Source organism: Pantoea sp. R13S299, from assembly GCF_048515925.1.
In the GTDB taxonomy this organism is placed as follows: domain Bacteria; phylum Pseudomonadota; class Gammaproteobacteria; order Enterobacterales; family Enterobacteriaceae; genus Pantoea.
The window spans coordinates 1,948,398-2,004,524 of record NZ_JBLYEF010000001.1; the positions used below are offsets into that span (position 1 = coordinate 1,948,398).

The following is a 56,127-nucleotide window of genomic DNA, read 5'->3' on the forward strand; positions in this document are numbered from 1 at the left end:
GTCTATGCGGGTGAGCGTATAGTCCATCTTATTGCCTCTCTTTTACTGCTTATGAGGATTGGTGTGGCTGACCGTAGTAGTTTTCACCACTACGCGACGGCGAGCTGGAGCCCAGTCCAGTGCGCCAATGCGTACCAGATAGACCAGACCCGCCAGGAGCACCAAAATGAAAATTGCGGCTTCCACAAAGCCGACCCAACCGCTTTCGCGGATTGAAGTCGCCCATGCGTATAAAAAGAGGGCTTCGACGTCGAAGATGACGAAAAACATCGCAACCAGATAAAATTTCGCCGACAGGCGGATATGGGTATCACCAACGGATTCAATGCCCGATTCGAATGGCGTGTCTTTATAGCGGGCGCGCGCTCTGCCGCCAAGCAGCCATCCTCCGGTCAGCATGAAAGCACACAGGCCAAAGGCAATAACGATAAATACGATAAACGCCCAGTGCTGAGCGATGATTTCGGTGGTAGTTGACATACTCATTGCTTACTCATCAAAAGTGGCGCTGGCATCCTGCACGCGTTTCCCGCAGCAAACTGACCACATCGATTCAAGGGAAGGGGTAAAAACCTTTTAAATGACGCTGTTATCAGGTAATAAACAGCTATTTAATGGGGTTTTTTACTCCTTTCTATAACCTTTTGTCAACTTTGACAAAAGTATCCAAACATTATTTCACACCTGCATCATATTATTAACAAATGATGCCCCGCTTTCCAGCTAAATCGCTTCAGTCTGTAGGGTTAATTTTAGTGTAGCGGGTATTCACACGCATGGATCGTGCATTTAACAAACATATTTTGACAGGTATGACTCTGTTTTCCTTCCCCTTACCAGGGGTATTTTCTTGATCCAGAGCACACTTTTGTCCTTTTTGCGTTAAATTCCTCCACCTCAAACCACAATCCGGAACAGATGGTTCATTCATCTGGATGGAAAATTTCAGTGCGTGGACGAGTGAAATGCAGTGAGGGTTTTACATCAGGAAGAGGGGGCAGGCGGGAAACGACTGTAAAGTGTCAGAGATAAAAAAAGCCTCTCGTTCTGTTCAGGGAATGAGAGGCTTATTTATAAGCGTTTGTTAAGGCAACAGCGCAGGTGTTGAGTACAACACGTTAGCGAAATTACTCTTCGTCATCCAGCAGCAATGTACCGTCTGGATTGTTGCTCAGGTTATACGGATCATTGGTGGACTGCATGGCATTGAAGATAGCCAGTGCCAGCTCATTATCGCTGTCAGGATTACGGCACAACAGATACTGAGTATCTGGCAGAACCGGCAAGCCTTCAGCGGCACCCATAACACGCAGTTCCGGACTCATCATCTCTACCGGACGGGCAGTTACGCCCAGACCCGCTTTCACTGCGGCTCGCACTGCAGCCAGTGTGGAAGCGACGTAAGAGATACGCCACGGAATGCCGGCTTCGTTAAGATGATCAATGGCCATATCACGATAAGGACTTGGCTCATCCAGCAGCACCAATGGAATGGCTTCGCCGCGCTGGAAGATGTAGTCCGCTGCGCAGTACCACAATGTTGGTGAGGTACGCAGGACCTGATAGGTGAAATTACCCGGGCTGGACGTGGTCACAACCAGGTCCACTTCACCCTGATTGAGCATTTCCATCATAAATGGATTACGTTTAACCCGCACATCGATTGCCAGTTTCGGATAAACCGAGGTCACACGGTTTAACAGGAACGGCAGAATAGTGTCAGAGGTGTCATCAGAGGCACCAATGGTCAGCACGCCCTGAATGTTGCTGTACATCAGAGATGTGCAGGCTTCGTCGTTAAAACGAAGAATTTTTCTGGCATAGCCTAAAAGCTGGATCCCGTGCTCTGTTAACAGCTTATTACGTCCATGTCTGGCAAACAGCTCTTTACCTACCAATTGCTCCAGACGCTGCATCTGCTGACTGACTGCTGACTGGGTTCTGCAGACCGCTGCAGCGGCAGCTGCAAAGGTATTCAAATCCGCAACGGCAACGAAGGTTCTCAGCAGATCGAGGTCGAGATTCAGTATCGGACGATTTGCATTAGTCATGTTTTTTTCTTCACTTATAAGATTTTTACGAACTACTACCCTGGTGTTATTACAAGCTTATCAAAGTGATAAGCAGTAATGGTGCTTAATGACAGTCCTGTGTGAAGACTGACACAAAAAAAATTTTATATGGAACCTGCACTGTTGACTCACCGGAAGGGGTCACAACGCTAGTCAAGACAGATACAACTTCTGAACCGATGGCGCTGGGTGCGCAAATGCAGGAAGCTGCGTAGTTGTCTTATTCCCACCAGAAAGAATCGGGCGGGATAAAAATCGCACTTTGCGGGCTGTCAAGACGAAGCGGCTTAGTGCATTAAATAATAAATTATACTTAATCATTTTTGACTTCAAAATGGAAATGATTTTGTGAAAAGCGCTGTAAATTTTGCGTTAAAGGCATTTCCAGACCCTTATGCCACATTATTGATCACTTTTTAATCCTTCAACGTTCTGAAATTTAGTGAAGAAGTGTTAAGTAGTGCTCACTATCCTGCGATTTGCGTGCCACATAAAGGGCTTCTTTTGGTACTTTTCCGGCGATCACAAGGCCTTAAACACGGCACTCTTAAGCAGCGTTAAGGCGTAATCATTACACAGGTTATAAAATCGTCCAATAAATGAACATTTATAAAATATCATTTAACTATTTCTCTAAGGGTATATTTCAGCTGCAAAGAAAAGTCCCATTGCGATAACTTCCAGATAGCTTTCATAATGCCAGAGCCAGATGTTGTATCAGCAGCGCTTTGGACAAGTTAAAATCCTGCCTTAATACTTATTTATGGAGTTATTGACCACTCCGGGCTGTAACCATTATTTTTTACGCTGCGCACTGTGCAAAAAGTTGTTGAACCCGCCAAAACGGGGCGGCACCCTTCTTTTGTGACCGTGAGGAGAGTACATTGTGCTGGTTCGATTTCTGTGGCAGCCAAAAGGATTCTGCCCATAAGGCGGTAACAATGACTTTTCAAATTGATAAATCCGGAAAACTCGATAACGTCTGCTATGACATCCGTGGCCCGGTATTAAAAGAGGCTAAACGCCTCGAAGAAGAAGGTAATAAAGTTCTGAAGCTGAACATCGGCAATCCGGCGCCGTTTGGTTTCGAAGCACCGGATGAGATCCTGGTCGATGTCATTCGTAATCTTCCCAGCTCTCAGGGCTATTGTGACTCTAAAGGTCTCTATTCCGCCCGTAAGGCGATCATGCAGCACTACCAGGCTCGCGATATGCGCGATGTCACGGTAGAAGATATCTACATTGGCAATGGTGTTTCAGAACTCATCGTTCAGGCGATGCAGGCGTTACTGAACAGCGGCGATGAAATGCTGGTGCCAGCACCCGACTATCCGTTATGGACGGCTGCAGTTTCCCTCTCCAGCGGTAAAGCGGTGCACTATCTGTGTGACGAGTCAGCAGGCTGGTTCCCGGACCTGGATGATATCCGCAGCAAGATCACGCCTCGTACCCGCGGTATCGTGATTATCAACCCAAATAACCCTACCGGTGCGGTTTACAGCAAAGAGTTGCTGTTAGAGGTGGTTGAAATTGCGCGTCAGCATAATCTGATTATTTTCGCCGATGAGATCTACGACAAGATCCTCTACGACGACGCACAGCACCACTGTATCGCAGCACTGGCACCCGACCTGCTGACCGTGACATTCAATGGCCTCTCCAAAACCTACCGCGTGGCCGGTTTTCGTCAGGGCTGGATGGTACTGAACGGACCGAAGAAACATGCAAAAGGCTATATCGAAGGGCTGGAAATGCTTGCTTCGATGCGCCTGTGTGCCAACGTACCGGCGCAGCATGCAATTCAGACGGCACTGGGCGGCTATCAGAGCATCAGCGAATTTATCATGCCAGGCGGTCGTCTCTACGAACAGCGCCAGCGCTCATGGGAGTTGATTAACGATATTCCTGGCGTCAGCTGTGTGAAGCCGCAGGGCGCGCTCTACATGTTCCCGAAAATTGATGCCAAAAAATTCAACATTTTCGACGATCAGAAGATGGTGCTGGATTTCCTGTTACAGGAGAAAGTGTTGCTGGTTCAGGGCAGTGCTTTTAACTGGCCGTGGCCCGATCACCTGCGCATCGTTACGCTGCCTCGCGTCGATGATCTGGAGATGGCGATTAATAAATTTGGTCGTTTCCTGCAAGGCTATCGTCAGTAATCCTGCCCGCGTATACTGACGCTATTTGGGGAGAGCCTGTCTCTCCCCTGCCTGCCAACAGGAACGCTCATGACACAAAGCCACTTCTTTGCTCACCTCTCCCGTCTTAAGCTGATCAATCGCTGGCCGCTGATGCGCAATGTGCGCACCGAAAATGTCTCTGAACACAGCCTGCAGGTCGCCATGGTGGCGCACGCACTGGCGGTGATCAAAAACCTTAAATTCAACGGGTCGCTTAACGCCGATCACATTGCCATGCTGGCCCTTTATCACGATGCCAGCGAAGTGCTCACCGGCGATTTACCCACGCCCGTAAAGTATTACAACGCGCAGATCGCCCACGAATATAAAAAAATCGAGAAGATTGCCCAGCAAAAGCTGATTGAGATGCTGCCGGAGGAGTTTCAGGCTATCTATAGCCCATTGATCGACGAGCATCTGCATAGCGAAGAGGAGCAGGCCGTCGTCAAACAGGCGGATGCGCTCTGTGCCTATGTTAAGTGTCTTGAAGAGTTGTCAGCCGGGAATAACGAATTTTTACTGGCCAAAGCGCGGCTGGAAAAGACTCTGGCGCAGCGGCGTTCGCCAGAGATGGATTACTTCGTTGAGGTGTTCATTCCGAGCTTCAGCCTGTCGCTGGATGAAATATCACAGGATACGCCACTGTAAGCCCGACGGTCTGGCCGCCGGGCCATTCCTTAAGTCTGCTGACTGAAGGTAAAGCTGCCGTCAGATTCGCGGGTGACCACCAGCGACGCCAGTGAGTCGAGCTTAAGCGCCACGTCATCCAGCCGCGGCGTCTCCGCCGGGGGATTGATAGCAATCACCGTACAGCCCGCGTTCAGGCCAGATAAAATCCCGGCGGGGGCATCTTCTGCTACCACGCAAGACGTCGCCGGTAATCCCAGCTTCTCCGCGCCAAGCAGATAGGGATCGGGCTCAGGTTTGCCTTTCGCCACCTGCTCAGCGGTAATGAACACGGCAGGCTTCGGTAATCCTGCGGCTTTATGACGAGCATGCGCGACCGGCACCGAGCCTGAGGTGACAATTGCCCAGGGAATCTCCAGTTCGTTCAGCCGGTTCAGCAGAGCACTGGCACCTGGCAGCGCCTGCACACCGTCGGTGTCCGCCGCTTCAGCCTGCTCCAGCGCCACAAACTCTGCCTGAATCGCCTCTTCCGACTGGCCTGCCATGAAATGACGCAGAGAGGTAATCGCCTGTTTGCCATGGATGAAATCCAGGATCTCATCTGCGGCGATGCCATGACGGGCACCCCACTGGCTCCAGGCTCGTTCAACCGCTGGCAGTGAATCCACCAGCGTGCCGTCTAAATCAAATAGAAAACCTCTGTAGGTCACGCACTCCTCCTCATCAGGCATTAATGACTTGTGCAATTTCGTTTGCACTTAAATGGTACTGGCGCGGACAAGTCTGCCACAAAGCTAACATGCGTTGATACTTTTCCCACATCGGGGTCTGTGCGTTGAAACCATGGGTGCCGGAATCGAATTGGGTATAACGCCCTTCGGTATTGACCATAAAACGGACGTAGCCCAGCAAACGAGCTTCCGTTGCCGCATCAAAGCCCAGAAAGGCGAGACGGCGCTCTTCCAGCTGACCTTTATCTTTCAGGTTCGACCAGGAGACGTGGAGCGCATGATGCATCTCCATAATATCGATCACCGTCCGGCATATCGCCTCGCTGAGTTCGCCAAACTCTTTGTCCAGCTCACGCATTTGCAGCGCATAGCCGCGTTCGATAATGGTCTGATAACGGCGAAAGAGTTCAGCATTTTCAGGCTCAAGCATGGCCATCATTTTGTACTGGTTGGTGAGAATCAAACGCTGTGCATGGGTCATTTCCATCATTTACTCCCGGTCAGAGACCGCTCAGTTAATCGACAATGGAGAAATGATTGCACAGCGTTAGCGACACGGAAATCGCCGTATCACCTTTCTTTGATTTGGCCGCAGATTAGCGGTAATTATTTTAGCGCCAGCCTGGGATGGGTCAGAGATCGTCGAGGAAAGTGCGGTCGAGCTGTTTAAACGCCCGCTTAAGCACATCGGCCAGGGCCTGATAAGTCGGCTTGCCTTCAACCGGGGCTATCGCCTGCCCTGCTTCTTCCAGTCGGGTACGCACTTCATGAAACCAGTTAAGCAGCGTTGGCGGCAGTGGCGTAACTGAACGCTTGCCCAGCCACCACAGTCCCTGCATCGGCAGGCTGCAGGCAAACAGTGCGGTCGCCACAGCCGGGCCTAACTGACCGCCCATCGCGATCTGCCAGGTCAGCGTAAAAATCGCCAGAGGAGGCATAAAACGAATGGCAAAACGTGTTGCCGATGAAACCCGGTTTTCCGGGAATACGGGGGCCAGGCGCTTATCAGCAGGCCAGGTCTTCATATAGTGTTGGCCGCGCTGAAACATCCGAAACCAATTGGTACTGCCAGATTCATTCGCCATGGCTCACCTCAACTAATACTGCAAAGATTAAAAAATAGTTATAAAGACACAACTTTACGTAACAACCTTCAATTATTTTTGTCTTTAAAGATGACTCCAGCTATTCTGACGCCGTTTTAACACCTCTCCGGAAGCGGAATGCGCCTTTGGGAAGAGGCCTGAGCCATATTTCGACAAGGCAATCTTAAAATTTTCGCGTAAGATTGCTGAAATTTTTTGCGGAATTGGACATTTCTGTCTACCGCATGATGTTTGTCATTAATCTACCAGCTTTCATGGGCTACGCTGATAGTCTGATTGCGTTATATTTAGCCACTCTCAAAAAATAGGTACTTCCATGTCGAGTAAGTTAGTTCTGGTTCTGAACTGTGGCAGCTCTTCCCTTAAGTTTGCCATCCTTAACCCTGCCAGCGGTGAAGAGTTCCTGTCAGGCCTGGCGGAATGTTTCCATCTTCCTGAAGCCCGCATCAAATGGAAGCTGGAAGGCGAAAAACAGGAAGCGCCTTTGGGTGCTGGCGCAGCGCACAGCGAAGCGCTGAACTTTATCGTTAAATCCATTCTGGCACAAAAACCTGAGCTTTCGGCACAAATTGCTGCAATCGGCCATCGTATCGTTCATGGCGGCGAGAAGCTGACTCAGTCAGTCATTATCACTGAAGAAGTGGTACAGGGCATCAAAGACGCCTCCTCTTTCGCACCGCTGCACAATCCGGCTCATCTGATCGGTATTGATGAAGCGATGAAAAACTTCCCTCACCTGTCGGATAAGAATGTCGCGGTATTTGACACCGCTTTCCATCAGACAATGCCGGAAGAGTCCTATCTCTATGCGCTGCCGTACAAATTGTATAAAGAGCATGGCGTTCGTCGCTATGGCGCGCATGGCACCAGCCACTTCTATGTCACGCACGAAGCGGCCAAAATGCTTAACAAGCCACTGGAGTCACTGAACATCATCACCTGCCACCTCGGCAATGGCGGTTCGGTCTCTGCTATTCGTAACGGCGAGTGCGTGGACACCTCTATGGGTCTGACTCCGCTGGAAGGCCTGGTGATGGGTACCCGCAGCGGCGACATCGACCCGGCGATTATCTTCTTCCTGCACGATACGCTGGGCATGAGCGTTGACGCCATCAACAAACTGCTGACCAAAGAGTCTGGCCTGTTAGGTCTGACCGAAGTCACCAGCGACTGCCGCTACGTAGAAGATAACTACACCACCAAAGAAGATGCGAAGCGCGCAATGGATGTCTTCTGTCATCGCCTGGCGAAATATATCGGCAGCTACACTGCGCTGATGGATGGTCGTCTTGACGCAGTCATCTTCACTGGCGGCATCGGTGAAAACGCTGCAATGGTGCGCGAGCTCTCACTGAAAAAACTGGCGCTGCTGGGCTTTGAAGTCGACCACGATCGCAACCTGGCAGCCCGTTTCGGCAAGTCTGGCTACATCAATAAAGAAGGCACCCGCCCGGCGCTGGTGATTCCGACCAACGAAGAGCTGGTCATCGCCCAGGACGCCGCGCGTCTGACTGCGTAAAACACTTCTCTCCGTCAGCTCAGGCTGACGGAGTTGTTTCTGACACCCTGCAATTACTGAGAGGTTCAAACGTGTCACGTACAATTATGCTCATTCCGACCGGCACCAGCGTCGGCCTGACCAGCGTCAGCCTCGGCGTTATCCGCGCCATGGAGCGCAAAGGCGTTCGTCTCAGCGTCTTCAAGCCGATTGCTCAGCCGCGTAGCGGCGGCGATACCCCGGATCAAACCACCACCATCATCCGTAAGAACTCCTCGATTCCTGCCGCTGAACCGCTGCAGATGTCACGTGTTGAGTCACTGCTGGGCTCAAACCAGCAGGATGTGCTGATGGAAGAGATCATCTCACGTTACCACGCCAACACCCAGGATGCTGAAGTGGTACTGGTTGAAGGTCTGGTTCCGACCCGTAAGCATCAGTTCGCCAACGCGCTGAACTATGAAATCGCCAAAACCCTGAACGCGGAAATCGTCTTCGTGATGGCGCTGGGCAATGACTCTCCGGCACAGCTGAAAGAGCGCATTGAACTGACTCAGAGCAGCTTCGGTGGTCAGAAGAACAAAAATATCACTGGCGTAATTATCAACAAACTCAACGCGCCGGTCGATGACCAGGGACGTACCCGCCCTGACCTGTCAGAAATCTTCGATGACTCGTCAAAAGCCAGCATCGCCAATATCGATCCTAAGCAGCTGTTCTCAGACAGCCCGCTGCCGGTGCTGGGCTGCGTGCCGTGGAGCTTTGATCTGATCGCCACCCGCGCAATCGATATGTGCCGCCACCTGGATGCGCGCATCATCAACGAAGGTGAGATTCAGACCCGCCGGGTTAAATCCGTCACCTTCTGCGCCCGCAGTATCCCGCACATGCTGGAGCATTTCCGTCCAGGTTCCCTGCTGGTGACCTCCGCAGACCGTCCTGATGTGCTGGTCGCCGCCTGTCTGGCTGCGATGAATGGCATTGAGATTGGCGCCATCCTGCTGACCGGTAACTATGAGATCGACGATCGCATCGCCCGTCTCTGCGACCGCGCCTTCCAGACCGGCCTGCCGGTGTTTATGGTGAAAACCAATACCTGGCAGACCTCCCTGAGCCTGCAGAGCTTTAATCTGGAAGTGCCTGCTGACGATACGCAGCGCATCGAGAAAGTGCAGGAATATGTCGCCAGCTACATTAATGCGGAGTGGATCGAGTCACTGACCGCCACTTCAGAGCGCAGCCGTCGCCTGTCACCACCCGCCTTCCGCTATCAGCTGACTGAGCTGGCGCGTAAAGCGGGCAAACGCGTCGTACTTCCAGAGGGTGATGAGCCGCGTACGGTTAAAGCGGCCTCGATCTGTGCTGAACGCGGTATCGCCACCTGCGTACTGTTAGGCAATCCGGATGAGATCCAGCGTGTCGCTGCGGCTCAGGGTGTCGTACTGGGCAAAGGCGTCGAGATTGTTGACCCGGAACAGGTGCGTGAAAACTACGTGCCGCGTCTGGTTGAGCTGCGTAAGAGCAAAGGCATGACCGAAGTGGTCGCCCAGGAACAGCTGGAAGACAACGTGGTGCTCGGCACCATGATGCTGGAAAGCGGCGAAGTGGATGGCCTGGTTTCAGGTGCGGTTCACACCACCGCCAACACCATTCGTCCGCCACTGCAGCTGATCAAAACCGCGCCTAACAGCTCACTGGTTTCATCGGTGTTCTTTATGCTGCTGCCGGAACAGGTGCTGGTCTACGGTGACTGCGCCATCAACCCGGATCCAACCGCTGAGCAGCTGGCTGAGATCGCTATCCAGTCAGCCGATTCTGCCAGCGCCTTTGGTATCGATCCGCGTGTTGCGATGATCTCCTACTCTACCGGCACGTCAGGTGCAGGTAGCGACGTTGAGAAAGTGCGTGAAGCAACGCGTATTGCGCAGGAGAAACGTCCTGATCTGGTGATTGATGGTCCGCTGCAATATGACGCCGCGATCATGGAAGATGTCGCGAAATCGAAAGCGCCAAACTCACAGGTTGCGGGTCGCGCTACCGTGTTTATCTTCCCGGATCTGAACACCGGTAACACCACCTACAAAGCGGTTCAGCGTTCAGCCGATCTGATCTCAATCGGACCGATGCTGCAGGGTATGCGCAAGCCGGTCAACGATCTGTCACGTGGTGCGCTGGTTGATGATATCGTCTACACCATCGCCCTGACCGCCATTCAGTCTCAGCAGGCTGAAGGCTAAGCGTCTGGCAGGAACGAAAAAGGCATGCCCCAGAGCATGCCTTTTTTTCGCCGGTAACAATGCGGTTCGCTTTAACGCGGGTCAGTCAAACGCATTAAAGCGGCCGGAATCAGGCCCGGTTATCGCCGTTGCGGCTCATCCACAGGGAGAGCGCTTTTAATGAATCGTCCGTAAATTCATCACAGCGTGCGGTGATCTCATCGGGCGTCATCCAGATAATCTCATCGACTTCTGATTCCTGCATGGCGAATGGGCCGTGTGACACGCAACTGAACAGACCGCCCCAGACACGACAATGCTGATCTTCAAAGTAGAATTTGCCATGCTCAGCAAACGGCACGGCAGCAATCCCTAACTCCTCTTCCGCTTCACGTCGCGCAGATTCCAGCATATCTTCACCGCTCTGCACCACGCCGCCCGCAGTGGCGTCCAGTTTGCCCGGCATAAAATCTTTTATCTCGGTGCGACGCTGTACCAGAATCTTGCCCATACCGTCATGAACCACGATATAGGTGGCGCGGTGACGCAGGCACTGAGCACGCATCTGCGCACGTGTCGCCTGAGCAACGACTTCATTCTCTTCGTTTACGATATCGACCCACTCGATGCCGTCACCCGCAGTTTGATCCACCATCCGTAACCCTTTCCTGTTTGGCGTACATTGCGTACGCAGTTTGCCACGTCTTTATTTTTATGTGGCGTAAGGTAATCACTTCCGCCAGCCTGAGCAAGCCCTGGCTGTTACCGATTTTTACCACTTTCTGCTAACCACAGCTGTACCGAGGCTCGCTGCCACTGAAACTCAGCATAATGCTGTAAGCGTGCAGGCAGAGGATCGCCATGCAATACCAGCCGGTTCAGCATCACCGCCAGATCGGTATCTGCAATGGACCACTCGCCAAACAGGTTCTGTTGCCCGTCCGGCAGCAGGCGATCGACAGCCGCAATGAGTTTATCCACCGCCTGCTGCGCTGACGCGGTCAGCGGTGCAAAGCGTTCACCGGCAAACAGCACTTCTGTCGGACGCTCCTGACGGATCCACAGGAAGTCGCTGCGCAGCCAGGCCTGAATCTCTCTGGCGCGGGCGCGCTTCTCGCGGTCACGTGGATAGAGGCGTTCAAACTCGGGTGCAGGAAAACGCTCTTCGAGATATTCGGTAATCGCCGAGGATTCGCTTAACAGGAACTCATCAATCTGCAGGGTCGGAACCCGGCAGGTCAGCGACAGCTCACGGTACGCCGCAGCGTATTGCTGATTCTGCGACAAATCGACGCGTTTCAGGTGAAAGGGGATCCCTTTTTCGGTAAGCGCAACATAAGCCGACATGGCGTAAGGACTGAAAAATGATGAATCTGACCACAGGGTGATGGACGGATAATTCATCGGTTACCTCAATTGGCTGTCAGGGTTGCATCATGTTTACCGATTTTTTTTTGGGAAGGCAACGCTGAGCTGATCCGATCTCTGCCTCCGAAAGAAGAAAGCGCGACGCGACTCACTATAGAGTGGCTCCACTCTTCTATGCTGAAAGGTGCAAATAACAAAAACATCAAGGGAGCCGCAACATGCATATTCTTATTACCGGTGGCACGGGACTGATTGGCCGTCACCTGATTCCGCGCCTGCAACAGCTGGGGCATCAGATTAGTGTGGTGACGCGCGACGTGGTCAGCGCGCGTGAGAAACTGGGCGAGAACGTCGCGCTCTGGTCAGGACTGGCGCAACAGCCGAACCTGGATAACATCGATGCGGTGATTAATCTGGCGGGAGAACCTATTGCCGACAAACGCTGGACAGAGCCGCACAAACAGCAGCTGTGCGAAAGCCGCTGGCAAATCACCGAGCAGATCGCCTCCCTGATCAACGCCAGCGCCACGCCACCATCAGTATTGATCTCAGGTTCGGCGACCGGCTTTTATGGCAATACCGGCGACCTGGTGCTGACCGAAGAGGATCAGGGTCAGGATGAATTCACACATCAGCTCTGCGCCCGCTGGGAGCAACTGGCGCTGGCGGCTGAAAGTGAACGCACCCGCGTCTGTCTGCTGCGTACCGGCGTAGTGCTGACCTCCGAGGGTGGCGCACTCAGCAAAATGAAGCTGCCGTTTAAGCTCGGCATCGGCGGGCCGATCGGCAGTGGCAAACAGTACATGCCATGGATCCACATTGATGACATGCTTAACGCCATTATCTGGTTACTGGATCATGAGGATCTGCGGGGTCCGTTCAATATGGTCGCGCCTTACGCGGTGCGTAATGAGCAGTTTGCCGCTACGCTGGGTCGGGTGATGCATCGTCCGGCCTTTATGCGCACGCCTGCCAGTGCCATTAAGCTGATGATGGGCGAATCGTCGGTGCTGGTGCTGGGAGGTCAGCATGTGCTGCCAAAGCGGCTGGAAGCCTCAGGTTTCGGCTTCCGCTGGTACGATCTGCAGGAGGCGTTGCAGGATGTGGTGAAGCATTAGCCTGAAGCCCGCGTCTGACAGACGCGGGCGCAGGATTACTTCAGCGATCCCTTGAGGAACTGCTGTAAACGCGGGCTTTTCGGGCTGCCGAACACGTCCGCAGGCGGCCCCTGCTCTTCGATTTTGCCCTGATGCAGGAAAATCACGTGATTTGAGACGTGACGGGCAAACTCCATCTCGTGGGTGACCACCACCATGGTTTTGCCCTCTTCCGCCAGCTTCTGCATGATGCGCAGTACTTCACCTACCAGCTCCGGATCCAGCGCTGAGGTCGGTTCGTCAAACAGCAGCACCTCCGGCTCCATCGCCAGCGCGCGTGCAATCGACACACGCTGCTGCTGACCGCCAGAAAGATGCACCGGATACTTCGCCTGCGCCCGCGCATCAATGCCGACTTTATCGAGATAGCGAATGGCGCGCTCACGCGCTTCCGTTTTGCTCAGCCCCAGCACCTGAATCGGCGCTTCCATCACGTTTTCCAGCACCGTCATGTGGCTCCAGAGATTGAAGTGCTGGAACACCATGGTGAGGCTGGTACGCAAGGCGCGAAGCTGTTCTTTGTCAGCCACTTTGAGCTGTCCATCTTTGTCGCGAACCAGTGTAATCTGCTGGTTGTTGACCACGATGCTGCCTTCGCTCGGTTTTTCGAGGAAGTTAATGCAGCGTAAAAAGGTACTTTTCCCTGAACCGGACGATCCAATGATACTGATCACATCGCCCGCTTTCGCAGTTAACGAGACCCCTTTCAGCACTTCATGTTCACCGTAACGTTTATGCAATTCGGTGACGCTTAATTTATTGTCAGCCATAGTTCTACTCAATGCGATGAAGAGGGTTTCACGTGGGCCAGCCAGCGGCGTTCCGCCAGGCGGAACAGGCTGATCAACACGTAAGAGATAATCAGGTATAACACAGCCGCCAGGCCAAAGGCGGTAAACGGCTGATAGGTCGCCGAGTTAATATCCCGCGCGATTTTCAGCAGATCCGGCACGGTGGCGGTGAAAGCCAGCGCCGTGGAGTGCAGCATCAGAATCACTTCGTTGCTGTAAGCCGGCAGTGCCGTCCGCAGCGCCGAGGGCAGGATAATGCAGCGATAGAGTTTAAAGGTGGAGAAGCCATAAGCCCGCGCCGCCTCAATCTCACCGTGTGGCACCGAGCGAATCGCACCCGCAAAGATTTCCGTGGTGTAGGCACAGGTATTGAGAGTGAAAGCGAGCAGCGTACAGTTCAGGCCACTGCGGAAAAACGCGTTCAGCAGTTCGGTGCCTTTCACAATTTCCAGCGTGTACATGCCGGAGTAGAACACCAGCAGTTGCACATAGAGCGGCGTACCGCGAAACACGTAGGTAAAGAGCCAGACCGGAAAACTGATAAACCGGTTAGGTGAAACCCGCGCAATCGCCAGCAGGATGGCCAGACAGCCGCCAACGCTCACCGAAAGGATCAGCAGCCACAGGGTGATAGCCACACCGGTAAAACGATAACCGTCAGTCCAGAGCAGCGATTTCCAGTATTCCTGAATAATCTCAATCATAACTCGCCCTCTTCACACCGACCGTATAGCGACGGTTCAGCCACCACAGCACGCCGTTCGACAGCGTGGTAAACACCAGATAAATGACACCCGCCACGATGGCGAAGTAGAACGGCTGCCAGGTACTTTTCCCGGCCAGCTGCGTCGCCTTCACCACATCTTCCAGCCCCAGCAGCGAGACCAGCGCGGTGGCTTTCAGAATCACCTGCCAGTTGTTGCCGATACCCGGCAGCGCATAGCGCATCATGGCCGGAAACAGAATGCGGCGAAACACCTGCGCGCCAGTAAAACCGAACGCGGTGGCCGCTTCAATCTGCCCCTGCGGTACGGCCATAAAGGCCCCGCGGAAGGTTTCGGTGAAGTAGGCACCATAGATAAAGCCGAGCGTAATGATACCGGCCACCATCGGATCGATATCAAACTGCGCCATGCCGAGCGCATCGGTTATCTGGTTGAGGACAATCTGCAGACCGTAGAAGATCAGCAGCATCAGTACGAGGTCAGGCACGCCACGGATTAGCGTGGTGTAGCCTTCAAAAATCATCGCCAGTGGCCGGCTGCGCGACAGTTTCGCGCCTGCGCCAATCAGGCCCAGCAGCACTGCCAGCACGACGGAGGTGAGAGCCAGCTCCAGCGTCACCAGCGTGCCCCGGAGAATTACATCAGAATAGCCATACAGCATCGAGAGGGTCCTGTCGTGGGGTGAAAACGAAACGCTGCCCGCAAGCGAGACGGGCAGTTTAGCTTTACCACTCCGTTGCAGATGCTATCCGCCATCAGCGGGACGGCGCCGGTTTCTGCACCAGGCAGAACCGGCTCAGTCCCGATAAAACGGATACAGAGGGTAAAGCGACAGGATGGTTAGTCGCCGTACACATTGAAATCGAAGTATTTCTTCGCAATCTTGTCGTAGGTGCCATCTTTACGCATGTCAGTAAAGGCTTTGTCGATGGCCGCTTTCAGTTCGCTGTCATCTTTACGCAGTCCCATACCGGTGCCGACGCCAAAGATCTTGTCATCTTTCACGGCCGGACCCGCGAAGGCGTAGTTTTTACCGACTGGCTGTTTCAGGAAACCTTCGCTGGCCTGCACTTCATCCTGGAAGGCTGCATCAATACGACCGGCATTCAGATCCTGATAAACCAGATCCTGGTTAGCATAAGGGGTGACGTTAACCCCTTTTGGCCGCCAGTTCTGATTGGCATAGGTTTCCTGCGTGGTGCCCTGCAGCAGACCGATATTCTTGCCTTTCAGAGACTCGATGGTCGGCTGAATTTTCGATCCCTTCGGTGCGACTAAACGCGCATTAGCGGCGTAGAGTTTTTCCGAGAAGGCGATCTCTTCCTGACGTTTTGCTGTGATGGAAAGAGAGGAGATGATGGCATCAATTTTCTTCGCTTTCAGCGAGGGGATCAGCGCATCGAAGTCGCTTTCAACATAGGTACACTGGGTATGAATACGTTTACAGATTTCGTTAGCGAGGTCGATATCGAAGCCCACTAACTTGCCTTGCGCGTCTTTCGACTCAAACGGTGGGTAAGTTGGGTCTGTGCCGATGCGGATTGAACCCGGCACTGCCGCGAAGACGCTGGCAGCACTGGATAAGCCCAGCATCAGGGAAAGAGCCAGAACACGCTTTTTCATAGATTACCCTCAAGTGAAGTGCTTTTTGTTATGTGGTTCGTGATGTGTTTGCGCAAAGTAATTTGCATGTTTCATGCCAGATCTGCAAGTTATCCACGCTGTTAGCGTGATGTCAGACAGGCGAAAACGCTGTGTTTGTGAGGGGAATATAGCAGTGTGGTGAAAGAGAAAAAGCGACGTTGTTAACTTTTGGTGCATCAAATGCACGAAGAGTGATCCGAGGCGCGCTTATGCACTAAATAAGTGCGCCAGCGGAACTTTATGCACCCTGCCAGCGCGCGAAAAGATCTTCCGGTAATTCGATATCAAACTGGTCGATAACCCGGTTAACGGTCTGGTCGATCAACTGATCGATTGTTTCAGGCCGGTGATAAAATGCCGGCACCGGCGGCATGATAATCGCACCCAATTCGGCAGCGGTAGTCATCATTCGCAGGTGGCCAACGTGTAGCGGGGTTTCACGTACGCACAACACCAGCTTGCGCTGCTCTTTTAACACGACGTCAGCCGCGCGGGTCAGCAGCGAGTCACTGTAACTGTGGACGATGCCTGAAAGCGTTTTCATTGAGCAGGGTAAAATCGCCATGCCCAGCGTTTTAAACGAACCCGACGAGATATTTGCTGCAATATCGCGCACGTCATGCACCACATCGGCAAGCGCCTGCACGTCACGCAGCGAATAATCACTCTCCAGACTCAGCGTCTGACGCGCCGCCTGGCTCATGACCAGATGCGTTTCTACTTCTTCCACCTGCTGCAACACCTGCAGCATGCGCACCCCATAGATCACCCCGCTTGCGCCAGAGATGCCAATGATGAGTCGTTTCATATTCCAACCTTATGTCAGCCAATGCGCCATCATACGCGGCCAGCGGGTTTCTGAAAACAAACAGGGCGGGATTGCTCCCGCCCTGCTTTATGCTGCCCGCCTGTCAGACGTATCAGCCCTCGTTGTGCAGCTCAAGGTTTTCGACTTCGTTCTGGCGCTGAAGCGCTTTGGCATCATCGTTTCGCAGCGACTCCAGATACTCCAGATACTGCTGATCGACATCCTTCGTCACGTAAATCCCGTTGAACACCGAACATTCGAACTGAGCAATGTCCGGATTCTCTTCACGCACCGCTTCAATCAGATCGTCCAGGTCCTGGAAAATCAGCGCATCGGCTTTAATCAGCTGGCGAATCTCTTCCACTTCCCGGCCGTGTGCAATCAGTTCCGTGGCGCTCGGCATATCAATGCCGTAGACGTTCGGGAAACGAATTTCCGGTGCAGCAGAGGCCAGATAAACCCGTTTTGCGCCCGCTTCACGCGCCATCTCAATGATCTGCTCTGAGGTGGTGCCACGCACGATGGAGTCATCCACCAGCAGGACGTTTTTATCACGGAATTCAGCGCGGTTAGCGTTGAGCTTGCGGCGTACCGCGCTGCGACGTAACTGCTGTCCCGGCATGATAAAAGTACGGCCAACGTAACGGTTTTTCACGAAGCCCTGACGATAAGGCTTGTCAAGGATACGGGCAATTTCCAGCGCGATATCGGTAGAGGTTTCCGGAATCGGAATCACGACGTCGATATCCAGATCTTCCCACTCGCGGGCAATTTTCGCGCCCAGCTTGGTACCCATACGGACACGGGCGCTGTAGACGGAGATTTTGTCCAGGAATGAGTCGGGACGCGCAAAATAGACATACTCGAACAGGCACGGATTGCTTTTCGGGTTTTCAGCACACTGACGGGTAGAGAGCTGGCCCGCTTCAGTGACATACACCGCTTCACCCGGTGCGACGTCACGGATGAATTCAAAGCCCAGTGTATCCAGCGCCACGCTCTCGGAGGCGACCATATACTCGGTGCGACCATCAGCGATAACGCGCTTGCCCAGTACCAGCGGACGGATGCCGTTGGGATCACGGAAGGCAACCATGCCGTGACCGATAATCATCGCCACGACGGCGTAGGCACCGCGTACCTGCTGATGTACGGCAGCCACCGCAGCGAAAATGTTGTCGGCTTGCAACGGATCGTTTTGAAAACGATCCAGCTCCTGCGCAAAGATGTTCAGCAGGATTTCAGAATCTGAGGTGGTGTTAACGTGACGGCGGCCCTTTTCAAACAGGTGCTTACGCAGCACGTGGGCGTTGGTCAGGTTACCGTTGTGCGCCAGGGTGATACCGTACGGGGAGTTTACATAAAATGGCTGCGCTTCAGAGGCACTGGAGCTTCCCGCGGTGGGATAACGCGCGTGACCGATCCCCATATTGCCCTGCAGACGCTGCATGTGGCGTGCTTCGAAAACGTCGCTGACCAGGCCGTTTGCCTTTCGCAGGCGAAAACATTTCAGCGCATCGATTGTACAAATGCCTGCGGCATCCTGCCCGCGGTGCTGGAGCACCGTTAACGCGTCATAGATCGACTGGTTGACCGGCATGAAACCGGTGATACCGACAATACCGCACATGTTGTCATTTCCTCATTAAGCCGCACTCCCGGTCACATCACCGGGGTAAAAAACTCGACGTGCTTTTCAGGTAATCAAAAAACCACCTGATGATATAACTGAACTCGGGAATGAGTTGAGACTGTTGCCAGTCCGGACTTTTGGAAAAGCCAGTGAATGTATCAAGGAAGAACAGCAAGGCGGCTACAATCAGCACCCCACGCAACGCCCCGAAACAGACTCCCAACACCCGGTCGGTTCCCGACAGGCCGGTTTTCTCCACCAGCGTGCCGATAACGTAGTTCACAATAGCCCCTACAATCAGGGTAGCCACAAACAGCACACCAATGGCGATACCGTTACGAACCAGTTCGTCGTCAAAACCTGTAAACCAGACTGCAAGGTAGGCGTAGTAATGACTGGCGACAAAAAACGCACATCCCCAGGTAACGAGAGATAAGGCTTCCCGGACGAACCCACGGACGAGGCTGACCAGAGCCGAAAAACCAACTACCGCAATAATGACGTAATCAATCCAGATCATGAACTCTTCCAGCGCCAGTGCAATTGCACCCCTGCATCCAGTTCGGGGCGCATTCTAACAGAAAAAGAAAACGTTTGCGTAGCGGTTTTCTTTTTCTGCATCCATAAATACGGCGATGAAAAAAACCTCAATCGCCCGGGTGATTCTCAGCCGGACAGGCCATTGAAAATCGTCAATATTTTACGCGACATCGTGCTCTGAAATCGCTGAACGCCGGGCAAAAGACGCTGCCTGTTACTGCTATCGGCAGCGCCAATCGCCGGTTTTAACGGGCGCTGTACGGTTTCACAACACCGCCCAGTCCTGAGATGCTTTTCAGCTCGCCAACTGCGCTCTGCATTTTGGCTTTCGAGGCATCCGGCCCGACGTAAATGCGGGTAATCTGACCCTGTACCGGCGTTGAAGGCACGGTAAAGGCGCGATAGCCCGACAGCCGCAACTGCGCGACAATCTCATTCACTTTGCTGGCGTTTTTGAGCGCACCTAACTGCACCACATAAGCCTGCCCTGCCGGTGCCGTCGTCTCTGCGGCTTTCGGCGCCTCTTCCTGCTTCGGCTGTTCGACCGCTTTAGGCTGTTCAACCGGCTTCGGTTTAGGCTGTTCCACAACTTTTGGCTTCTGCTGTTCGACCGGCTTCTGCTTAGGCTGTTCAGTGACTTTAGGTTTCTGCTGCTCTGTCACTTTCGGCTTCGTCACCGTCTGTGCAGGCACAGACTGATGAACCGGCGGCGGCGAGACCACGACCGGATCGCTATCTTCCTCCGGCTGAGTCCGCCCCTGCTCTGCCGTGGCATTGGTTTTGCCATTGCCATTGCTGCTGCTGACCGCATTGCCCGCGCCTTCCGGCGGCTGAGACGGCAGCGACTGGGTTACCGGCGGTACCATTTCGCTGTCCTGCTGATCGTCAGGTTTCGGCACCAGCGGAATGGCGGCGAACTCCTCTTTGTAATGCTTTTTCTGACCATCCAGCAGCCCTGGCAGCACAATCACGCCAACGGCGACCAGAATGACGGTGCCGACTAAACGGTTCTGAAACTTACTTGCCACGTCCTTTCTCCGTTTCAATCGATTCCATGACCTGCGCCACGGTGTGGAATGAACCACAGACCAGCACAGTGTCCTGCGGCGCGGCCCGCTGGCGTGCGTGCTGCCAGGCGAGCTCAACCGAGCTGAAGGCTTCGCCCTGCGACAGACAGTCCAGCAGTTGCTCAGCACTGGCGCCGCGCGGACCGTCAAGCGGTGCGCAGTACCAGGCATCCACCATGGGTGCCAGCGCCGCCAGCGTACCGGGGATATCTTTATCATGCAGCATGCCAACAACGGCATGCACCTTGCCGTGTTTCGGCAGAGCCGCCAGCCGTGACGCCAGATAAGTCGCCGCATGCGGATTATGGGCGACATCCAGAATCACGCGCGGTGATTCGCTAATAGTCTGAAAACGCCCTGGCAGCATCGCCAGCGGCAGGCTGGCACGAATCTGCGCCTCACTGACCTCAAGCCCGGAGACACGCAGCGCCACCAGCGCGGTCGCCGCGTTAGGCAGCGGCACCTGGGGCAGCGGCAGATCGTTCAGCTCGCCCTGCGCATCACGCAGCGACCAGCTTTCGGCCTGCGTGTGCCAGGACCAGTCGCGGTTGCGCTGTAACAGCTGAGCGCCTTTTTCCTGCGCGACCACAGCGATGCTGTGTGGCATATCGGGTTCACCGACTACCGCCGGTTTCCCCGCCCGGAAGACACCCGCTTTCTCGCGTCCGATGCTTTCGCGATCCGGGCCCAGCCAGTCGGTGTGGTCCAGTGCAATGCTGGTGACTACGGCGACATCGGCATCCACTATGTTGGTGGCATCCAGTCGTCCGCCGAGGCCGACTTCCAGGATCACCACATCCAGCTGCGCCTGGCGGAACAGATTCAGCGCAGAGAGCGTACCAAATTCGAAATAGGTCAGCGAAATGTCGGCACGACCGGCTTCTATCTCCGCAAAGCTGGCGCAGTGCTGCGCTTCACTCAATTCCCCGCCCTGAACCCGAACACGCTCGGTGTAGCGCACCAGATGCGGCGAGCTGTAAACGCCAACGCGGTAGCCCGCAGCGATCAGCAGCGTTTCCAGAGTGCGACAGGTGGTGCCTTTGCCATTCGTACCGGCCACGGTAAAGACAAAAGGAGCGGGTTTCAGCAGGTCGAGACGAAGCGCTACCTGACGAATACGGTCCAGACCCAGTTCGATGGCCTGAGTATGCAGGTGCTCAAGATAATAAAGCCACGTGGCCAAAGGCGACGTGGCTTGAGGAAGGTGAAGATTGTCCATATGTCCCGTTTTGCTTATTTATACCTGGCAGACTGGTGCTGCGGTATACGGTGCATTGGTAAGAGGCGCGGCGGGCGCGCCTCTCTATCTCCTGTCAGGCCTCGTTGCTTTCCGATTCAGTCGTCGCAGGAGCGGACTGTTCACCGTCATGCAGCGGTGCCGGCAGGTTCATCATTTTTGCCAGCAGGCTTGCCAGTTTGTAGCGCATTTCCGGACGGCGAATGATCATATCAATCGCGCCCTTTTCAATCAGGAACTCACTGCGCTGGAAGCCCGGCGGCAGTTTTTCACGCACGGTCTGCTCAATCACACGTGGACCAGCAAAGCCGATCAGTGCTTTAGGTTCCGCGATATTGAGGTCGCCCAGCATGGCAAAACTGGCCGAAACGCCACCCATGGTCGGGTCAGTCAGCACGGAAATGTAAGGCAGACCGCGCTCACGCATTTTTGCCAGTGCCGCACTGGTTTTCGCCATCTGCATCAGCGACTGCAGCGCTTCCTGCATACGCGCCCCGCCGCTGGCGGAGAAACAGATCAGCGGGCAGTTATCTTCTAACGCCTGCTCAACCGCACGTACAAAACGCGCACCGACCACAGAACCCATTGAACCGCCCATAAAGGCAAATTCAAAGGCTGCCGCAACAACCGGCATGCCGTGCAGCTGACCTTTCATGACCACCAGCGCATCTTTCTCACCGGTGTCTTTCTGGGCCGCGATCAGACGATCTTTGTACTTTTTGGAGTCACGGAACTTGAGCAGGTCTTTAGGTTCAAGTTCACTACCCAGCTCAACCATCGTGCCCTGATCGAGGACACTGCCGAGGCGCTCACGGGCGTGCATCCGCATGTGATGGTCACACTTCGGGCAGACCTCAAGATTACGCTCCAGCTCGGCGCGGTAGAGAACCTGACCACAGCTGTCACACTTGGTCCAGACCCCTTCCGGGATACTGGCTTTGCGCACAGGCGTTCCGGTGCTTTTATTAAGAATGCGTTCAATCCAGCTCATTGATGACCTTTCTGTTTAAAACTGACCTGGTCCAGTCGTCTTGATACTGCTGAAAACCGCTTCAGCAGACGGTAAATGTCGCTCATTAAACCACAACCTGTTCAGACTGTGGATAAAAATCTGGTCTTACCCCTGAGCGCAGCCTTACGGCAGCTTCTGCTGCTTAGCCTGACGGCGATGACGCCAGACTTCAATCACACCTGGCAGAATCGAGACCAGGATAATGCCAACAATCAGCAGCTTCAGGTTTTCCTGCACCACCGGCAGATCGCCAAACAGGTAGCCGGCATAGGAGAACAGCAGCACCCATAACAGCGCACCCGTCACGTTGAACAGCGCGAAGTGACGATAGGACATATGGCCCATACCGGCAACAAACGGCGCGAACGTACGGACGATCGGCACAAAGCGCGCCAGGATAATGGTTTTTCCACCGTGACGGGCATAAAACGCATGGGTTTTATCCAGATGGCTGCGACGGAAAATCTTCGAGTTCGGGTTACTGAACAACCGTTCGCCAAACAGGCGACCAATGGTGTAGTTCACCGCATCGCCCAGAACCGCCGCGACCACTAACAGTGCCGCCATAATGTGCACATTGAGATCGTTACCCGGCAGCGCGGCCAGTGCGCCCGCCACAAACAGCAGCGAATCCCCCGGCAGGAACGGCGTGACCACCAGTCCGGTTTCGCAGAACAAAATCAGGAACAAAATAGCGTAAATCCAGATACCGTACTGTGCAACCAGTTCGGCCAGATGCACATCGATGTGCAGAATGAAATCGACCAGAAAATGGAGAAACTCCATAGCGCGCCCTTTTAAGTCCTGAAAGTGAATTAATCCGCGAGGAACAACGGTCCCATCGACGGCTGTGGTAACGCAAAGTGGGATGGGTAATCCACCGCCACCAGATACAACCCCTCTGCCCGGGCTGTGGCTGCGGCTAATGTCCGATCCTTCGCCGCCAGCAGCGTTGCCATCCATGACTCCGGCTTATTGCCGCAGCCTATCTCCATCAGGCTGCCCACGATATTGCGCACCATGTGATGCACAAAGGCGTTGGCTTTGATATCCACAATCACGTAGGAACCCTGACGCGTCACGTTGAGGTGAATCACGTTGCGCCACGGGGTACGCGACTGGCACTGCACCGCGCGGAATGAGGTGAAATCATTCTCGCCTAACAAACATTGCCCGGCGCGCTGCATCTTCTCTGCATCCAGAGGATGGTAGAAGTGCGTGACGCCCTGCGCCAGCACCGCCGGACGCAGACGCTGATTGTAGATCAGGTAGCGATAACGGCGGGCCGTGGCGCTGAAGCGGGCATGAAATTCATCCGGCACCGCTTTCACCCAGCGCACCGCAATATCCGGCGGCAGATTGGCATTCACGCCCAGCGTCCAGGCACCATCAGGCCGCTGCGATGTGGTCTCGAAATGGACCACCTGCCCCGTCCCGTGAACGCCCGCATCGGTACGACCGGCACAAAAAATGCTGACCGGATGATCGGCAACTTTCGACAGCGCGCGCTCTACCTTCTCCTGCACGCTGCGAACTTCATTCTGACGCTGCCAGCCGTAGTAACGGCTGCCGTCATACTCGATGCCGAGCGCCAGTTTTTGCGTCTGACCATCGGACATGGTTACAGATACTCCTGAACCAGTTTCTCAGCGGTTTTCACCGCCATCAGCGCGCCGCCAAAACGAATGTTGTCAGCCACTGACCAGAACTGCAGCAGCTCCGGAATACCGTAATCGTTGCGCACCGCGCCGATGCTCAGTTCGCCGTTGCCCGAGGCATCCGTCACCGGCGTTGGCACTTCATCCTCTTCGCTCAGACGAATATCTGACGCCAGCGCCAGCTCAGCACGCGCCTCTTCCGCAGAGAGCGGGCGCAGGTTCTCGATATGCACAATCTGCGCATTACCGTAGAACACCGGCGCCTGTACGCTGCTGACCGCAATCGGTAAGCCTTCGTCCTGCAATACCTTGCGCACCTGATCAATCAAACGGCGTTCGCTTTCCACGCTACCTTCTGCATCGGCCTGTTGGGGCATCAGGTTAAACGCCAGCTGACGGCCAAAGTGATGTTCATCGGCCGGGATACCATTCAGCAGATGGGCACTTTCCCCGGCCAGCGCATCCACCGCCACTTTGCCGTAGCTGGAGACCGAGATCAGGTTAGTCACTTGTAAGCGGCTCAATCCGGCTGCATCTACCAGCGGTTTAATCGCGGTCAGCAGCTGGCTCACCAGATTATCTGCCACGCTGATGATGTTGCGATTACGGTAATCTGCCAGCACCTGCGGATTCACATCCGGCACTACCAGTGGCACATCAGGTTCCAGCGCAAACAGCTCGCTGCTGTCGATTACCAGACAACCGGCGTTGGCCGCTTCATCGGCAAAGCGCGCCGAAGCATCACGTCCCGCCACGAAAAAGGCCAGTTGCGCCTGTGACCAGTCGAACGTCTCTGCATTTTCGACCCGCACCGAGCGGCCTTCGTAACGCTTGATTTCGCCCGCGCTGTTTTCGCTGGCCAGCAAATATAATTCACCAACCGGGAACTGGCGTTCCGCCAGCAGTTCCAGTACAGCGTTCCCTACTGCGCCTGTCGCGCCAAGTAGCGCAATATTCCAGCCGTCAGACATGTTGGTTTACTCCAGACAATGACATAAAAACAGAAGGCGGTGATATTCACCGCCCAGGGATTCAGATTTATCCCCGTCGTCTTTCACGTTGCATCTTTGTTGGCTGCGTTCACTCACCCGAATCACTTACTGAGTAAGCTCATCGGGATTCGTTCTCTTGCCGCCTCAATGCAACCCGAAATCCATTGGGTATCTCCCCCCGGAACCCGCCGTCATGCAGACATGCCAGCAGAGCGCGCCTTCCGTTCACTGACTGATTCAGTGCGGAAACCGAGCCGGGGCGCCTGACCTGCAGCGCCCGTTATTTCGGGGAAGTTGTTGCGTTAAAGCCCAGCTGGTTCAGCATCTCAGCCGTTGTGGCGTCATCACAGTTCACCTGCAGCGACGACCATTCACGGCGCTCCAGATACTGCTTGCGCAGGCGATCAAATTCGCCGGGTTTCGCCGCCACTTTACGCAGGGGGGCATCATCGCGGCGCACATCATACACCAGATGCGCCAGGCGTTTCAGCGTTGGCTGATCCAGCGGGCCATTCAGGGTGATTTCACTGAATTCCGGCACCGGCAGCAAGGTGCTGAGTGGCACCTGCTGCGGCTGACCAATAAAATCGCACCAGGCTTCAAAGACCTGCGTGGTGCCACGTGCTTTGCCTTCCAGGGTGTAGCCCGCGATGTGCGGCGTGGCGATGTCGACCTTATCCAGCAACGCCAGCGAGAGATCCGGCTCCGGCTCCCAGACATCCAGCACCACGGTGAGATCGTGGCGCATTTTCAGCACTTCCAGCAGCGCGCCGTTGTCCACCACCGGGCCGCGACAGGCGTTGATCAGAATGGTGTTGGGCTTCAGCGCCATCAGCAGCGCCGCATCCGCCAGATGCCAGCTTTTATACGGACCGTCTTTAAACAGCGGCGTATGGAACGTAAGAATGTCAGCCTGCTCTGTCACGGCTTCCAGCGACAGGAAATCCCCCTCTTCACCCCGATCGGCGCGCGGCGGATCGCACAGGAGGGTTTTGATGCCCCAGGCTTCCAGCCGCTTTTGCAGTCGCCCGCCGACGTTACCGACGCCGACAATACCAACCGTGCGGTCACGCAGCTCAAAACCATCGCGTTCCGCCAGCAGCAGCAGCGCAGAGAAGACATATTCCACCACCGCAATGGCGTTACAGCCTGGTGCAGCAGAGAACGCAATGCCCGCCTGCTGCAGCCAGTTCTCGTCGATATGATCGGTGCCCGCCGTGGCGGTTCCGACAAACTTCACCGGTTTTCCAGCCAGCAGAGCTTCATTCACCTGGGTGACTGAGCGCACCATCAGGCCATCGGCATCGGCCAGTTCAGCCACCGGCAGCGGACGTCCCGGCACCGCGACTACGTCACCGGTGCGGCTGAATAACTCACGGGCATAAGGCATATTTTCATCGACCAGAATTTTCACTGCGGCTTTCCTGTCTGTTGCATTGAGGGGAATGATTCTGGCACAAAGCGACGCGTTAGCCTAACCGCGCGCGGTAGCGATCGGGCGTGGTTCCCGCCTGTTGCTGGAACATCACAATCAGTGCCGAGGCGGAGCTGTATCCCAGCTCATGGGCGATAGTCTGCACACTTTCTCCCTGCTCCAGCAGCACGATGGCACGAAGAAACCGCAGCCGCTGCCGCCACTCACCAAACGTCATATGAAGCTGCTTCTGGCAGCGCCGCGCCAGCGTCCGTTCGGTGGTAAAGACCCGCGCCGCCCAGCCCGCCAGCGTGGTGTTATCGCCCGGATTCGCCTCCAGCGCATGTAACACCGGCGCGAGAAATTTATCTTCTGAGGTGGGCAGATAGCTCTCCTGCACCTGCGCCAGCCGCAGGCGATCGCGCAGCACCTCACACAGCCGCCACTGCGCATCCGTTTCGGGTTGCTCAATCTGCTGCTCAGCAAACTCATCCATGATAGCGTGAGCAATTGGATCGACCAGCATCAGGCAGGCACGCCGCGGTAAGTCGGTGCATAGCGGGGCCGCCAGATTAAAGGTGCGAAACTGCGCCTGGCGATGGTTATAGCTGCTGTGAAGCTGACCCGGCGGGATCCAGACCGGAATATCTGCCGGGGTCAGCAATCGCTCGCCCCCGACCTGCATCTCCAGTACGTGGCTTTTGACCATAATCAGCTGGCCCCAGTCATGGCTATGCGGCAGGTATTCGGTGCGGGCATTGGCCTGCTCGTAACGCATAAAGTAGCGTAACTGCGGCGCATCCAGCGGCGGCTGGTAGGTCACTTTCAGGGTCATTCTGTCCGCTCAACAGCTCATTTTGTCTGATATTAACTATCTGAATAAATCCGGACAAGCGTACACTGCGGCTCATTAATGGCGTGTTATGGCGTGTGGAGAGTCAGCATGTTTTTCCTGTATCCGCTTTTTGCGGTGATGATCTGGTCGATCAATTCAATTGTCAGCAAACTGTCGGCCAGTGCGATCGATCCGGCGGCGATCTCATTCTATCGCTGGCTGCTGGCGCTACTGGTGCTGACGCCCTTTGTGCTACCCGGCGTCTGGCGCGCGCGTCAGGCCATCAAACCGCATCTCGGGCGGCTGGCGATCCTCGGTCTGCTTGGCATGGTGCTCTATCAGAGCCTTGCCTATTACGCGGCACACAGCGTCAGCGCCCTGTTCATGGGGATTATCGGCGCCCTGATTCCGCTGCTTACTGTGCTGCTGAGCGTGGTGATTCTGCGGATTGCCCCGACGCTCGGCATCCTGCTCGGCAGTATCATCTCCTTTAGCGGTCTGGTGTGGCTGGTCAGTGAGGGCAACGTGATGCAACTGCTGAATCATGGAATGGGTAAAGGTGAGCTGATGATGCTGGGAGCCTCCACCGCCTATGCGCTGTATGGCGTTCTGACCAAACGCTGGGCGCTGCCACTGCCGATCTGGCAGAGCCTCTATGTGCAGATCTTATTCGGCGTGCTGCTGTTACTGCCCGGCTTTTTACTGGCACCGGACATCGCGCTTAACCGGCACAACCTGCTACTGGTGGCGTTTGCCGGGCTGTTCGCCTCCATCATCGCGCCCTTTCTATGGATCCACGGCGTGCAGCGCCTGGGAGCCAGCACCACCAGCATCTTTATGAATCTGACACCGCTGTTCACCGCGTTAATCGCCGTGCTGTTTCTGCACGAGCAGCTGCACAGTTACCACTGGATTGGCGGCGGTCTGACGCTGGGCGGCGTAATACTGGCGCAGCGGCTGCGGACTCCGTTGACCCGGCGTAAACCGGTCAGTCAGCCACCGTCCTGAAGAGCGCCGTCTGCAGATTGCCTGGCGCGTCCGGGATTCACGACTAAAGCGTAAATCTCGCACCGAAACGCATGTCCCCCGTGGGATTTCCCGGGGGCTTTTGCTATCATGTCGCATTCAATTTTCCGGCGCACCTCACGCTGTTCTGTTTTCCCAAGGAATCCGCCATGCAACCTCTCAGCGGCCCCGGTGCGCCGGTCGATCGTTCATCTGTCAATCCGCAAACCGGCGTCACGCGTCAGGGTTCAGTGGCCGGTGAACAGCCTCTTTCTCCTGCGCAGCGCACGACGTTAGAACGCCTGATCGTGCGCATCTCATCGCTCAGCAATCTTAAAGCGCCCGAATTGTGGGCGGGCGTCCGGCATGAAGTGGGCGTGAAGAGTGAAGCGGAGTTGCAGTCGCGTCATTTTCCGGCTGCGGAACAATATCTGAATAATCGCCTCACGCAGACGCAGAACGGGCATGCCACGCGCCAGCTGATGACTCAGCTCACCGATCTGCTGCCAAAAGGTAATAACCGTCAGGCCGTCAGTGATTTTATCCGTCAGCAGTTTGGTCAGACCGTACTGAGCGCGCTAAGCCAGGATCAGCTGCATCAGGTGCTGACAATGCTGCAGAACGGGCAGATGACAATTCCCCAGCCGCAGCAGATCCGCGTCAGCGATCGCACGCTGCTGCCTGCCGAACACCATACTCTGAATCAGCAGGTGGTACGTCTTGCCGCGGCTACCGGCGAATCCACCGGTAAATTGTGGACGGCTGCGCTGAAGCTGGTGAATCTGACCAGCGGCGATCCGATCCCGTCACGGCATTTCCCGCTGCTGACCCAGTATCTGCAGGTGCGCCAGACGCTGAGTCAGCACAGCGCACCGACGTTGCACTTGCTGGAAGCGTCACTGAAACAGCCGCTTGATCAGCAGGAGCGGCAGCAGCTTGAGGATTACAGCCAGCAGCGTTTCCAGGCTACGCCGCAGACGGTGCTGACAGCGACTCAGACCCAGGATCTGCTGAACTTCCTGTTCAGCCGTCGCGCTGACCGGGCAGAAAAACTTCTCGAGCAGCCGCTGGCACCCAGCGAGATCAAACCGCAGCCGATCTGGTCGCCATTCGTGGCGTCACTGCCGCCTGCGATTCAGCCTCTGGCACAGCGTCCCCTGCTGGGCTTCTTTGTCGTACTGGTCGCCATCACTCTTATACTCTGGCTGGTACTCTGAGTTAACAGCCACAGGATGCTTTGGTCGCGGCGACAGGCCATTCGCCCGGTGCATCACCCCAGGTCAGCGGATGACCGTCACGCTTCCAGAAATCCAGCCCGCCAATTAACTCCTTCACCTGAAACCCCAGTGATGCCAGCTTCAGGGCCGCTTTCGTCGAGCCGTTACAGCCAATGCCGTCACAATACGTGACATACACTTTGCTGCGGTCGAGCCGGGCCGTCGTAGTGGCATTCATCCCGCGATGCGGAAAGTTTATCGCGCCGCAGATATGCCCGGCGCGATAAGCCTCCGCCGCACGCGCATCGATCACCACGATATCCGGGAGCTGCTGCTCCAGATCTTCCGCCAGATCCCAGGCGTCGGTGTAATAAGCGAGTTTTGCCTGCAGATAGGCGAGGCTTTGCTGCGGCGTGGCGGCGGGAATGCGTAAAACGGATGACATAACGATTCTCCTGTTGTGGTGAGTTCGCAGTTTACGGCAAAGTGGACTGCTGACTGATACCCATTCCAGGACAGGGATAAGACCCATATGTCTTCACCGCTGTTACAGCTTTTCCAGCATCAGGCCAGTGGCGGCGTGCGTGAGCGGCTCTGCTCTACCCTCCGGCTGGCGATCAACCGGCACCATCTGCACGCCGGTCAGCAGTTGCCGTCCAGCCGACAGCTGGCGCAGGATCTGCATCTGTCCCGGGTGACAGTGGAAGCGGCCTACAGCCAGCTGGAAAGTGAAGGTTACCTGCGACGGGAGACCGGTCGCGGTACTTTTGTCGCTATCAGCATCCCCGTCAGCCCCTCTACCTTATCGGCCCGGCCTCAGCCCGCCCGGTTTTCGGCGCGGGGCCAGCAGGTGCTGGCAACCGGTGGCTGTCAGGATCCCCCTTTTCCTCACGCGTTCGCCGCCGGTTCACCGGAGTTACGCGCTTTTCCCCATGACACGTGGCGCCGCCTGACCAGCAGCGTGCAGCGTTCGCTGGGCAGCACTGCGATCCCGGTGGCTACCTGCCGTTGCGCAGCGCACTCGCGGATTATCTGGCGCTCTCACGGGGAGTAGCATGCCAGCCGGAGCAGGTGATCATTCTGACCAGTTCGCAGCAGGCACTGCAGTTACTGGCCATGATGTTTGTCGATCCCGGTGATGAGGTGTGGATGGAAGAGCCTGGCTATCCCGGTGCGCGTAATGCTTTTCTGGCTGCAGGTGCAGCGGTGCGCGGGATTGCGGTTGATGCCGAAGGTGCCCTGCCCGCCAGCGGCAGTGCGAAGCTGATGTATCTCACGCCATCGCATCATTATCCTGGCGGCGTGACGCTGAGCCTGCCGAGGCGTCTGGCATGGCTGGACTGGGCCCGGCGCAACCAGTGCTGGCTGATCGAAGACGATTACGACAGCGAATTTCACTATGCCGAGCGTCCGATCCCTGCGCTGCAGGGCCTGGATCGCCATCAGCGGGTCATCACACTGGGTACCTTCTCGAAGTCGCTGTTTCCCTCTCTGCGGCTGGCCTGGATGGTGGTGCCGCCTGCGCTGGTTACGCCGATAAGCCAGGCACGCAGCGTGCTGGATGGGCACAGCGCGCTGCTGCCGCAGGCTGTCACCGCCGCCTTTTTGCAGCAGGGACATTTCGCCAGCCATCTGCGGCTGATGCGTCAGCTCTATCACAGCCGTCGCGATCGGTTGCTTGAGCAGATTGAGCAGCGGCTCTCGCCGTGGCTCACGCCGATAGCCAGCGGCGGCGGATTACAGCTGACGGTAAGATTGCAGAAGGATGAAGCACACTTAACCGCGCTGGCGGCGCAACGGGGTTTGCTGCTGCCGCGTCTGAGTCCGCTCTATGCCGGGCCCGTGTCGCAGCAAGGCTGGATACTGGGCTTCGCCGCGCTGACGCCTGATGAGATTGTGGCGGGATGCGATAAGTTGCTGCGGCTGCTGCAGGAGGAGGATTAATACCGAGGGGCAAACGAGGTCACGCAGAGGGGCTGTAAAAACAAAAAGGGCCGGCAAGCCGGCCCTTCAGAGTGCTGACGTAATGATTACGCCTGATATTTACGCATGGTCAGAGTGGCGTTGGTGCCACCAAAACCAAAGCTGTTAGACATCACGGTGGTCAGCTCTTTTTCCATCGGCGCAGTAACGATGTTCATACCGGTTGCGGCAGCATCCAGCGAGGTGATGTTGATGCTTGGCGCAATAAAGCCATGCTCCAGCATCAGCAGCGAGTAGATCGCTTCCTGCACGCCAGCGGCACCCAGGGAGTGGCCGGTCATCGCTTTAGTCGCTGAGATGTAAGGCGTGTTATCGCCAAACACTTCACGAATCGCACCCAGCTCTTTCACATCACCCACCGGGGTAGAGGTGCCGTGGCTGTTCAGATAATCGATAGGTGTATCGACACCGTGCATCGCCATCTTCATGCAGCGCACTGCGCCTTCACCTGATGGAGCTACCATGTCTGCACCATCTGAAGTCGCACCGTAACCGACGATTTCGGCATAGATGTGCGCACCACGTGCCAGCGCATGCTCCAGCTCTTCAACCACTACCATGCCACCGCCACCCGCGATAACAAAACCGTCGCGCTCATTGTCATAAGTGCGTGATGCTTTTTCCGGGGTGTCGTTGTAACGGGTAGAGAGCGCGCCCATGGCGTCGAACTCACAGGCCATTTCCCAGCACAGCTCTTCGCCGCCGCCCGCAAAAACGATATCCTGTTTGCCGAGCTGAATCTGCTCAACAGCGTTACCAATACAGTGCGCCGAGGTGGCACAGGCGGAGCTGATCGAGTAGTTTACGCCATGAATCTTGAATGGCGTGGCGAGGCAGGCAGAAACGCCAGAAGCCATCGCTTTAGTGACGACGTAAGGGCCAACCGCTTTCAGGCCACGTGGGCTGCGCATGGCATCAGCACCAAACACCTGGAAACGCGGAGAACCGCCGCCTGAACCTGCAATCAGACCCACACGTGGGTTGCTCTGATACATTTCAGTGGTGAGGCCGGAATCTTTAATCGCTTCTTCCATGGAAAGATAAGCATAGATGGACGCATCACTCATAAAACGCACAACTTTGCGATCGATGAGGCCGGTGGTATCTAATTTAACGTTACCCCAGACGTGACTACGCATGCCGGAATCTTTCATCTCTTCAGAAAAGGTGATGCCAGAGCGTCCTTCACGCAGAGATGACAGCACCTCTTGCTGGTTATTACCAATACTGGAAACGATCCCTAAGCCAGTAATCACAGCACGTTTCATTCAATCTTCCTCATCCACTTCTTCTTAATTGGCATGCACTCTAGCGTACACTTGTACGCCGAACAAGTCCGATCAGCTATTTCCTTTTGTAAATTTGCGTCATGTCACGTGGGTCGTTAGAATCGCGCCACTGCCTGAAAAACGAGCCTTTACCGTGAAATTAACCCCGGTTGAACATGCGCAGCTAAACTGGAATGAACAGGGTACACCTGTTTCCCGAGCGTTTGGCGACGTCTATTTCTCTAACGACAATGGTCTGGAAGAGACACGCTATGTCTTCCTTGGCGGCAACGGTTTTCCCCAGCGTTTTGCAGAGCATCCGCGCGATCTGCTGATCGTGGCGGAAAGCGGTTTTGGTACCGGCCTCAATTTTCTGACGCTGTGGCAGGCGTTCGATGCGTTTCAGCGCGAACAGCCCGATGCCACTTTAAAACGTCTGCATTTCATCAGCTTTGAGAAATTTCCGTTAACCCGTGACGACCTGGCTGCGGCCCAGCAGCACTGGCCTGAACTGGCCCCGTGGGCGGAGGCGCTGCAGGCGCAATGGCCCGCTGCCCTGCCCGGCTGTCAGCGATTGTTGTTTGACGGCGGACGCATCACGCTCGACCTGTGGCTCGGCGATATTAACCAGCTGATGGGACAACTGGATGACAGCCTGAATCGTCAGGTCGATGCCTGGTTCCTGGATGGTTTCGCGCCCTCGAAGAACCCGGATATGTGGACGCCGGAACTGTTCGACATGATGGCAAAACTGGCGCGCCCGCAGGGGACTTTCGCGACCTTTACCGCCGCAGGTATTGTCCGGCGCGGCCTGCAGCAGGCGGGCTTTGACGTTATCCGCCGCAAAGGATTTGGCCCGAAACGCGAAATGCTGTGCGGGCCGTTACAGGATGCGCCTCCGCTGCCTGCCGCCCAGCCCTGGTATCATCGTCAATCTGCGGAACAGCGCGACGTTGCCCTGATTGGCGGCGGTGTCGCCAGTGCCACACTGGCGCTGGCGCTGCTGCGTCGCGGCTGGCGGGTCACGCTTTACTGTGCCGATGAAGCGCCTGCACTGGGTGCATCCGGCAATCGTCAGGGCGCGCTCTATCCGCTGCTCAATCAGCATGACCCGGCGCTTGCCACCTTTTTCCCGGCGGCCTTTAGCTTTGCCCGACGGCTCTACGATCGGTTAAATCTGACCTATGAGCATCACTGGAGCGGTGTGCTGCAGCTGGGCTGGGATGAGAAAAGCCGCAAAAAAATTGATCAGATGCTGGCGATGGGCCTGCCTGAATCCATCGCCTATGGGGTCGATGTGGCAGAAGCGGAGAAGCTGGCGAATGTCGAACATGGCTGTGGCGGCATTTTCTACCCGCAGGGCGGCTGGCTTTCACCCGCAGAGCTGACCACCGCGATGCTGGCGCATGGCGAAACCCAGGGCTTGCGTATTCACTGGCTGCACCGCGTCAGCGAGCTGTCACGCCAGGACGATCACTGGACGCTGACGTTCAGCGATCGTCCGGCGGTCCGTCATACCACGGTGGTGCTGGCAAACGGTCATGCGATTGCCGACTTTGCGCAGAGCGCCCCGCTGCCGACCTATCCGGTGGCCGGCCAGGTGAGCCATGTTCCTTCGATGCCAGGCCTCGACGCGCTGCAGACCGTGCTCTGTTACGACGGCTATCTGACGCCCGTCAGCCCGCAGTTTGGCACCCACTGTATCGGCGCCAGCTATCACCGTGGCGATACCGCAACAGATTACCGGGAAGATGACCAGCAGGAGAACCGTAGCCGCCTGCTGCAGTGTCTGCCTGACAGCGGCTGGGCAGAGACGGTGGATGTCAGTGACGGTGAAGCAAGAATGGGGGTGCGCTGCGCCACGCGGGATCATCTGCCGATGGTGGGCGGCGTGCCGGATTATGACGCGACGCTTATGCAGTACGCCGATTTACCGGCTCAGCGGCTCGCAGGTCACGACATCGCTGACGCACCTGATCTTACGGGCTTATATCTGTTTGGGGCGCTGGGTTCGCGCGGTCTGTGCAGTGCGCCGCTGGCGGCCGAAGTGCTGGCGGCCCAGTTGGCGGGCGAGCCGCAGCCTCTGGATGCCAGCACGCTGGCAGCGCTCAATCCGAATCGTTACTGGGTGAGGAAATTACTGAAGGGAAAAGCGGTTTAGCGGATGCTGAGGGCGGCACGCCGCCCTGCAGGGTTACGCGGAGAGCTGGCGTGCCTGAACAAACAGGTTGTCCCACATCCCGACCACTAAAGCCTGATCGCGCGGTGAGAGTTCTCCGGCAGCAATGGCATTTTGCAGGCTGCGGGAGACCTGAATCTGCAGCGCTTCTGGCGTATGTTCGCCCAGTTGTTCCACTTCAGCGACGGCCAGGGTCAGATGTCCGCGCAGATAACCGCTGGCGAACAGCTCATCGTCACTGGCATGCTCGACCATGTCGTCAATCAGGGCCAGAATACGCGCTTCAAATTCTGCGATCATCTCAATTCCTCTATTAATAATGCCTTCCTGCATCACAGATCGTCCGGCCAGGGAAACTGCGACGCTGTTAATGAAGGCCTGCCATAAAATTCCGCCAGGGCGGAAATAAAACGCGCGGGACGGTCGGGAATACCCGACGTCAGATAGCTCATGACCTGAGCATGCACTTTACGCTGGAACCCAATGCGATCCGGCTCACAATCTCCGTCGAGATTGTCACAACTCACGTTGAAGGGAAAGCCTGCCGCCGTACAAAACATCCACTCCAGCGCCTGCGGCTTCACTTCCACCGCTTCAAACTGACTCTGGGTCAGGGCATCGCGGCCATCCGGACAGTACCAGTAGCCAAAATCAACCAGTTTGCGGCGGGCTTCACCGGCGATGCACCAGTGTGAAATCTCATGCAGAGCGCTGGCGTAAAAACCGTGGGCAAAGACCACGCGGTTCCACGGCGACTCTGCATCAGCAGGAAGATAGATCGGTTCATCGTCGCCTTTAATTAGACGGGTCTGAAATTCATCGCTGAAACAGCGATCAAACAGCGTGATCAGCTGTTCATAATGATGGGTCGGGTTCATGACGGTATCACGTATCAGGTTACGAATGCAGCGTGGCCAGCCAGGCCAGAACGTCGCTGCCGTGGCTATCCCACAGTAATTTAATGCTCATGACGGCAGAGACAATCACCACCATCGGGCGGATCAGTTTCTGTCCGCGGCTCAGCACCAGCCGCGCGCCAAGACGCGCGCCGCAGAAAGCGCCAAGCATCATAATCAGGCCGGTTCCCCACACCACTTTGCCGCCAAAGATAAAGAACAGCAGGCTGCCAAGATTTGAGGTGAAGTTGAGCACCTTGGCATGAGCGGTCGCTTTGGCCAGGTTGTAGCCGCAGAGCGTGACGAAAGCCAGCGCATAAAAGGAGCCTGCGCCCGGTCCGAAAAACCCGTCGTAGAATCCCACTGCCCCGCCGCCCACCAGCGCATAGGCCAGGCCGTGCAGGCGTCGCGCCTGATCGACTTCACCCAGGCGCGGCATCAGCAGGAACCACAAGCCAATAGCGATTAAAAACAGCGGCAGCATCTGGCGCAGGAAGTCCGCCTGCAGGCGCTGAATCAGTATCGCGCCCAGCACGGACCCCAGCAGCGTCATGGCGATATTCAGCCACTGTTCATTCAGGTTGACCGCACCACGCCGGACAAAGTAGAGACTGGCGGAAAACGAACCGCCGACCGATTGCAGTTTATTGGTCGCCAGCGCCTGAGCCGGAGAGAGGCCCGCGGCCAGCAACGAAGGTACCGTAAGTAATCCTCCGCCACCCGCGATTGAATCAATAAAACCGGCGAGCATGGCGATTAAAAACAGCAGCCCGACCAGCAGCGGGCTGACCACAAACCAATCCATGGAATCCCTTACAGTAAATGTTTATCCAGCAGGGCCTGACAGGCAGGCGGTAACGGCGGTGGCTCACGTTTCACTGGCGCGCCAGAACCCGGCTGTTTCGGCAGGAACCAGCTCTGCAGCTCTGCGCCACAGCCATCGCCCGGAGGCGGTGCAGGCTGATCTTCACAGCCGATACTGCCCGCAGGGCAACGCAGTCGCACATGCATATGGGCACGATGAGCGAACCACGGACGGACTTTACGCAGCCAGTCACGATCGTTACCCGCATCGGCACAAAGCTGCTTTTTAATCGCCGGATTGACGAAGATGCGCGTAACATCGTCATCTTTGGCAGCCAGTTTAATCAGGCTGTCGATTTCCGGCTGCCAGTGTCGTGCAATCACATTTTTATCACCCGGCCCGACTAAATCCAGCGGCTGCGGCTTCAGCAGTTGCTGCGCGCTCCAGCGGGTTTTCGGCAGTTGCAGCCAGATATCCACATCCAGTCCGGTCTGATGACTGGCGTGGCCGCTGCTGAAACGCCCGCCTGCCGCCATGCCCATGTCGCCAATCAGCACGTTACCCAGTTGCAGATTATGCACCTGGGTGCTGAGCCGCTGAATAAACTGAATCAGATCGGGATGACCGAAGTAACGCCGCTGATCCTGGCGCATCACCTGATAGTAAGGTGAATTCAGCGGCAGCGACTGCGCGCCAACAATACAGCCGTTGGCAAAGCCACCGATGGACTGCGGTGCACCGTTGATCGGATGCTGAATGTTTTGCCACGGCGTCGCCGCCAGGCTGGAGGCGCTGATCAGCAGCGCACTCAGGGTAAGCAGGAGCGCCTTCATGCCATCACCAGCGCGGCACGGAGCTGTTAACGTCACCATTCTGCGCCCGCTGGCGCAGCAGATGATCCATCAGGACGATCGCCATCATCGCCTCAGCGATCGGCACAGCACGGATCCCGACGCAGGGATCGTGACGACCTTTGGTGATCATCTCCACTTCTTCGCCGTCGCGGGTAATGGTTTTACCCGGTACGGTGATGCTGGAGGTTGGTTTCATCGCCACATTGGCGCTGATGATCTGGCCGCTGCTGATGCCGCCCAGAATGCCGCCCGCGTGGTTGCTCTGGAAACCATCGTGGCGGATTTCGTCGCGATGCTGACTGCCGCGCTGGTTCACCACCGCGAAGCCGTCACCGATTTCAACGCCTTTCACGGCATTGATGCTCATCAGCGCGTGCGCCAGATCGGCATCCAGTCGGTCGAAGACCGGCTCGCCCAGGCCTGGCGGCACGTTCTCTGCCATAACGGTGACTTTAGCGCCAATGGAGTCCCCCTCTTTTTTCAGGCCACGCATCAGTTCATCGAGCGCATCCAGTTTGTCGGCATCCGGGCAGAAGAACGGGTTCTCTTCCACAATGCTCCAGTCTTTCAGCTCACAGGCGATATCACCAATCTGTGACAGATAGCCGCGCACCACCACACCGTGTTTCATCTGCAGGTATTTCTTGGCAATGGCACCGGCCGCTACGCGCATCGCGGTTTCGCGCGCCGACGAGCGGCCACCGCCACGATAGTCGCGCTGACCATATTTCTGCTCGTAGGTGTAATCCGCATGGCCCGGACGGAAGAGATCTTTGATCGCGCCGTAATCCTGCGAGCGCTGATCGGTGTTCTCAATCAGCAGGCCAATTGAAGTGCCGGTGGTCACACCCTCGAACACACCGGACAAAATTTTCACCTGATCCGGCTCGCGACGCTGCGTGGTATAGCGCGATGTGCCAGGACGACGGCGATCGAGGTCGTGCTGAATATCGGCTTCGGTCAGCGGGATGCCAGGCGGCACACCGTCAACGATACAGCCCAGCGCAAGACCGTGGGACTCGCCAAAGGTAGTTACTCGAAAAAATTGCCCGATGCTGTTTCCGGCCATGCTGTTTCCTTCTCAGGGTTCGGCGGGCGAGGCTTCGCCCCACTTTTAGTCTTTGTAAAAAGAGAAATGGTGTTGTGCGTCGACAATCTGCTGGCGCGTCAGCGTAAAGACGCCGTCACCGCCGTTGTCGAATTCCAGCCAGGTAAAGGGCACATCGGGATATTGCTCCATCATGTGCACCATGCTGTTACCCACTTCGCAGACCAGTACGCCCTGCTCGCTGAGATAGTCCGGCGCACAGGCCAGAATGCGGCGCACCAGCTTCAGGCCATCACTGCCTGCCGCCAGGCCAAGCTCCGGCTCGTGGCGATATTCGTTCGGCAGGTCATCCATATCTTCCGCATCAACATACGGCGGATTGGTGACGATCAGGTCATATTTCAGCTGCGGCAGTTCGCGGAACAGGTCAGCACGAATCGGGGTGACCTGATGAATCAGACCATGCTCTTCAATGTTCTGCTCGGCAACGGCCAGCGCACCGGTGGAGATATCCACGGCGTCCACTTCCGCTTCCGGGAAGGCATAGGCACAGGCAATCGCGATGCAGCCGCTGCCGGTACACATATCCAGAATATGACGGGGCGGCGTGCTGACCAGACCGGCAAAGCGGTTCTCAATCAGTTCGCCAATCGGTGAACGCGGCACCAGCACACGCTCATCAACAAAGAATTCGTGGCCGCAGAACCAGGCTTTATTAGTCAGATAGGCGACCGGGATACGCTCGTTAACGCGACGGATAACGCGCTCAACGATCAGCAGACGCTCGCTGGCGGTCAGACGCGCACTGCGCATATCTTCCGGAATATCCAGCGGCAGCCAGAGTGACGGCAGGACCAGTTGAACGGCTTCGTCCCAGGGATTGTCTGTGCCATGTCCGTACCAGATTCCGGCAGCGGAAAAGCGGCTGACCGCCCAGCGCAGCATGTCCTGAATGGTGTGCAGTTCGTTCACTGCCTCATCGACGAAAATTTTGTCCACGTAGCCCTCCGCAGGCCTTTTGCTAAATCGGCCAGTAGTGTGCCATGAAGCCGGGGAGAATTCAGCGCAGCGAGGTGAAAAAGCTGACATTTAATGACACTTAACGGTAAGGTAGCGGCTCTGCTGTGTGACAGCCTTTTCTGATATGACTGACCTGCCATGAGTAAAAAAACGCCACTAAGCCCGGATGATCAAGCGCTATTTCGCCAGTTAATGACGGGAACGCGGCAGTTAAAACAGGACACCTTTGTCCACAAAGCGCCGGTGAAAACCCGCCAGATTCCGGTAAAGCGTCTGCTTTCAGAGCAGGCGGACAACAGTCATTACTTTTCGGATGAGTTTCAGCCGCTGCTTTCTACCGAAGGGGCAACCCGTTACGTGCGCGCCGATGTCAGCCACTTTGAGCTGAAAAAATTGCGCCGTGGTGATTATACGCCGGAGATTTTCCTCGACCTGCACGGCTTAACGCAGCAGCAGGCCAAGCAGGAACTGGGCGCACTGATCGCCGCCTGTCGCCGTGAACATCTGTTCTGCGCCAGCGTTATGACCGGTCATGGAAAGCATATTCTGAAGCAGCAGACGCCGCTGTGGCTGGCCCAGCATCCGTGGGTGATGGCATTTCATCAGGCACCGAAGCTGTTCGGCGGAGACGCCGCACTGCTGGTATTGATTGAGATTGAGGAGTGGCAACCGCCTGAGTTGCCCTGAGAGGGGGCCGGTGTGATCGGCCCACAGACGTCAGATCGCTTTCGCCAGTTTTTTGGGACTGACCTGCCACAGCAGTTTACCGGCACTCGCCCCGGGATCGAACTCCACGCAGGCAATAGCGGAAGTGGCGAACATTGGCGGTGCTTCCTGCGGGCACAGTTCAGAGACTAAATACCCCACCAACGGTAAATGTGAGATCACCAGCGCCGATTTCACGCCTTCATTCGCCAGGGCCTGCAGATAGCACCCGACCATCTCCGGATCGCCACCCGGCGTTAACTCCGGCAGAACGTCCTGGCCTTCCGGCAGGGGAAAGGCTTCACGCACGGTCGCGAGCGTTTGCTGCGCGCGTAAATAGGGACTCACCAGAACCCGCTCAATGTCCGGCGTCTGACTGTTAAGCCAGTTAGCCATCTGACGTGATTCATTGCAGCCACATAAGGTCAAAGGCCTGACTGAATCACTGGCTGCTTCCAGAGCCGCATCGCCGTGACGCATGATAAAAACTTGCATAAAGCACCGCTGTTGTTTGTCGACATCGCCCGACGCGTAGCGTCTGACTCTTCACTCTGCGAATGAACGCTGTGTTTTACCCTAATGGCTTCAGTATAGTCAACCGGTTGTTTATTAAATAAGCACTTCTCAGAATCATGCTGCGCCGCACATTCTTGCGGCGCTTTTCTAAGCCGCTGAATCGGATTGGTTATTCCATTTTCAGCAGAAATGTAAAATTTCGTCTATTTTCTCGCCGCCTCAATCAGCGCTTCGCAGGGTGTAAAACGTTCCCCCTGTTGCTGCGTAAGCCGGGTTAATCTGTTGACGACTTCCGCCGCACCCAGTTTGTCCATGTAGTGGAACGGACCGCCCAGAAATGGCGGAAAGCCGATGCCAAACACCGCACCGATATCGCCATCGCGCGCGCAGCGAATCACCTGCTCATCGAGACAGCGGGCCGCCTCATTCAGCATCATCATCACGCAGCGTTCAGCAATCTGCGCTTCACTCTGCCGGGCCTGCGGCGTGACCTTGAGCAACGTATACAGCGAGGCGTCAGGTTTTTTACGCTGCCAGCGCGGCTGGTCATAGCGATAAAAGCCTTTGCTGTTTTTACGTCCCTTGCGGCCATCTTTCAGCACCGCATCAAAAGCGGCGGGCGCAGCAAAGCGTTCGCCATAAGCCTGATGCAGGATGGGGCTGATTTTGCTGCCGACGTCGATACCGACCTCATCCAGCAGCTGAATCGGGCCGACCGGAAAACCAAACTTCATCAGCGCCCGATCAATATGCTCAATCGGCTCGCCCTCCAGCAGGCAACGCATCGCTTCATTTATATAGGGTGTCAGGATGCGGTTCACATAGAAACCTGGCTTGTCCGCCACCACTATCGGGTTTTTTCCCTGGCTGCGCGCGAGCGCCACAATTGTCACCAGCGTTGCGGTGGAGGTGTTCAGATGGGGAATGACTTCCACCAGCGGCATTTTATCGACCGGGCTGAAGTAGTGCAGCCCGATGACGTTTTCGGGACGCTGCGCTTTGGCGGCGATCTCTTCAATCGGCAGCGAAGAGGTGTTCGAAGCAAACAGCGTGTGCGGCTGACAGTGCGCTTCCACTTCGCTGACCATCTGCTGCTTAAGTGCCAGGTCTTCGAATACGGCTTCGATCACCACGTCGCGCTGTGAGAAGCCCTGATAATCGATGCCACCCGTAATACGGGCCATCTGCTGCTGAAGCTGTGCCGTTGTCAGCTGGCGTCGTTTAACCTTTTTGCTCAGCAGTTCCCAGCTGGTTTTCAGCGCATGGTTCACGCCCTCCAGGCTGATATCTTTGATGCGCACCGGCAAGCCCGCATTGATCGCAGTGACGCTGGCGATGCCGCCACCCATCAGACCACCGCCGAGAATAGCGATGCTCTTAATTGCGGCGGGCTCAGCCTCTCCGCCCCGCTCCTTTTTCATAGCCGTGGTCGCGAAAAAGATCCCGCGCAGCGCAACGGATTCTGGCGTCATCGCCAGTTCACCAAAGGCACGCGCTTCAGCGTCATGTCCGGCCCGACTGCCCTGCTCCAGTCCGATGCGCACCACCTCGATAATGCGATTTGCCGCCGGATAGTTACCCTGGGTTTTGGCGGCAGTCTGCCGGGTCGCCAGCGCAAACAGTGCCTGGCGGCCCACCGGACCATGCAGCAGACGGTCGCGCAGCGGCAGCGTGCGTCTACTGGCCTTGCCCTTTTTCACCCGCGCGATAGCCGTCTCCAGCAGAATCGCCTGCGGCACCGCATCATCGACCACGCCCAGCTTACGGGCCTGCTTAGCGCGCAGCGTTTTGCCGGTCAGAATCAGCGGCAGCGCCTGCTGCACGCCGATTAAGGGTGGCAGCCGCTGAGTGCCACCGGAGCCTGGCAGTAAACCAAGTTGAACTTCCGGCAACCCCAGGCGGGTTTTATCGTCCAGCGAGCAGATGCGCGCATCGCAGGCCAGCGCCAGCTCCAGCCCGCCGCCCAGACAGGCACCGTGGATCGCCGCGACCACCGGGAACGGCAGCGCGTCGAGCATCGCCATCACTTCCTGGCCCTGTTTTGCCAGCGCTTCGGCTTCCTGCGCACTCTTACAGCGATCGATCATGCTGATGTCCGCGCCCGCGATAAAGTTGTCCGCTTTGCCGGAGATCAACACCAGGCCCGCCAGCTGAGGATCGCGCCGCGCTTCTGCAATGATGGCGGTGATTTGATCCGCAAACTCCGCTTTCAGGGTGTTCATCTTCTCGCCAGGGACATCAATCGTGATGATGCCGACGTGATCCAGTCGCATCTTCAGATGAAACGCATTCTGCTCCATTATTCGGCCTCCAGAACCATTGCCGCGCCCAGACCACCTGCCGCACAGGCGGTGACCAGGCCTAATCCGCCACCCCGGCGGCGTAATTCGTTCAGCGTCTGAGTAATCATGCGCGCGCCCGTGGCGGCAAAAGGATGACCGTAGGCGATTGAACCGCCCAACACGTTGAAGCGCTCTTCATTCACTTCACCCAGCGCATGTGGACGATTCAGTACATCACGGGCGAAGCGCTCGTCGCGAAACATTTGCAGATTGCTCAGCGTCTGGGCAGCAAAGGCTTCATGCATATCGATCAGCGTCAGATCCGCCAGAGAAATGCCAGCGCGATCCAGGGCCAGCGGTGACGCATACGCCGGACCCAGCAGCATGTCCTGCTGCACGCCGATGGCGGTAAAGGCGTAGCTGCGCAGATAGCCCAGCGGGCTGATGCCCAGTTCGCGGGCGCGGCCTTCTCGCATCAGAATCACGGCGGCCGCACCATCGGTGAGTGGCGTGCTATTGGCCGCGGTGACGCTGCCGTGCTGGCGATCAAATGCCGGACGCAGTCGGGCATAATCCTCCGCTTTTGCGTTCATGCGGACGTTATTGTCCTGATCGATGGCGGTTTTCCACGGCGGCACAAAGGCGGCCATCACTTCCTGATTCAATACGCCGGATTGCCAGGCTCTGGCGGCATGCTGATGGGAGCGCAGCGCCAGCGCATCCTGTGCCTCACGGGTGATGCCATGGCTTTTCGCCATCTGCTCTGCCGTATCGCCCATACGCAGGCCGGTTGAATACTCCGCCACCGCGGGCGGCACCGGCAGCAGATCGCGCGGACGCAGCCGTCGCAGGATTTGCAGCTTCTGCCCGAAACTGCGGGCTTTGTTGAGATCCACCAGCGCGCGGGCCAGCGTTTTACTGACGCCGATAGGCAGCACCGAAGAGGAGTCTGCGCCTCCGGCAATGCCCGCAGAGATGGTGCCTGCCATCAGGCTTTCTGCCACATTCGCGACGGCCTGAAAACTGGTGGCGCAGGCACGGCTGACGCTGTAGGCATCGGTATTCACACTCAGCCCGCTGCTTAATACAATTTCACGCGCAATGTTCGGCGCTTCCGGCATCTGTACAACCTGACCAAAGACCAGTTGCTCGATCACCTCAGCCGGCAGTTCACTGCGCGCCATTAATTCGCTGACCACCATGCGTCCCAGCTCAATGGCGGGAATGCCATGAAAGCCGGTCGCCTGGCGCAGGAAAGGGGTGCGTAATCCGTGGGTTATTGCGATGCGTTCACCATCACGCGTCAGCAGCGGCTGCGCTTTGCTCATTGTTCTCACCTGTGGCTGGGACTGTGGCATCATTGCCTGAAGAGGTCTGACCTGATCAGTGTTAACCACAAGCGGGTGAGCCGCCAATATCGGAAAGGAAAAAGTGCGAAGGGAAACACGAAAATGAAAAACGCCGCATTAATGCGGCGTCTGGGACTTAACGCAAACCGAGCTGAAAAATCATTGTTTCAGCCTGGCAGCTGAAGGTGAAATCGATATCCAGCTGCACACCCTGATTTACTTCGCTGAAGCGCGATTCAATCACACAGGGCTCCGATTCAACCTCGCGGGCACGCTGGGTGAGTTGCGCTAATTTCGCCTCTGCATCGGCACGCTGAGCAAACCACTCTGACCAGCTGGCAGTGCAATCGGTGTTATCCATTACTGTGCCCACATCGACACAACAACAGGCTGCGGTTTCGGTCGCACTGCATTTTTTAATGGCATCAGTCATTTCATTCTCCTGACCAGCAATCTGGCCGGTTGCGCGATTTTATCGCCGAAATTTTACCTGCTCGCTGAAAGTTGCGCTATGCGCATGGCTCTAAGTGACGAATATCACAATAAAAATTGATCCAGAACAAACTGGAATCGGTATGCTGTGCAGAATCGGGGCTGTTTTGTTAAGCAGATCGAATTTTAAGCGATCAAACCTGAAATATTTTAAAAACAATATTGCAACATGCACACAGGTCGGACCTATACTCTCCGCACTGGTCTGATATGTGCGTTTTACATCAGTCCCTACAATCCGCCGTCCTTTGTTACGCGACGTTATAGCGTTAAATAATAATTCACATGAGGTTGTGGTCATGAACCATAAAAACCTGTTTGCAAAGTCAGCCGTGGCGGCTGCAGTGGCGCTTGTCTCTTCACACGTTTACGCAGCTGGGTTTCAGTTAAATGAGTTTTCTACGATTGGTTTAGGTCGCGCATATTCAGGCGAAGGGGCAATGGGTGATACGGCGGCATCCGCCAGCCGTAACCCGGCGACGATGGCGTTAATGGATCGCCCGGAATTTTCTATCGGTGCTGTTTATATTGCGCCGGATGTAAACATCAGTGGTCGCAGTCCCAGCGGACGCAGCCTGGATGCCGATAATATTGCGCCGAATCAGTGGGTACCCAATATTCATTACGTCCAGCCCATCAATGATCAGTGGTGGATTGGCGCGTCTGCAACGTCCAATTATGGCTTAGCAACAGAGTTTAATAATGGCTACACGGCTGGCGGTTACGGCGGTAAGACCGACCTGATGACCGGCAATTTAAATCTCAGCACCGCTTACCGCTTAAATGAACATTTTAGCGTGGGTGTCGGATTTGATGCAGTTTATGCCAAAGCTAAAATTGAACGCTATGCCGGTGAATCTGGCGCAAGGCTGGGCGTTCCGGCTGATACGCAGGTTGCCCATCTGAAAGGTGATGAGTGGGGCTACGGCTGGAATGCCGGTGTCCTGTATGAAGTGGATGAGAATAACCGCTTTGGCTTTACCTATCGTTCGGAAGTGAAAGTCGACTTTGATGGCGATTACAAAAGCAGCCTCTCTTCACGGCTGAATGCGGTGAATAACCCTGAAGTGTCGGGTGTCCCTTATGGTACTAACGGCACCACCGTTCCGGGCGCGTTAACCCTGAATCTGCCCGAGATGTGGGAAGTGTCAGGCTGGCATAAAGTGGCACCACAGTGGGCGGTTCACTACAGCATGGCGTACACCAGCTGGAGTCAGTTCCAGGAGCTGAAAGCCACCGGTTCTAACGGCCAGACGTTGTTCTACAAAGATGAGAGTTTCCACGATGCCTATCGCATTGCACTGGGTACGACTTATTCTTACGACAAGAACTGGACTTTCCGTACCGGTATTGCGTTTGATGATAGCCCGGTTCCGGCGGATAAGCGTTCTATCTCTATCCCGGACCAGGATCGTTTATGGCTGAGTGCCGGTACGTCTTATGCCTTTAATGATGATGCTTCGGTCGATGTGGGTGTCTCATATATGCATGGACAGAAAGTGACGGTGAAAGAAGGTCCTTACACCTTTACCTCTGAAGGTAAGGCCTGGCTTTACGGCGCGAACTTTAACTACAAGTTCTGATTGGCGGGCACGATCAAAAAGGGCGACTCTGGTGAGTCGCCCTTTTTTGTGGCTGCGGATCGCTGGCTGGCTCAGTGAGGATGCGCTTACTGCGCGTCGATATCCTTCAGGTCATCCTGAATCGCAGCGGCGTTAGGATTATCTTCCGGCTTGAGCTTACCGCCGCGCGCCAGGAAGTCATGACGCTGGAAGTAGGCGTTACGGATAAAGGCATACGGATCGCTCTGCTGTTTCAGGATCGCATCTGAATCCAGTAGCTGCGCGCGGGTCTCGATCCCTTCAAGCGTCCACTTACCGATCGACATCGGCCAGGTCAGCCAGCCGAGAATCGGATAGAGCGTATCGACGTAGTCACCGCCATCCTGACGAACCGTGAAACTGCCGTAAGCAGGCAGTTCAACGTAAGGACCGTAGCCGACGCCGTAATGACCCAGCGTGGTACCGAAACGGTGCGGCTCTTCACGCGCCAGCTCCGGGTTCGCTTTACCGGCAACGTCGATGAAACCACCCAGGCCCAGCACGCTGTTCAGGAAGAAACGGGTGAAGTGAATACCCGCATCACGTCCGTCACCCACCAGGATGGCGTTGACCATGCTGGCAGGCTCTTCCAGGTTGCCGAGGAAGTTGCTCAAACCGGTACGTGCCGGGACCGGCACATAATCGCGCCAGGCGACAGCGACCGGACGCAACACATACGGATCCAGCACGTTGTAGTTAAAGTTAAACATCGTGCGGTTAAAGCCTTCGAACGGATCGCTGCGCTGAGCAGGATCGCTATTCGCCGGCTTTGAACTGGCACAACCCACCAGAAGGACGCTGGCCACAGCCAGGCTGGTCAGGCGATAATTCATTCCAATCTCCCTGTGCGGATGAAAAAGGTCTACCCATCGTTCAGGTCACAGCCCGGTGTCGAATCGGCTTACCCGATGAGCATAGCTGACTTTGTGCCAGAGGCAGCAGGCAATGGCACGCATCATTATTAACGTTATCAATTTTTACGATCAGGGAAGCTGCTTATTGATCTCTACCGCGATCGGCTGATGCCCATCCCAGGACGTCACCGCGCTCAGACCCAGCCAGTCACCCGGCTGCGGATTGGCGCTGCCATCGCGGGAGATTCGCACCCGAACCTCTACCTGATGCTGCGCCGACAGCAGGCGATCCGGCATCATGGCGTTGCTGTCATCCAGCGTGAGCGACAGCGGGAAGTGGCTAAGCGGCATCCGCTTAACCGCCACTGGCACCGGCGAAGCGCCATCAGAAACCGAAATATACAACACTCCGTCCGGCGGTAACATTTTTTCTGCCTGCGAGGTCAGCGTGACGGTCAGCGCCAGCTGACGACTCTGCTGCCCGGCCTCACTTCTGGCCTTTTCAATGCTGCGGGCGATCATCGCGTGCCGCTTATCACCCGCAGGCAACAGCCCCAACAGGGTCTGCCAGGCGTCGATAGCCTGATCATATTGCTGCTGTCCGTAAGCGTTATACGCCAGCAGGCTCAGCGTCCGCAGGTTTTGCGGATCCGTTTTCAGCAATGATTGCAGAAGCAGTGATGCCTGACGGTTATCCTGCGGATCGGAGGATCGCGTCAGAACTTCCGCATAATCCTGCTTCAGCGCCAGATCGTTGGGGGCCAGCTGTAAGGCATGCTCAAACGCCTGGCTGGCGATCTCCGCATTATTCAGCACCATGCCGAGCCGCCCCAGCATGGTCCAGTCGGCCAGATTATCCGGTTCGGTTTGCAACGCGGTACGCAATCCGAGCTGTAAACGCGCCAGTTCTTCCATGCTCAGCGGTTTAGCACCGGGGTCCATCAGGCGGGCTCGCAGCTCAGGATACGCCTGCTGCACCTGCATCCAGCCGGTGAATTGTGCCAGGCCACCGGTTTTCAGATAAGTCCCCAGCGAAACCACAATCAACACAAACAGACCCGGCAGCAGAATCCAGCGGCTGCTGCTGTGTGACTGCAGCGTCTGTGCTGGCGGAATATCCGCCAGCAGTGTCTGCTGTAGCTCCCGCTCCATCAGCGGACGCTCAGCCACGACGCCCTGCTCTTCATCCTGCGCCAGCTCCTCTATCCGCTGATGGTAAAAGCGCTGATTAAGGCGATCGCGATCGCCTGCGCTGGCCTGACGTTGCCGCCAGCCCGCCGCCATGAACAGCGTGCAGGCCGCCAGCAATAACAGAAAAAGGGTGATCCAAAATGCACTCATTACGGCTTCCTGTCTGACTTCAGTAGCGCATTAAGACGCTGTTGCTCATCTTCATCCAGCTCACTGCGGGTTTTGCGCTGACGGCTGCGCAGGATGATCACCGCACCACCCAGCAGCGCAAACAGCGCCGGGCCAGCCCACAAAATCATGGTTGAGGGCGTGACCGGGGGTGAGTAGCTGACGAAATTGCCGTAGCGCGCCACCATGAAGTCGATAATCTGCTGGCGACTCTGGCCCTGCTTCATCAGCTCATAGACTTTCAGCCGCATGTCGGCGGCAATCATCGCGTTCGAATCGGCGATGCTGTTGTTCTGGCATTTCGGACAGCGCAGTGAAGCGGTCAGGTCACGGTACTGTTCTTCCTGGGTCACCGAGTCAAATTGCAGCGTGTCGATAGTCGCCCACAGGTTGAGGCTGAACAGCAGTCCGCAGAGCAGTAACAGCGTTCTCATGATCCCGCCTCCGCACTGTATTTAATCCACAAGGGTTTCACTTCCTGATCCCAGACGCGCGCATTCAGATCGCCCGCGTGCCGATAACGGATGATCCCTTTACCATCGATCAGGAAGGTTTCCGGCGCGCCATAGACGCCGAGATCCAGTCCCAGCATACCGTTGCCATCATAGAGGCTCAGCGCGTAAGGATTGCCCAGCGTGTTCAGCCAGTTAATGGCTTTTTGACGATCGTCTTTGTAGTTCAGTCCGACCACGCGAATGCCCTGCTCCGCCAGCGAATTCAGATACTGATGTTCAGCGCGGCAGGTCGGACACCAGGTCGCCCAGACGTTCAGCAGAATCGGTTTGCCATCGGTCAGCACGCGCTGGTCATAGGTTTTGCCTGGCTGATCCAGTGCTTCCAGCCGAAACAGCGGCACCGGTTTGCCGATCAGCGCGGATTCGAGACGGGTCGGATCGTCGCCATCGGCGTTGCGCGTCAGCTGCCACAGAAGCGCCGCCGCCAGCAGCAGAAACAGCATCAGGGGAATAAACAGGATTTTCTTGTTCATGTCCGCGCCTCCGTTCCCGCTTTTTTGCGCGACCGGTAACGGGGATCGAACAGGCAGAACAGCCCACCCATCGCCATCAGCGCGCCTCCGAACCAGATCCAGCGGACAAACGGTTTGTAGTAGATGCGCACGGCCCAGCTGCCATCCTCCAGCTCTTCGCCCAGTGCCGCGTAGAGATCGCGGCTGAAACCGCCATCAATCGCCGCTTCAGTCATCATCGTGCGGGCGGCGGTATAAAAGCGTTTTTCCGCTTGCAGGGTTGCTTCGTGTCTGCCGTTGCGGGTGACATCAATGATGCCCATGCCGCCGCTGTAGTTAGGCCCCTGCAGATTCTGCACGCCGCGGAAGACAAAGTGATAGTGATGAATATCGACGCTATCGCCCGCCTTCATCCGTACATCCCGTTCCACGCTGTACTGCGTGCTGAAGGCAATGCCAATCACCGTCACACCCACGCCAAGATGGCCCAGCACCATGCCCCAGTGGCTGCGTGACAGATGACGTAAACCGGCAAAGAACGGATGACGATGAGTGGCCCGTTCGTGCAGTTCCAGCAGCGTCAGCACGATAATCCAGAATGACATCAGCAGGCCAACCACGGTCATCGCCTCAATCCGATCCTGCAGCCACCAGGGAATGATGACGGAACAGGCCAGCGTGACAATCAGTGCCAGCGCCAGCCGTTTAGCCAGCTTCTGCGGTTCATCGCGACGCCAGCGCACCAGCGGTCCGATCCCCATCAGCAGCGCAAACGGCGCCATGAGCCAGCTGAACATGGTATTGAAGAACGGCTCGCCGACCGAAATGCTGCCCAGGCCCAGCTGCTTGTGAATCAGCGGCAGCAGCGTGCCGAGCAGGACCACCAGCATCGCGGCAATCAGCAGCACGTTATTACCCAGCAGAAACGATTCGCGCGACCAGGTTTCATTCTGTACCCGGCCACGCACCTGCCCGCCTTTGATGGCGTAGAGCAGCAGCGAACTGCCGATGACAATCACCAGAAACGCGAGGATAAACATCCCACGCGCCGGATCGGAGGCGAAGGAATGCACTGACACCAGCACCCCGGAGCGCACCAGGAACGTCCCCAGCAGGCTCAGCGAAAAGGCAGTAATCGCCAGCAGCACGGTCCAGGCCTTAAAAGTGCCTCGCTTTTCAGTGACTGCCAGTGAGTGCATCAGGGCGGTGCCCGCCAGCCACGGCATAAACGACGCATTTTCAACCGGATCCCAGAACCACCAGCCGCCCCAGCCCAGCTCGTAATAGGCCCACGCGGAGCCGAGGACGATGCCGATAGTCAGAAAGACCCAGGCCGCCGTCGTCCAGGGACGTGACCAGCGCGCCCAGGCCGTATCAAGTCGTCCAGCCATTAATGAGGCGATGGCAAAGGCAAACGCCACTGAAAAACCGACGTAACCCATATAGAGCAGCGGCGGATGGAAGATCAGACCGATATCCTGCAGCATCGGATTCAGGTCATGCCCGTCAATCGGGAAGTCCGGCAGCGTACGACCGAATGGATTAGAGGTCAGCAGAATAAACAGCAGGAAGCCGAGATTGATCATCCCCATCACCGCCAGCACGCGAGCTAGTGCATCCTGCGGCATCCTGCGACTGAATATTGCCACCGCCAGTGTCCAGGTGCTGAGCAGTAACACCCACAGCAGCAGCGATCCTTCATGCGCGCCCCACGTGGCGGCGATGCGATAGTAAACCGGCAGCAGACTATTGGAGTTCGTGACGACATAGGCAACGGTAAAATCGTTGCTGATAAAAGCCCAGACCAGCAGCGCAAACGCCGCCGCGATGCAGGCAAACAGTCCGCAGGCCAGCGGACGTGCCATCGCCATCAGGCGGGCATCCTGGCGCACGGCGCCCCACAATGGATAGCTGCTCAGCAGCAGGGAAAGTCCCAGCGCCAGGCAGAGCAGAAAGGTTCCGATTTCGGGCATCATGATGATTTATTTCCCGCCTGATACAACGACTGCGGGCCGGTGTGATTACTCTTCATCGCGTCTTCAATCTCCGGCGGCGTATATTTCTCATCATGTTTCGCCAGCACTTCTTTGGCGATCACCTGGTTGCCCGCCGCCAGCACGCCCTGCGCGACAACGCCCTGCCCTTCCCGGAACAGATCCGGCAGGATGCCTTCAAAACTGACGCTGACCACGCCGCGCGCATCATAAAGTTTGAACGACACCGCCAGCGTCTTCGGATCGCGCCGGACACTGCCGGGCATTACCATGCCACCGACTCGCAGCCGCTGGCCCGCTTCCGGCTTCTCGTGCGCTTCGCCTTTACCGTAGAGGATTTCGCCTGGGGTATAGAACAGATCGATGTTTGAGCGCAGCGCATACATGACCAGCGCGGTGGCCAGGCCGAGGCCGAGCAGAATCGCCACTGCCGCATAGAGGCGGTTGCGTCGACGGGTATTCACAGTGTCTCTCCTGCCGCTTCAGCCGCGGCTTTTTTCGATTTCGCCGCACGGATGCGACGTTCCCGCGCATCACGCTGGCGGATCTCAGCCAGCAGGCGACGGCGCAGCAACAGGGTATGCAGCGTCAGGCTGATAAGTGGAAGCAGCGTGCAGGCAACTGCCAGCCAGACGTAGAAGGCGTAGCCTCCCATCGCAAAGAAGGCGTGCCAGGAGGAAAAAGCAGGCGTCATGACGGCTCTCCCCGCTTTGCCACATCAATCGCCCAGGGACGATGACGCTCGGTTAACAGAATCAGATTGCGTAGTCGCATCAGCATCAGCGTAATAAACAGCAGCAGATAACCGAGGATCGACCAGCGCAGCGGCGTGCGCATGACCGGCGCAATCGCCTGCTGGAGCATGCCTGACGAGCCCTGATGGAGGGTGTTCCACCACTGCACCGAGAAGTGAATGATCGGCAGATTGACCACGCCGACCAGAATCAGAATTCCGGCGGCCCGGCCTGCGGTGCGGCGGTCATCAAAAGCGTGATAAAGCGCGATCACGCCCATATAAAGGAACAGCAACACCAGCTCCGAGGTCAGACGCGCATCCCAGATCCACCAGGTGCCCCACATCGGCTTACCCCATGCGGAACCGGTGACCAGCGCAATAAAGGTAAAGACCGCGCCCACCGGAGCCATGGCAGCAGAGACCAGGTCGGCCATTTTCATCTGCCACACCAGGCCGATAAAGGCGGCAATGGCCATTGAAGCATAAATGCCCATCGACCACATCGCGGCAGGCACATGAATGTACATGATGCGGAAACTGTCGCCCTGTTGATAGTCAGCAGGAGCAAAGCCGAATCCCCAGACCCAGCCCAGCAGTAACGCCGCCAGCCCGGCGATGGCGAACCACGGAACCAGACGTCCCGAAAACTGATAGAGCCGTTCGGGCCTGGCCAGCTGATGTAACGCTTTCCACATATCAAATGCTCACATTAACGATAAAAGAGTATTGCCGCGTCTTTTACGCGCGGTTATTGCAACGTAATCCTTAGTGCCGCCGCCGTGGCAAACGGCGCGAGCGTAGCGCTGCCCACCAGCATCGCGCCGAGGATCGCCAGATAGCCACCAATCGGCAAACCCTGACTGGCCGCTTCCATCGCCGCACTGGCGAAGATTAATACCGGAATAGCCAGCGGCAGTACCAGCAGGCTGAGCAACACGCCGCCGCGCCGTAAACCTACCGTCAGACCCACACCAATCGCACCAAGGAAACTCAGCGTTGGCGTGCCGAGCAGCAGCGTCAGAGCCATTGCCCGCCAGCCATTAAAATCCAGCGACAGCAGCAGCGCGGCCAGCGGCGACAGAATAATCAGGGGCACGCCGGTGACCAGCCAGTGCGCCACCACTTTGCCAATAACCGTCACTGGCAGCGGCGTCGGCAACAGAACCAGTTGTTCCAGCGAGCCATCGCTGAAGTCATCGCGAAACAGTCGCTCCAGCGCCAGCAGTGATGCCAGCAGCGCGGCAACCCAGGCAACGCCCGGTGCTATTCGCGCCAGCTGTTGCGGGTCCGGTCCGATGCCGAGCGGAAACAGAGTAATGACGATCAGGAAAAACCAGAGCGGATTAACCACATCCGCACCGCCGCGAAAGGCGATGCGCAGTTCACGCTGGATGAGGCGAAACAACATCAACTGGCATCCTCTTCGCCGAGGCGAATTTTACGCACCCGCGCAGCCTCCGCAGGCAAATCCTGATGGGTTGTCAGGATCACCGCCCCGCCGTTATCGGCATGCCGGGTGAATTGCGCCATTAATTTTTCAATACCCGCTTTGTCGATGGCAGTCAGCGGCTCGTCGAGAATCCAGATGCGGGCCTGGCTGAGCCACAAACGCCCCAGCGCCACACGACGCTGCTGCCCTGCCGATAACCGGCTGACCGGCACCTCTTCGTCGCCCGTGAGATCCACACTTTCCAGCGCAGCAAAAATCTGCGCATCACTGCAATCGGGATGGTAAAAGCGCAGATTTTCCAGCGGCGAGAGCACGCCTTTGACACCGGGCTGATGGCCCAGATAGAGCATCGCCTGATGCCAGACCTCGCGCTGTCGCAGGATCGGCTGCTGCTGCCAGCGTATTTCACCCTCTTCAGGACGGCTCAGGCCAGCCAGCTGGCGTAATAACGAGGTCTTACCGGCACCATTGGGGCCTTCAATCTGCACAATGTCACCTGCGGACACGCGAAAGGAGAGCCGCCGGAATAGCGACCGTTCGTCGTATGCACAAGTGAGCGTAATGATTTCCAGCATCAAGGGGGGAATCGCACCAGCTAAAAGTGGCCGGAATATTACCACAATGTTGCTGTGGGCCGAAGTGTGACCCAGCGCTCAGTTTGAATGCTATGGGATTATTCGTGCGGTATCGCCAGGAGTCTGAATAAAAATGCAGTTCCGAAAAACGTTGTTACGCTTATTCGCATCGGTCGTTACATTTCCGGCAAATAAAAAACAGCTACGCTTATTACGCTACAGCACTATCACCAGGAGAAAATATGAAGCCTTCATCAGGTAATGAACAGGGTCCTAACGACGTAGAGAGCGAAGAGAAGGACAAGGGCACTGACATCGAAGTCGATGAGGAGGCTCTACCCTCCCGCGCTGCGGCGATCCATGAAGAGATTCGCCAGGATGGCGAAAAGGAGCTGGAGCGCGACGGTATGGCGCTGCTCTGGTCAGCTATTGCGGCGGGCCTGTCAATGGGCGCCTCGCTGATGGCTAAAGGGATATTTCAGGTGCATCTGGATGGCGTCCCGGGCGCCTTCCTGCTGGAAAACCTGGGGTACACCTTTGGTTTTGTTATCGTCATTATGGCGCGCCAGCAGCTGTTTACTGAGAATACCGTCACTGCCGTGTTGCCGGTGATGCATAAACCCACCTGGAGTAATGGCGTTCTGCTGTTACGGTTATGGGGCATTGTGCTGCTGGGTAACCTGATCGGGACGGCGTTGGGTGCGCTGGCGTTTAATGAGATGCCGATCTTTGACGATGCCACCCGTCAGGCATTCACCGACATCAGTATGAAGGTGATGGAAAACACTCCCGGCGAGATGTTTGCCAATGCGGTGATTTCCGGCTGGATTATCGCCACCATGGTCTGGATGTTCCCCTCCGCGGGCGGTGCCAAACTGCTGGTGATTGTCATGATGACCTGGCTGGTTGCGCTGGGCGATCTGGCGCATATCGTGGTGGGATCGGTGGAGGTGCTCTATCTGGTGTTCAATGGCAGCATCAGCTGGCATGAATTCTTCTGGCCATTTGCCCTGCCGACTCTGCTTGGCAACATTACCGGCGGCACGCTGATTTTTGCGCTGATCAGCCACGCGCAGATCCGTAATGACATGAGTGAAGCGGCCGTTGCCAAAGCGAAAGCGGAAAAACGGAAGCAGGAGAAACGCCGTCAGCGTGAAGAGCAGGAAAAGGCGGAGTAAATGACAAGGCAGGCAGTCACTCTGTCTGCCTTTCATTGAAATCGCGTCTGTTACCTTAGGAAGCGCGATGTTTGCAGTGTGAAGGGGTTACAGGAATCTGCGCGAAGCAGCGAAATGCAATCAGTGTAAATTCCCGGATTGATGGCGGAATGAGCAAACGGACCGCGATGTAGTGAATCTCTTAGCCTGTTTGCGCTATACTGCGCGCCGCTGTCCTCTTAGTTAAATGGATATAACGAGCCCCTCCTAAGGGCTAGTTGCAGGTTCGATTCCTGCAGGGGACACCAGACCTACCCTCTTTTAAAACCGCCCCCATCAATTAAAACCCTTAAAAATAAACAACAAATAATTAACTACGGCTACATCCCTTCGCTTTTTCTGTGCTCAATTACCCATAATTGTTTTACGGCCATGGCTATATTCTTCAGACAAATGAATGAACACCTGCGAATGCGTTGTAATCATGATCTGGCGGGTCTGGCT

Annotated in this window: 56 protein-coding genes, 1 tRNA gene and 1 pseudogene (1 of these 58 cut by a window edge); 13 read left to right on the forward strand and 45 right to left on the reverse strand. The window is 56.3% G+C overall.

The features are described 5' to 3' along the window. From ACN1CO_RS09255 to lrhA, 3 genes are all read right to left on the reverse strand, one after another. Positions 1–27: the start of a NuoB/complex I 20 kDa subunit family protein gene (locus ACN1CO_RS09255; RefSeq protein WP_003854245.1), read on the reverse strand. 651 nt of this gene lie to the left of the window's left edge; only the first 27 of its 678 coding nucleotides appear in the window; the start codon lies at positions 25–27; its stop codon lies beyond the left edge, outside the window. 15 nt (positions 28–42) lie between these two features. Beyond that, entirely contained in the window at positions 43–486 is a 444-nt protein-coding gene (locus tag ACN1CO_RS09260; RefSeq protein WP_003854246.1) for an NADH-quinone oxidoreductase subunit A, read from the reverse strand. 641 nt (positions 487–1,127) lie between these two features. Next, complete coding sequence (gene lrhA, locus ACN1CO_RS09265) at positions 1,128–2,051, reverse strand: transcriptional regulator LrhA (protein ID WP_013358575.1); 924 nt, start codon at positions 2,049–2,051, stop codon at positions 1,128–1,130. 962 nt (positions 2,052–3,013) lie between these two features. Between lrhA and ACN1CO_RS09270 the strand changes: the two genes are divergently transcribed. Continuing rightward, positions 3,014–4,231, forward strand: a complete 1,218-nt coding sequence (locus tag ACN1CO_RS09270) for a pyridoxal phosphate-dependent aminotransferase (protein WP_419138702.1) — start codon at positions 3,014–3,016, stop codon at positions 4,229–4,231. A gap of 69 nt (positions 4,232–4,300) precedes the next feature. Beyond that, on the forward strand, positions 4,301–4,900 hold the full coding sequence (gene yfbR / locus ACN1CO_RS09275) for a 5'-deoxynucleotidase (RefSeq protein WP_419138703.1): 600 nt from the start codon (positions 4,301–4,303) through the stop codon (positions 4,898–4,900). Positions 4,901–4,929: 29 nt separating this feature from the next. On the opposite strand, the gene ACN1CO_RS09280 is transcribed toward yfbR, so the two are convergent. The 3 genes from ACN1CO_RS09280 to yfbV form a co-directional block, all read right to left on the reverse strand. Beyond that, the gene (locus tag ACN1CO_RS09280) at positions 4,930–5,589 is read right to left on the reverse strand and encodes a sugar phosphatase (protein ID WP_419138704.1); all 660 of its coding nucleotides are present in this window, start codon (positions 5,587–5,589) and stop codon (positions 4,930–4,932) included. 13 nt (positions 5,590–5,602) lie between these two features. After that, on the reverse strand, positions 5,603–6,097 hold the full coding sequence (locus ACN1CO_RS09285; protein ID WP_419139006.1) for a YfbU family protein: 495 nt from the start codon (positions 6,095–6,097) through the stop codon (positions 5,603–5,605). A 145-nt stretch (positions 6,098–6,242) separates the two neighbouring features. Beyond that, positions 6,243–6,695, reverse strand: a complete 453-nt coding sequence (yfbV, locus tag ACN1CO_RS09290) for a terminus macrodomain insulation protein YfbV (RefSeq protein ID WP_419138705.1) — start codon at positions 6,693–6,695, stop codon at positions 6,243–6,245. Between the two features lie 337 nt (positions 6,696–7,032). Here yfbV and ackA point away from each other — a divergent pair, with 337 nt between their 5' ends. Further along, a complete protein-coding gene (ackA, locus tag ACN1CO_RS09295; protein ID WP_419138706.1) occupies positions 7,033–8,235 on the forward strand; it encodes an acetate kinase in 1,203 nt (400 codons plus the stop codon). 86 nt (positions 8,236–8,321) lie between these two features. Continuing rightward, positions 8,322–10,451: a phosphate acetyltransferase gene (pta, locus tag ACN1CO_RS09300; protein ID WP_033743374.1), complete on the forward strand. Its 2,130-nt coding sequence runs from the start codon at positions 8,322–8,324 to the stop codon at positions 10,449–10,451. A 109-nt stretch (positions 10,452–10,560) separates the two neighbouring features. Here pta and yfcD read toward each other — a convergent pair whose 3' ends face one another. Both yfcD and yfcF read right to left on the reverse strand, forming a co-directional pair. Beyond that, positions 10,561–11,085 carry an NUDIX hydrolase YfcD gene (yfcD, locus tag ACN1CO_RS09305; RefSeq protein ID WP_003854255.1) on the reverse strand — a complete coding sequence of 175 codons (525 nt, stop codon included), beginning with the start codon at positions 11,083–11,085 and terminating at the stop codon, positions 10,561–10,563. A 107-nt stretch (positions 11,086–11,192) separates the two neighbouring features. Then, positions 11,193–11,834: a glutathione transferase gene (yfcF, locus tag ACN1CO_RS09310; protein WP_419138707.1), complete on the reverse strand. Its 642-nt coding sequence runs from the start codon at positions 11,832–11,834 to the stop codon at positions 11,193–11,195. A gap of 182 nt (positions 11,835–12,016) precedes the next feature. Here yfcF and ACN1CO_RS09315 point away from each other — a divergent pair, with 182 nt between their 5' ends. Then, the gene (locus ACN1CO_RS09315; protein ID WP_419138708.1) at positions 12,017–12,916 is read left to right on the forward strand and encodes a TIGR01777 family oxidoreductase; all 900 of its coding nucleotides are present in this window, start codon (positions 12,017–12,019) and stop codon (positions 12,914–12,916) included. A 35-nt stretch (positions 12,917–12,951) separates the two neighbouring features. On the opposite strand, the gene hisP is transcribed toward ACN1CO_RS09315, so the two are convergent. The 15 genes from hisP to ACN1CO_RS09390 all read right to left on the reverse strand — a co-directional run bounded on the left by hisP (position 12,952) and on the right by ACN1CO_RS09390 (position 27,311). Continuing rightward, on the reverse strand, positions 12,952–13,725 hold the full coding sequence (gene hisP / locus ACN1CO_RS09320; protein ID WP_419138709.1) for a histidine ABC transporter ATP-binding protein HisP: 774 nt from the start codon (positions 13,723–13,725) through the stop codon (positions 12,952–12,954). Positions 13,726–13,733: 8 nt separating this feature from the next. Beyond that, entirely contained in the window at positions 13,734–14,450 is a 717-nt protein-coding gene (locus ACN1CO_RS09325) for an ABC transporter permease (protein ID WP_419138710.1), read from the reverse strand. Continuing rightward, positions 14,443–15,132: a histidine ABC transporter permease HisQ gene (locus ACN1CO_RS09330; RefSeq protein WP_010258006.1), complete on the reverse strand. Its 690-nt coding sequence runs from the start codon at positions 15,130–15,132 to the stop codon at positions 14,443–14,445. The genes ACN1CO_RS09325 and ACN1CO_RS09330 overlap by 8 nt, the downstream gene beginning before the upstream one ends. Positions 15,133–15,311: 179 nt before the next feature. Continuing rightward, complete coding sequence (gene argT / locus ACN1CO_RS09335; protein ID WP_283547470.1) at positions 15,312–16,094, reverse strand: lysine/arginine/ornithine ABC transporter substrate-binding protein ArgT; 783 nt, start codon at positions 16,092–16,094, stop codon at positions 15,312–15,314. Between the two features lie 259 nt (positions 16,095–16,353). Continuing rightward, a complete protein-coding gene (locus ACN1CO_RS09340) occupies positions 16,354–16,923 on the reverse strand; it encodes a UbiX family flavin prenyltransferase (protein WP_419138711.1) in 570 nt (189 codons plus the stop codon). 112 nt (positions 16,924–17,035) lie between these two features. Then, positions 17,036–18,553 (reverse strand): amidophosphoribosyltransferase, encoded by a 1,518-nt coding sequence (gene purF, locus ACN1CO_RS09345; RefSeq protein WP_419138712.1) that lies wholly within the window; start codon positions 18,551–18,553, stop codon positions 17,036–17,038. Positions 18,554–18,590: 37 nt separating this feature from the next. Continuing rightward, complete coding sequence (gene cvpA / locus ACN1CO_RS09350) at positions 18,591–19,076, reverse strand: colicin V production protein (RefSeq protein ID WP_003854265.1); 486 nt, start codon at positions 19,074–19,076, stop codon at positions 18,591–18,593. A 265-nt stretch (positions 19,077–19,341) separates the two neighbouring features. Then, the gene (gene dedD / locus ACN1CO_RS09355; protein ID WP_419138713.1) at positions 19,342–20,124 is read right to left on the reverse strand and encodes a cell division protein DedD; all 783 of its coding nucleotides are present in this window, start codon (positions 20,122–20,124) and stop codon (positions 19,342–19,344) included. Further along, entirely contained in the window at positions 20,114–21,382 is a 1,269-nt protein-coding gene (gene folC / locus ACN1CO_RS09360; RefSeq protein WP_419138714.1) for a bifunctional tetrahydrofolate synthase/dihydrofolate synthase, read from the reverse strand. The genes dedD and folC overlap by 11 nt, the downstream gene beginning before the upstream one ends. A gap of 94 nt (positions 21,383–21,476) precedes the next feature. Next, positions 21,477–22,391, reverse strand: coding sequence for an acetyl-CoA carboxylase, carboxyltransferase subunit beta (gene accD / locus ACN1CO_RS09365; protein WP_010257992.1), 915 nt, complete (start codon positions 22,389–22,391; stop codon positions 21,477–21,479). Positions 22,392–22,535: 144 nt separating this feature from the next. Next, positions 22,536–23,198, reverse strand: coding sequence for a DedA family protein (locus ACN1CO_RS09370; protein ID WP_090959147.1), 663 nt, complete (start codon positions 23,196–23,198; stop codon positions 22,536–22,538). 29 nt (positions 23,199–23,227) lie between these two features. Further along, on the reverse strand, positions 23,228–24,031 hold the full coding sequence (gene truA / locus ACN1CO_RS09375) for a tRNA pseudouridine(38-40) synthase TruA (protein WP_419138715.1): 804 nt from the start codon (positions 24,029–24,031) through the stop codon (positions 23,228–23,230). 2 nt (positions 24,032–24,033) lie between these two features. Then, complete coding sequence (locus ACN1CO_RS09380; RefSeq protein WP_419138716.1) at positions 24,034–25,041, reverse strand: aspartate-semialdehyde dehydrogenase; 1,008 nt, start codon at positions 25,039–25,041, stop codon at positions 24,034–24,036. Between the two features lie 301 nt (positions 25,042–25,342). Next, positions 25,343–26,476 (reverse strand): 4-phosphoerythronate dehydrogenase PdxB, encoded by a 1,134-nt coding sequence (pdxB, locus tag ACN1CO_RS09385; RefSeq protein ID WP_419138717.1) that lies wholly within the window; start codon positions 26,474–26,476, stop codon positions 25,343–25,345. Between the two features lie 55 nt (positions 26,477–26,531). Beyond that, positions 26,532–27,311: an AraC family transcriptional regulator gene (locus ACN1CO_RS09390; RefSeq protein ID WP_419138718.1), complete on the reverse strand. Its 780-nt coding sequence runs from the start codon at positions 27,309–27,311 to the stop codon at positions 26,532–26,534. 108 nt (positions 27,312–27,419) lie between these two features. On the opposite strand from ACN1CO_RS09390, the gene ACN1CO_RS09395 reads away from it, so the two are divergent. Together ACN1CO_RS09395 and flk are read left to right on the forward strand one after the other, a co-directional pair. Beyond that, on the forward strand, positions 27,420–28,319 hold the full coding sequence (locus tag ACN1CO_RS09395; protein ID WP_419138719.1) for a DMT family transporter: 900 nt from the start codon (positions 27,420–27,422) through the stop codon (positions 28,317–28,319). A gap of 167 nt (positions 28,320–28,486) precedes the next feature. Further along, a complete protein-coding gene (flk, locus tag ACN1CO_RS09400) occupies positions 28,487–29,533 on the forward strand; it encodes a flagella biosynthesis regulator Flk (protein ID WP_419138720.1) in 1,047 nt (348 codons plus the stop codon). A 1-nt stretch (position 29,534) separates the two neighbouring features. On the opposite strand, the gene ACN1CO_RS09405 is transcribed toward flk, so the two are convergent. Next, positions 29,535–29,978 carry a rhodanese-like domain-containing protein gene (locus tag ACN1CO_RS09405; protein WP_419138721.1) on the reverse strand — a complete coding sequence of 148 codons (444 nt, stop codon included), beginning with the start codon at positions 29,976–29,978 and terminating at the stop codon, positions 29,535–29,537. Positions 29,979–30,065: 87 nt separating this feature from the next. Between ACN1CO_RS09405 and ACN1CO_RS09410 the strand changes: the two are divergent. After that, a pseudogene (locus ACN1CO_RS09410) lies at positions 30,066–31,477 on the forward strand (PLP-dependent aminotransferase family protein). An 86-nt stretch (positions 31,478–31,563) separates the two neighbouring features. Here ACN1CO_RS09410 and fabB read toward each other — a convergent pair. Further along, positions 31,564–32,784 (reverse strand): beta-ketoacyl-ACP synthase I, encoded by a 1,221-nt coding sequence (gene fabB, locus ACN1CO_RS09415; RefSeq protein WP_013358603.1) that lies wholly within the window; start codon positions 32,782–32,784, stop codon positions 31,564–31,566. Positions 32,785–32,938: 154 nt separating this feature from the next. Between fabB and mnmC the strand changes: the two genes are divergently transcribed. Then, positions 32,939–34,945, forward strand: coding sequence for a bifunctional tRNA (5-methylaminomethyl-2-thiouridine)(34)-methyltransferase MnmD/FAD-dependent 5-carboxymethylaminomethyl-2-thiouridine(34) oxidoreductase MnmC (mnmC, locus tag ACN1CO_RS09420; RefSeq protein WP_419138722.1), 2,007 nt, complete (start codon positions 32,939–32,941; stop codon positions 34,943–34,945). Between the two features lie 33 nt (positions 34,946–34,978). On the opposite strand, the gene ACN1CO_RS09425 is transcribed toward mnmC, so the two are convergent. The 6 genes from ACN1CO_RS09425 to prmB are packed head-to-tail and all read right to left on the reverse strand — an operon-like array spanning position 34,979 to position 39,565. Beyond that, positions 34,979–35,263: a YfcL family protein gene (locus tag ACN1CO_RS09425; protein WP_003854283.1), complete on the reverse strand. Its 285-nt coding sequence runs from the start codon at positions 35,261–35,263 to the stop codon at positions 34,979–34,981. Between the two features lie 32 nt (positions 35,264–35,295). Then, complete coding sequence (locus ACN1CO_RS09430) at positions 35,296–35,841, reverse strand: elongation factor P hydroxylase (RefSeq protein ID WP_419138723.1); 546 nt, start codon at positions 35,839–35,841, stop codon at positions 35,296–35,298. 19 nt (positions 35,842–35,860) lie between these two features. Continuing rightward, on the reverse strand, positions 35,861–36,664 hold the full coding sequence (locus ACN1CO_RS09435; protein ID WP_419138724.1) for a sulfite exporter TauE/SafE family protein: 804 nt from the start codon (positions 36,662–36,664) through the stop codon (positions 35,861–35,863). 8 nt (positions 36,665–36,672) lie between these two features. Continuing rightward, on the reverse strand, positions 36,673–37,497 hold the full coding sequence (mepA, locus tag ACN1CO_RS09440) for a penicillin-insensitive murein endopeptidase (protein WP_419138725.1): 825 nt from the start codon (positions 37,495–37,497) through the stop codon (positions 36,673–36,675). A 4-nt stretch (positions 37,498–37,501) separates the two neighbouring features. Next, positions 37,502–38,587, reverse strand: coding sequence for a chorismate synthase (gene aroC, locus ACN1CO_RS09445; RefSeq protein ID WP_419138726.1), 1,086 nt, complete (start codon positions 38,585–38,587; stop codon positions 37,502–37,504). 45 nt (positions 38,588–38,632) lie between these two features. Beyond that, positions 38,633–39,565, reverse strand: a complete 933-nt coding sequence (prmB, locus tag ACN1CO_RS09450) for a 50S ribosomal protein L3 N(5)-glutamine methyltransferase (RefSeq protein WP_419138727.1) — start codon at positions 39,563–39,565, stop codon at positions 38,633–38,635. A 159-nt stretch (positions 39,566–39,724) separates the two neighbouring features. On the opposite strand from prmB, the gene smrB reads away from it, so the two are divergent. Continuing rightward, entirely contained in the window at positions 39,725–40,273 is a 549-nt protein-coding gene (smrB, locus tag ACN1CO_RS09455; protein WP_419138728.1) for an endonuclease SmrB, read from the forward strand. Between the two features lie 30 nt (positions 40,274–40,303). On the opposite strand, the gene sixA is transcribed toward smrB, so the two are convergent. The 4 genes from sixA to ACN1CO_RS09475 all read right to left on the reverse strand — a co-directional run bounded on the left by sixA (position 40,304) and on the right by ACN1CO_RS09475 (position 44,871). Next, complete coding sequence (gene sixA, locus ACN1CO_RS09460; protein WP_419138729.1) at positions 40,304–40,786, reverse strand: phosphohistidine phosphatase SixA; 483 nt, start codon at positions 40,784–40,786, stop codon at positions 40,304–40,306. Positions 40,787–41,010: 224 nt separating this feature from the next. Continuing rightward, complete coding sequence (fadJ, locus tag ACN1CO_RS09465) at positions 41,011–43,107, reverse strand: fatty acid oxidation complex subunit alpha FadJ (protein ID WP_419138730.1); 2,097 nt, start codon at positions 43,105–43,107, stop codon at positions 41,011–41,013. Further along, entirely contained in the window at positions 43,107–44,417 is a 1,311-nt protein-coding gene (gene fadI / locus ACN1CO_RS09470) for an acetyl-CoA C-acyltransferase FadI (protein ID WP_419138731.1), read from the reverse strand. The genes fadJ and fadI overlap by 1 nt, the downstream gene beginning before the upstream one ends. 157 nt (positions 44,418–44,574) lie before the next feature. Beyond that, positions 44,575–44,871 (reverse strand): YfcZ/YiiS family protein, encoded by a 297-nt coding sequence (locus ACN1CO_RS09475; RefSeq protein ID WP_419138732.1) that lies wholly within the window; start codon positions 44,869–44,871, stop codon positions 44,575–44,577. 358 nt (positions 44,872–45,229) lie between these two features. Here ACN1CO_RS09475 and fadL point away from each other — a divergent pair, with 358 nt between their 5' ends. Then, positions 45,230–46,513 (forward strand): long-chain fatty acid transporter FadL, encoded by a 1,284-nt coding sequence (gene fadL / locus ACN1CO_RS09480; protein WP_419138733.1) that lies wholly within the window; start codon positions 45,230–45,232, stop codon positions 46,511–46,513. A gap of 86 nt (positions 46,514–46,599) precedes the next feature. Here the strand turns inward: fadL and mlaA are convergent, their stop codons facing one another. The 10 genes from mlaA to ccmA form a co-directional block, all read right to left on the reverse strand. Beyond that, complete coding sequence (gene mlaA / locus ACN1CO_RS09485) at positions 46,600–47,364, reverse strand: phospholipid-binding lipoprotein MlaA (protein ID WP_179895182.1); 765 nt, start codon at positions 47,362–47,364, stop codon at positions 46,600–46,602. A 150-nt stretch (positions 47,365–47,514) separates the two neighbouring features. Continuing rightward, positions 47,515–48,726 (reverse strand): c-type cytochrome biogenesis protein CcmI, encoded by a 1,212-nt coding sequence (gene ccmI, locus ACN1CO_RS09490; RefSeq protein WP_419138734.1) that lies wholly within the window; start codon positions 48,724–48,726, stop codon positions 47,515–47,517. Continuing rightward, on the reverse strand, positions 48,726–49,178 hold the full coding sequence (locus ACN1CO_RS09495) for a cytochrome c-type biogenesis protein (RefSeq protein ID WP_419138735.1): 453 nt from the start codon (positions 49,176–49,178) through the stop codon (positions 48,726–48,728). Before ACN1CO_RS09495 ends, ccmI begins: the two co-directional genes overlap by 1 nt. Next, positions 49,175–49,732 (reverse strand): DsbE family thiol:disulfide interchange protein, encoded by a 558-nt coding sequence (locus ACN1CO_RS09500; RefSeq protein WP_419138736.1) that lies wholly within the window; start codon positions 49,730–49,732, stop codon positions 49,175–49,177. Before ACN1CO_RS09500 ends, ACN1CO_RS09495 begins: the two co-directional genes overlap by 4 nt. Further along, positions 49,729–51,687, reverse strand: a complete 1,959-nt coding sequence (locus ACN1CO_RS09505) for a heme lyase CcmF/NrfE family subunit (RefSeq protein WP_419138737.1) — start codon at positions 51,685–51,687, stop codon at positions 49,729–49,731. The genes ACN1CO_RS09500 and ACN1CO_RS09505 overlap by 4 nt, the downstream gene beginning before the upstream one ends. Further along, positions 51,684–52,169: a cytochrome c maturation protein CcmE gene (gene ccmE, locus ACN1CO_RS09510; RefSeq protein WP_419138738.1), complete on the reverse strand. Its 486-nt coding sequence runs from the start codon at positions 52,167–52,169 to the stop codon at positions 51,684–51,686. Before ccmE ends, ACN1CO_RS09505 begins: the two co-directional genes overlap by 4 nt. Continuing rightward, entirely contained in the window at positions 52,166–52,399 is a 234-nt protein-coding gene (gene ccmD / locus ACN1CO_RS09515) for a heme exporter protein CcmD (protein WP_419138739.1), read from the reverse strand. The genes ccmE and ccmD overlap by 4 nt, the downstream gene beginning before the upstream one ends. Then, the gene (locus tag ACN1CO_RS09520) at positions 52,396–53,136 is read right to left on the reverse strand and encodes a heme ABC transporter permease (RefSeq protein WP_419138740.1); all 741 of its coding nucleotides are present in this window, start codon (positions 53,134–53,136) and stop codon (positions 52,396–52,398) included. Before ACN1CO_RS09520 ends, ccmD begins: the two co-directional genes overlap by 4 nt. A gap of 53 nt (positions 53,137–53,189) precedes the next feature. Beyond that, a complete protein-coding gene (ccmB, locus tag ACN1CO_RS09525; protein WP_003853097.1) occupies positions 53,190–53,849 on the reverse strand; it encodes a heme exporter protein CcmB in 660 nt (219 codons plus the stop codon). Next, entirely contained in the window at positions 53,849–54,466 is a 618-nt protein-coding gene (gene ccmA / locus ACN1CO_RS09530) for a cytochrome c biogenesis heme-transporting ATPase CcmA (RefSeq protein ID WP_419139007.1), read from the reverse strand. The genes ccmB and ccmA overlap by 1 nt, the downstream gene beginning before the upstream one ends. A gap of 242 nt (positions 54,467–54,708) precedes the next feature. On the opposite strand from ccmA, the gene ACN1CO_RS09535 reads away from it, so the two are divergent. Beyond that, positions 54,709–55,644, forward strand: coding sequence for a formate/nitrite transporter family protein (locus tag ACN1CO_RS09535; protein WP_419138741.1), 936 nt, complete (start codon positions 54,709–54,711; stop codon positions 55,642–55,644). Between the two features lie 212 nt (positions 55,645–55,856). Further along, positions 55,857–55,931, forward strand: a tRNA-Arg gene (locus ACN1CO_RS09540). Positions 55,932–56,127 lie beyond the last annotated feature (196 nt).

What these genes read in the sequence shown, in the direction of transcription:
- yfcF (WP_419138707.1), bottom strand. Translation starts at nt 11,834, where the DNA reads ATGAATTATCCGTCCATCACCCTGTGGTCAGATTCATCATTTTTCAGT.
- ACN1CO_RS09380 (WP_419138716.1), bottom strand. Translation starts at nt 25,041, where the DNA reads ATGTCTGACGGCTGGAATATTGCGCTACTTGGCGCGACAGGCGCAGTA.
- ACN1CO_RS09405 (WP_419138721.1), bottom strand. Translation starts at nt 29,978, where the DNA reads ATGTCATCCGTTTTACGCATTCCCGCCGCCACGCCGCAGCAAAGCCTC.
- ACN1CO_RS09535 (WP_419138741.1), top strand. Translation starts at nt 54,709, where the DNA reads ATGAAGCCTTCATCAGGTAATGAACAGGGTCCTAACGACGTAGAGAGC.
- ACN1CO_RS09425 (WP_003854283.1), bottom strand. Translation starts at nt 35,263, where the DNA reads ATGATCGCAGAATTTGAAGCGCGTATTCTGGCCCTGATTGACGACATG.
- ACN1CO_RS09315 (WP_419138708.1), top strand. Translation starts at nt 12,017, where the DNA reads ATGCATATTCTTATTACCGGTGGCACGGGACTGATTGGCCGTCACCTG.
- ACN1CO_RS09435 (WP_419138724.1), bottom strand. Translation starts at nt 36,664, where the DNA reads ATGGATTGGTTTGTGGTCAGCCCGCTGCTGGTCGGGCTGCTGTTTTTA.
- sixA (WP_419138729.1), bottom strand. Translation starts at nt 40,786, where the DNA reads ATGCAAGTTTTTATCATGCGTCACGGCGATGCGGCTCTGGAAGCAGCC.
- ACN1CO_RS09260 (WP_003854246.1), bottom strand. Translation starts at nt 486, where the DNA reads ATGAGTATGTCAACTACCACCGAAATCATCGCTCAGCACTGGGCGTTT.
- accD (WP_010257992.1), bottom strand. Translation starts at nt 22,391, where the DNA reads ATGAGCTGGATTGAACGCATTCTTAATAAAAGCACCGGAACGCCTGTG.
- ACN1CO_RS09285 (WP_419139006.1), bottom strand. Translation starts at nt 6,097, where the DNA reads ATGGAAATGACCCATGCACAGCGTTTGATTCTCACCAACCAGTACAAA.
- flk (WP_419138720.1), top strand. Translation starts at nt 28,487, where the DNA reads ATGCAACCTCTCAGCGGCCCCGGTGCGCCGGTCGATCGTTCATCTGTC.
- argT (WP_283547470.1), bottom strand. Translation starts at nt 16,094, where the DNA reads ATGAAAAAGCGTGTTCTGGCTCTTTCCCTGATGCTGGGCTTATCCAGT.
- ACN1CO_RS09495 (WP_419138735.1), bottom strand. Translation starts at nt 49,178, where the DNA reads ATGAGAACGCTGTTACTGCTCTGCGGACTGCTGTTCAGCCTCAACCTG.
- truA (WP_419138715.1), bottom strand. Translation starts at nt 24,031, where the DNA reads ATGTCCGATGGTCAGACGCAAAAACTGGCGCTCGGCATCGAGTATGAC.
- ccmA (WP_419139007.1), bottom strand. Translation starts at nt 54,466, where the DNA reads ATGCTGGAAATCATTACGCTCACTTGTGCATACGACGAACGGTCGCTA.
- ACN1CO_RS09270 (WP_419138702.1), top strand. Translation starts at nt 3,014, where the DNA reads ATGACTTTTCAAATTGATAAATCCGGAAAACTCGATAACGTCTGCTAT.
- purF (WP_419138712.1), bottom strand. Translation starts at nt 18,553, where the DNA reads ATGTGCGGTATTGTCGGTATCACCGGTTTCATGCCGGTCAACCAGTCG.
- yfbV (WP_419138705.1), bottom strand. Translation starts at nt 6,695, where the DNA reads ATGGCGAATGAATCTGGCAGTACCAATTGGTTTCGGATGTTTCAGCGC.
- ACN1CO_RS09500 (WP_419138736.1), bottom strand. Translation starts at nt 49,732, where the DNA reads ATGAACAAGAAAATCCTGTTTATTCCCCTGATGCTGTTTCTGCTGCTG.
- ACN1CO_RS09370 (WP_090959147.1), bottom strand. Translation starts at nt 23,198, where the DNA reads ATGGAGTTTCTCCATTTTCTGGTCGATTTCATTCTGCACATCGATGTG.
- fadL (WP_419138733.1), top strand. Translation starts at nt 45,230, where the DNA reads ATGAACCATAAAAACCTGTTTGCAAAGTCAGCCGTGGCGGCTGCAGTG.
- fadJ (WP_419138730.1), bottom strand. Translation starts at nt 43,107, where the DNA reads ATGGAGCAGAATGCGTTTCATCTGAAGATGCGACTGGATCACGTCGGC.
- pta (WP_033743374.1), top strand. Translation starts at nt 8,322, where the DNA reads ATGCTCATTCCGACCGGCACCAGCGTCGGCCTGACCAGCGTCAGCCTC.
- cvpA (WP_003854265.1), bottom strand. Translation starts at nt 19,076, where the DNA reads ATGATCTGGATTGATTACGTCATTATTGCGGTAGTTGGTTTTTCGGCT.
- ccmD (WP_419138739.1), bottom strand. Translation starts at nt 52,399, where the DNA reads ATGACGCCTGCTTTTTCCTCCTGGCACGCCTTCTTTGCGATGGGAGGC.
- ACN1CO_RS09390 (WP_419138718.1), bottom strand. Translation starts at nt 27,311, where the DNA reads ATGACCCTGAAAGTGACCTACCAGCCGCCGCTGGATGCGCCGCAGTTA.
- yfbR (WP_419138703.1), top strand. Translation starts at nt 4,301, where the DNA reads ATGACACAAAGCCACTTCTTTGCTCACCTCTCCCGTCTTAAGCTGATC.
- smrB (WP_419138728.1), top strand. Translation starts at nt 39,725, where the DNA reads ATGAGTAAAAAAACGCCACTAAGCCCGGATGATCAAGCGCTATTTCGC.
- folC (WP_419138714.1), bottom strand. Translation starts at nt 21,382, where the DNA reads ATGGACAATCTTCACCTTCCTCAAGCCACGTCGCCTTTGGCCACGTGG.
- aroC (WP_419138726.1), bottom strand. Translation starts at nt 38,587, where the DNA reads ATGGCCGGAAACAGCATCGGGCAATTTTTTCGAGTAACTACCTTTGGC.
- mepA (WP_419138725.1), bottom strand. Translation starts at nt 37,497, where the DNA reads ATGAAGGCGCTCCTGCTTACCCTGAGTGCGCTGCTGATCAGCGCCTCC.
- ACN1CO_RS09475 (WP_419138732.1), bottom strand. Translation starts at nt 44,871, where the DNA reads ATGACTGATGCCATTAAAAAATGCAGTGCGACCGAAACCGCAGCCTGT.
- yfcD (WP_003854255.1), bottom strand. Translation starts at nt 11,085, where the DNA reads ATGGTGGATCAAACTGCGGGTGACGGCATCGAGTGGGTCGATATCGTA.
- ACN1CO_RS09430 (WP_419138723.1), bottom strand. Translation starts at nt 35,841, where the DNA reads ATGAACCCGACCCATCATTATGAACAGCTGATCACGCTGTTTGATCGC.
- hisP (WP_419138709.1), bottom strand. Translation starts at nt 13,725, where the DNA reads ATGGCTGACAATAAATTAAGCGTCACCGAATTGCATAAACGTTACGGT.
- ACN1CO_RS09340 (WP_419138711.1), bottom strand. Translation starts at nt 16,923, where the DNA reads ATGAAACGACTCATCATTGGCATCTCTGGCGCAAGCGGGGTGATCTAT.
- ccmI (WP_419138734.1), bottom strand. Translation starts at nt 48,726, where the DNA reads ATGAGTGCATTTTGGATCACCCTTTTTCTGTTATTGCTGGCGGCCTGC.
- ackA (WP_419138706.1), top strand. Translation starts at nt 7,033, where the DNA reads ATGTCGAGTAAGTTAGTTCTGGTTCTGAACTGTGGCAGCTCTTCCCTT.
- ACN1CO_RS09505 (WP_419138737.1), bottom strand. Translation starts at nt 51,687, where the DNA reads ATGATGCCCGAAATCGGAACCTTTCTGCTCTGCCTGGCGCTGGGACTT.
- ACN1CO_RS09520 (WP_419138740.1), bottom strand. Translation starts at nt 53,136, where the DNA reads ATGTGGAAAGCGTTACATCAGCTGGCCAGGCCCGAACGGCTCTATCAG.
- fabB (WP_013358603.1), bottom strand. Translation starts at nt 32,784, where the DNA reads ATGAAACGTGCTGTGATTACTGGCTTAGGGATCGTTTCCAGTATTGGT.
- mlaA (WP_179895182.1), bottom strand. Translation starts at nt 47,364, where the DNA reads ATGAATTATCGCCTGACCAGCCTGGCTGTGGCCAGCGTCCTTCTGGTG.
- fadI (WP_419138731.1), bottom strand. Translation starts at nt 44,417, where the DNA reads ATGAGCAAAGCGCAGCCGCTGCTGACGCGTGATGGTGAACGCATCGCA.
- lrhA (WP_013358575.1), bottom strand. Translation starts at nt 2,051, where the DNA reads ATGACTAATGCAAATCGTCCGATACTGAATCTCGACCTCGATCTGCTG.
- ACN1CO_RS09395 (WP_419138719.1), top strand. Translation starts at nt 27,420, where the DNA reads ATGTTTTTCCTGTATCCGCTTTTTGCGGTGATGATCTGGTCGATCAAT.
- ccmB (WP_003853097.1), bottom strand. Translation starts at nt 53,849, where the DNA reads ATGTTGTTTCGCCTCATCCAGCGTGAACTGCGCATCGCCTTTCGCGGC.
- ACN1CO_RS09330 (WP_010258006.1), bottom strand. Translation starts at nt 15,132, where the DNA reads ATGCTGTATGGCTATTCTGATGTAATTCTCCGGGGCACGCTGGTGACG.
- ACN1CO_RS09325 (WP_419138710.1), bottom strand. Translation starts at nt 14,450, where the DNA reads ATGATTGAGATTATTCAGGAATACTGGAAATCGCTGCTCTGGACTGAC.